58 protein-coding genes and 1 pseudogene (1 of these 59 cut by a window edge) are annotated in these 57370 nt (G+C 40.8%); 17 read left to right on the top strand and 42 right to left on the bottom strand.

The window, feature by feature from the left end; genetic code table 11:
- On the bottom strand, nt 1-964 hold the 5' portion of the coding sequence (locus DSY56_RS06355) for a M24 family metallopeptidase (protein WP_061758925.1). The gene continues 98 nt to the left of window position 1, outside the view; only the first 964 of its 1062 coding nucleotides appear in the window; it begins with the start codon at nt 962-964; its stop codon lies off the left edge, out of view.
- On the bottom strand, nt 957-3788 hold the full coding sequence (uvrA, locus tag DSY56_RS06350; RefSeq protein WP_112444553.1) for an excinuclease ABC subunit UvrA: 2832 nt from the start codon (nt 3786-3788) through the stop codon (nt 957-959). The genes DSY56_RS06355 and uvrA overlap by 8 nt, the downstream gene beginning before the upstream one ends.
- A gap of 131 nt (nt 3789-3919) precedes the next feature.
- On the opposite strand from uvrA, the gene DSY56_RS06345 reads away from it, so the two are divergent.
- From DSY56_RS06345 to DSY56_RS06330, 4 genes are all read left to right on the top strand, one after another.
- A complete protein-coding gene (locus tag DSY56_RS06345; RefSeq protein ID WP_000815623.1) occupies nt 3920-4864 on the top strand; it encodes a magnesium transporter CorA family protein in 945 nt (314 codons plus the stop codon).
- An 11-nt stretch (nt 4865-4875) separates the two neighbouring features.
- Nucleotides 4876-5553: a DUF1129 domain-containing protein gene (locus DSY56_RS06340; RefSeq protein ID WP_112444551.1), complete on the top strand. Its 678-nt coding sequence runs from the start codon at nt 4876-4878 to the stop codon at nt 5551-5553.
- A 141-nt stretch (nt 5554-5694) separates the two neighbouring features.
- On the top strand, nt 5695-6729 hold the full coding sequence (locus DSY56_RS06335) for a S66 family peptidase (protein ID WP_112444549.1): 1035 nt from the start codon (nt 5695-5697) through the stop codon (nt 6727-6729).
- A gap of 105 nt (nt 6730-6834) precedes the next feature.
- Nucleotides 6835-7098, top strand: a complete 264-nt coding sequence (locus DSY56_RS06330) for a SemiSWEET family transporter (protein WP_000166114.1) — start codon at nt 6835-6837, stop codon at nt 7096-7098.
- 84 nt (nt 7099-7182) lie between these two features.
- Here DSY56_RS06330 and DSY56_RS06325 read toward each other — a convergent pair whose 3' ends face one another.
- The 3 genes from DSY56_RS06325 to mutL are packed head-to-tail and all read right to left on the bottom strand — an operon-like array spanning nt 7183 to nt 10314.
- Nucleotides 7183-7746, bottom strand: coding sequence for a DNA-3-methyladenine glycosylase I (locus DSY56_RS06325; protein ID WP_112444547.1), 564 nt, complete (start codon nt 7744-7746; stop codon nt 7183-7185).
- Between the two features lie 9 nt (nt 7747-7755).
- Nucleotides 7756-8349: a Holliday junction branch migration protein RuvA gene (gene ruvA / locus DSY56_RS06320; RefSeq protein ID WP_112444545.1), complete on the bottom strand. Its 594-nt coding sequence runs from the start codon at nt 8347-8349 to the stop codon at nt 7756-7758.
- Nucleotides 8350-8364: 15 nt separating this feature from the next.
- A complete protein-coding gene (mutL, locus tag DSY56_RS06315; protein ID WP_112444543.1) occupies nt 8365-10314 on the bottom strand; it encodes a DNA mismatch repair endonuclease MutL in 1950 nt (649 codons plus the stop codon).
- 310 nt (nt 10315-10624) lie between these two features.
- Between mutL and DSY56_RS06305 the strand changes: the two genes are divergently transcribed.
- The 4 genes from DSY56_RS06305 to DSY56_RS06290 all read left to right on the top strand — a co-directional run bounded on the left by DSY56_RS06305 (nt 10625) and on the right by DSY56_RS06290 (nt 13196).
- Nucleotides 10625-11065, top strand: a complete 441-nt coding sequence (locus tag DSY56_RS06305) for a LytTR family DNA-binding domain-containing protein (RefSeq protein WP_112444539.1) — start codon at nt 10625-10627, stop codon at nt 11063-11065.
- On the top strand, nt 11062-11520 hold the full coding sequence (locus DSY56_RS06300; protein WP_112444537.1) for a DUF3021 domain-containing protein: 459 nt from the start codon (nt 11062-11064) through the stop codon (nt 11518-11520). The genes DSY56_RS06305 and DSY56_RS06300 overlap by 4 nt, the downstream gene beginning before the upstream one ends.
- Before the next feature lie 71 nt (nt 11521-11591).
- Complete coding sequence (locus DSY56_RS12365) at nt 11592-11741, top strand: hypothetical protein (RefSeq protein WP_234990557.1); 150 nt, start codon at nt 11592-11594, stop codon at nt 11739-11741.
- Nucleotides 11742-11933: 192 nt separating this feature from the next.
- Nucleotides 11934-13196 carry an NRAMP family divalent metal transporter gene (locus tag DSY56_RS06290; RefSeq protein WP_112444535.1) on the top strand — a complete coding sequence of 421 codons (1263 nt, stop codon included), beginning with the start codon at nt 11934-11936 and terminating at the stop codon, nt 13194-13196.
- 283 nt (nt 13197-13479) lie between these two features.
- On the opposite strand, the gene nrdI is transcribed toward DSY56_RS06290, so the two are convergent.
- The 5 genes from nrdI to DSY56_RS06260 form a co-directional block, all read right to left on the bottom strand.
- Nucleotides 13480-13950: a class Ib ribonucleoside-diphosphate reductase assembly flavoprotein NrdI gene (nrdI, locus tag DSY56_RS06280; RefSeq protein ID WP_000849609.1), complete on the bottom strand. Its 471-nt coding sequence runs from the start codon at nt 13948-13950 to the stop codon at nt 13480-13482.
- Nucleotides 13951-14027: 77 nt separating this feature from the next.
- On the bottom strand, nt 14028-14561 hold the full coding sequence (locus tag DSY56_RS06275; protein WP_112444533.1) for an ABC transporter permease: 534 nt from the start codon (nt 14559-14561) through the stop codon (nt 14028-14030).
- A 60-nt stretch (nt 14562-14621) separates the two neighbouring features.
- A complete protein-coding gene (locus DSY56_RS06270; protein WP_112444531.1) occupies nt 14622-15908 on the bottom strand; it encodes a response regulator transcription factor in 1287 nt (428 codons plus the stop codon).
- Between the two features lie 11 nt (nt 15909-15919).
- On the bottom strand, nt 15920-17590 hold the full coding sequence (locus tag DSY56_RS06265; protein WP_079251571.1) for a sensor histidine kinase: 1671 nt from the start codon (nt 17588-17590) through the stop codon (nt 15920-15922).
- Nucleotides 17568-18182, bottom strand: coding sequence for a YesL family protein (locus DSY56_RS06260; protein WP_112444529.1), 615 nt, complete (start codon nt 18180-18182; stop codon nt 17568-17570). The genes DSY56_RS06265 and DSY56_RS06260 overlap by 23 nt, the downstream gene beginning before the upstream one ends.
- A gap of 134 nt (nt 18183-18316) precedes the next feature.
- Between DSY56_RS06260 and DSY56_RS06255 the strand changes: the two genes are divergently transcribed.
- A complete protein-coding gene (locus tag DSY56_RS06255; protein WP_112444527.1) occupies nt 18317-18886 on the top strand; it encodes an MptD family putative ECF transporter S component in 570 nt (189 codons plus the stop codon).
- 40 nt (nt 18887-18926) lie between these two features.
- Here the strand turns inward: DSY56_RS06255 and DSY56_RS12360 are convergent, their stop codons facing one another.
- The 18 genes and pseudogenes from DSY56_RS12360 to tsaB form a co-directional block, all read right to left on the bottom strand.
- Nucleotides 18927-19103, bottom strand: a complete 177-nt coding sequence (locus DSY56_RS12360; RefSeq protein WP_160109915.1) for a hypothetical protein — start codon at nt 19101-19103, stop codon at nt 18927-18929.
- Nucleotides 19081-19305: pseudogene (locus DSY56_RS06250) on the bottom strand (hypothetical protein); the annotation flags it as partial. The pseudogene DSY56_RS06250 and the gene DSY56_RS12360, both read right to left, overlap by 23 nt.
- Before the next feature lie 16 nt (nt 19306-19321).
- Nucleotides 19322-20566 carry a transporter gene (locus DSY56_RS06245; RefSeq protein WP_112444523.1) on the bottom strand — a complete coding sequence of 415 codons (1245 nt, stop codon included), beginning with the start codon at nt 20564-20566 and terminating at the stop codon, nt 19322-19324.
- Nucleotides 20567-20751: 185 nt separating this feature from the next.
- Nucleotides 20752-21621, bottom strand: coding sequence for a helix-turn-helix domain-containing protein (locus tag DSY56_RS06240; protein WP_112444521.1), 870 nt, complete (start codon nt 21619-21621; stop codon nt 20752-20754).
- Nucleotides 21622-21752: 131 nt separating this feature from the next.
- A complete protein-coding gene (locus tag DSY56_RS06235; RefSeq protein WP_000444647.1) occupies nt 21753-22445 on the bottom strand; it encodes a methionine ABC transporter permease in 693 nt (230 codons plus the stop codon).
- A gap of 1 nt (nt 22446) precedes the next feature.
- A complete protein-coding gene (locus tag DSY56_RS06230) occupies nt 22447-23508 on the bottom strand; it encodes a methionine ABC transporter ATP-binding protein (RefSeq protein WP_049539629.1) in 1062 nt (353 codons plus the stop codon).
- Nucleotides 23501-24874 (bottom strand): M20 family metallopeptidase, encoded by a 1374-nt coding sequence (locus tag DSY56_RS06225; RefSeq protein WP_112444519.1) that lies wholly within the window; start codon nt 24872-24874, stop codon nt 23501-23503. The genes DSY56_RS06230 and DSY56_RS06225 overlap by 8 nt, the downstream gene beginning before the upstream one ends.
- Before the next feature lie 96 nt (nt 24875-24970).
- Nucleotides 24971-25825: a MetQ/NlpA family ABC transporter substrate-binding protein gene (locus tag DSY56_RS06220; protein ID WP_000694523.1), complete on the bottom strand. Its 855-nt coding sequence runs from the start codon at nt 25823-25825 to the stop codon at nt 24971-24973.
- A gap of 153 nt (nt 25826-25978) precedes the next feature.
- A complete protein-coding gene (locus DSY56_RS06215; RefSeq protein WP_112444517.1) occupies nt 25979-26809 on the bottom strand; it encodes an amino acid ABC transporter substrate-binding protein in 831 nt (276 codons plus the stop codon).
- 103 nt (nt 26810-26912) lie between these two features.
- Complete coding sequence (locus tag DSY56_RS06210; RefSeq protein ID WP_000253948.1) at nt 26913-27236, bottom strand: AzlD domain-containing protein; 324 nt, start codon at nt 27234-27236, stop codon at nt 26913-26915.
- Nucleotides 27226-27921, bottom strand: a complete 696-nt coding sequence (locus tag DSY56_RS06205; RefSeq protein WP_000659736.1) for an AzlC family ABC transporter permease — start codon at nt 27919-27921, stop codon at nt 27226-27228. Before DSY56_RS06205 ends, DSY56_RS06210 begins: the two co-directional genes overlap by 11 nt.
- 237 nt (nt 27922-28158) lie before the next feature.
- A complete protein-coding gene (locus tag DSY56_RS06200; RefSeq protein WP_112444515.1) occupies nt 28159-28443 on the bottom strand; it encodes a hypothetical protein in 285 nt (94 codons plus the stop codon).
- Nucleotides 28444-28644: 201 nt separating this feature from the next.
- A complete protein-coding gene (locus tag DSY56_RS06195) occupies nt 28645-29868 on the bottom strand; it encodes a hypothetical protein (RefSeq protein ID WP_000603362.1) in 1224 nt (407 codons plus the stop codon).
- Nucleotides 29849-30811 (bottom strand): HesA/MoeB/ThiF family protein, encoded by a 963-nt coding sequence (locus DSY56_RS06190; protein ID WP_050271616.1) that lies wholly within the window; start codon nt 30809-30811, stop codon nt 29849-29851. The genes DSY56_RS06195 and DSY56_RS06190 overlap by 20 nt, the downstream gene beginning before the upstream one ends.
- A 719-nt stretch (nt 30812-31530) precedes the next feature.
- Nucleotides 31531-32394: an XRE/MutR family transcriptional regulator gene (locus tag DSY56_RS06185; protein ID WP_050271615.1), complete on the bottom strand. Its 864-nt coding sequence runs from the start codon at nt 32392-32394 to the stop codon at nt 31531-31533.
- Nucleotides 32395-32500: 106 nt separating this feature from the next.
- Nucleotides 32501-33511 carry a tRNA (adenosine(37)-N6)-threonylcarbamoyltransferase complex transferase subunit TsaD gene (tsaD, locus tag DSY56_RS06180; protein WP_112444514.1) on the bottom strand — a complete coding sequence of 337 codons (1011 nt, stop codon included), beginning with the start codon at nt 33509-33511 and terminating at the stop codon, nt 32501-32503.
- Nucleotides 33501-33938, bottom strand: a complete 438-nt coding sequence (rimI, locus tag DSY56_RS06175; protein ID WP_112444512.1) for a ribosomal protein S18-alanine N-acetyltransferase — start codon at nt 33936-33938, stop codon at nt 33501-33503. The genes tsaD and rimI overlap by 11 nt, the downstream gene beginning before the upstream one ends.
- Entirely contained in the window at nt 33935-34618 is a 684-nt protein-coding gene (tsaB, locus tag DSY56_RS06170) for a tRNA (adenosine(37)-N6)-threonylcarbamoyltransferase complex dimerization subunit type 1 TsaB (RefSeq protein ID WP_112444510.1), read from the bottom strand. Before tsaB ends, rimI begins: the two co-directional genes overlap by 4 nt.
- A 177-nt stretch (nt 34619-34795) precedes the next feature.
- On the opposite strand from tsaB, the gene cibA reads away from it, so the two are divergent.
- On the top strand, nt 34796-34981 hold the full coding sequence (gene cibA / locus DSY56_RS06165; RefSeq protein WP_000180841.1) for a fratricide two-peptide bacteriocin subunit CibA: 186 nt from the start codon (nt 34796-34798) through the stop codon (nt 34979-34981).
- A gap of 1 nt (nt 34982) precedes the next feature.
- A complete protein-coding gene (cibB, locus tag DSY56_RS06160) occupies nt 34983-35135 on the top strand; it encodes a fratricide two-peptide bacteriocin subunit CibB (protein WP_000974044.1) in 153 nt (50 codons plus the stop codon).
- A gap of 302 nt (nt 35136-35437) precedes the next feature.
- Here the strand turns inward: cibB and DSY56_RS06150 are convergent, their stop codons facing one another.
- Nucleotides 35438-35653, bottom strand: a complete 216-nt coding sequence (locus DSY56_RS06150) for a hypothetical protein (protein ID WP_050973707.1) — start codon at nt 35651-35653, stop codon at nt 35438-35440.
- A gap of 280 nt (nt 35654-35933) precedes the next feature.
- On the opposite strand from DSY56_RS06150, the gene DSY56_RS06145 reads away from it, so the two are divergent.
- Both DSY56_RS06145 and rnjA read left to right on the top strand, forming a co-directional pair.
- Complete coding sequence (locus tag DSY56_RS06145; RefSeq protein ID WP_000639571.1) at nt 35934-36167, top strand: DNA-dependent RNA polymerase subunit epsilon; 234 nt, start codon at nt 35934-35936, stop codon at nt 36165-36167.
- 1 nt (nt 36168) lies between these two features.
- Complete coding sequence (gene rnjA / locus DSY56_RS06140) at nt 36169-37848, top strand: ribonuclease J1 (RefSeq protein ID WP_088777926.1); 1680 nt, start codon at nt 36169-36171, stop codon at nt 37846-37848.
- A gap of 201 nt (nt 37849-38049) precedes the next feature.
- Here the strand turns inward: rnjA and mnmG are convergent, their stop codons facing one another.
- The 10 genes from mnmG to DSY56_RS06090 all read right to left on the bottom strand — a co-directional run bounded on the left by mnmG (nt 38050) and on the right by DSY56_RS06090 (nt 49382).
- On the bottom strand, nt 38050-39963 hold the full coding sequence (mnmG, locus tag DSY56_RS06135) for a tRNA uridine-5-carboxymethylaminomethyl(34) synthesis enzyme MnmG (protein WP_112444507.1): 1914 nt from the start codon (nt 39961-39963) through the stop codon (nt 38050-38052).
- A gap of 9 nt (nt 39964-39972) precedes the next feature.
- The gene (locus tag DSY56_RS06130) at nt 39973-40428 is read right to left on the bottom strand and encodes an NUDIX hydrolase (protein WP_112444506.1); all 456 of its coding nucleotides are present in this window, start codon (nt 40426-40428) and stop codon (nt 39973-39975) included.
- Between the two features lie 141 nt (nt 40429-40569).
- Nucleotides 40570-41691: a tRNA 2-thiouridine(34) synthase MnmA gene (gene mnmA / locus DSY56_RS06125; protein WP_112444504.1), complete on the bottom strand. Its 1122-nt coding sequence runs from the start codon at nt 41689-41691 to the stop codon at nt 40570-40572.
- 247 nt (nt 41692-41938) lie between these two features.
- Nucleotides 41939-42133, bottom strand: coding sequence for a hypothetical protein (locus tag DSY56_RS06120; protein ID WP_112444502.1), 195 nt, complete (start codon nt 42131-42133; stop codon nt 41939-41941).
- A complete protein-coding gene (gene argH, locus DSY56_RS06115) occupies nt 42117-43508 on the bottom strand; it encodes an argininosuccinate lyase (protein WP_112444500.1) in 1392 nt (463 codons plus the stop codon). Before argH ends, DSY56_RS06120 begins: the two co-directional genes overlap by 17 nt.
- Before the next feature lie 28 nt (nt 43509-43536).
- A complete protein-coding gene (locus DSY56_RS06110; protein WP_050285169.1) occupies nt 43537-44733 on the bottom strand; it encodes an argininosuccinate synthase in 1197 nt (398 codons plus the stop codon).
- A 16-nt stretch (nt 44734-44749) separates the two neighbouring features.
- Nucleotides 44750-45556: an ABC transporter substrate-binding protein gene (locus DSY56_RS06105; RefSeq protein WP_050223629.1), complete on the bottom strand. Its 807-nt coding sequence runs from the start codon at nt 45554-45556 to the stop codon at nt 44750-44752.
- Between the two features lie 206 nt (nt 45557-45762).
- Entirely contained in the window at nt 45763-46404 is a 642-nt protein-coding gene (locus DSY56_RS06100; protein ID WP_000571326.1) for an ABC transporter ATP-binding protein, read from the bottom strand.
- Nucleotides 46401-48509 carry a bacteriocin-associated integral membrane family protein gene (locus DSY56_RS06095; protein ID WP_112444498.1) on the bottom strand — a complete coding sequence of 703 codons (2109 nt, stop codon included), beginning with the start codon at nt 48507-48509 and terminating at the stop codon, nt 46401-46403. The genes DSY56_RS06100 and DSY56_RS06095 overlap by 4 nt, the downstream gene beginning before the upstream one ends.
- Nucleotides 48510-48794: 285 nt before the next feature.
- On the bottom strand, nt 48795-49382 hold the full coding sequence (locus tag DSY56_RS06090; protein WP_112444496.1) for a hypothetical protein: 588 nt from the start codon (nt 49380-49382) through the stop codon (nt 48795-48797).
- A gap of 925 nt (nt 49383-50307) precedes the next feature.
- On the opposite strand from DSY56_RS06090, the gene DSY56_RS06080 reads away from it, so the two are divergent.
- On the top strand, nt 50308-51174 hold the full coding sequence (locus DSY56_RS06080; RefSeq protein WP_050390509.1) for a helix-turn-helix domain-containing protein: 867 nt from the start codon (nt 50308-50310) through the stop codon (nt 51172-51174).
- A 21-nt stretch (nt 51175-51195) separates the two neighbouring features.
- Here DSY56_RS06080 and DSY56_RS06075 read toward each other — a convergent pair whose 3' ends face one another.
- A complete protein-coding gene (locus DSY56_RS06075; RefSeq protein ID WP_112444494.1) occupies nt 51196-51816 on the bottom strand; it encodes a LysM peptidoglycan-binding domain-containing protein in 621 nt (206 codons plus the stop codon).
- Nucleotides 51817-52057: 241 nt separating this feature from the next.
- On the opposite strand from DSY56_RS06075, the gene sdaAB reads away from it, so the two are divergent.
- The 3 genes from sdaAB to DSY56_RS06060 are packed head-to-tail and all read left to right on the top strand — an operon-like array spanning nt 52058 to nt 54264.
- On the top strand, nt 52058-52729 hold the full coding sequence (gene sdaAB, locus DSY56_RS06070) for an L-serine ammonia-lyase, iron-sulfur-dependent subunit beta (RefSeq protein WP_000838912.1): 672 nt from the start codon (nt 52058-52060) through the stop codon (nt 52727-52729).
- An 8-nt stretch (nt 52730-52737) separates the two neighbouring features.
- Nucleotides 52738-53610 (top strand): L-serine ammonia-lyase, iron-sulfur-dependent, subunit alpha, encoded by an 873-nt coding sequence (gene sdaAA, locus DSY56_RS06065; protein WP_112444492.1) that lies wholly within the window; start codon nt 52738-52740, stop codon nt 53608-53610.
- 21 nt (nt 53611-53631) lie between these two features.
- Nucleotides 53632-54264: an HAD family hydrolase gene (locus tag DSY56_RS06060; protein ID WP_112444490.1), complete on the top strand. Its 633-nt coding sequence runs from the start codon at nt 53632-53634 to the stop codon at nt 54262-54264.
- Between the two features lie 113 nt (nt 54265-54377).
- On the opposite strand, the gene DSY56_RS06055 is transcribed toward DSY56_RS06060, so the two are convergent.
- Nucleotides 54378-56228 (bottom strand): polysaccharide biosynthesis protein, encoded by a 1851-nt coding sequence (locus tag DSY56_RS06055; RefSeq protein WP_112444487.1) that lies wholly within the window; start codon nt 56226-56228, stop codon nt 54378-54380.
- Between the two features lie 85 nt (nt 56229-56313).
- Complete coding sequence (locus DSY56_RS06050) at nt 56314-57144, bottom strand: glycosyltransferase (RefSeq protein WP_112444485.1); 831 nt, start codon at nt 57142-57144, stop codon at nt 56314-56316.
- Nucleotides 57145-57370 lie beyond the last annotated feature (226 nt).

Here is a 57370-nt window from a genome sequence, read left to right as displayed (position 1 = left end):
CGATATAGATACCTGGTTCATCTGTCAATGCCATACCTGCCTTAATAGTTTCAGTAGAAGTTTGGCTAAAGTAGGGTTCTTCGTGGATATCCAGTCCAATACCGTGGCCAATACCGTGAGTAAAGTAGTCGCCATAGCCTGCCTCGATGATAATATCGCGAGGGATTTTGTCAAAGTCACGGAAACCTAATCCTGCCTTAGCTTGATCAATCAAGGCTTGGTTGGCTTTCAAAACCGTATTGTAAATCTCTGCTTGCTCGTCGCTCACATGTCCTAGATAGATAGTCCGTGTCATATCACTGACATAGTGGTCATAAAGGCAACCGAAATCCATAGTAATGGCTTCTCCTAGCTCCACTGGTTTGTGCATAGGATGGGCATGGGGTTTGGAAGAGTTGATACCGCTAGCTAGAATGGTGTCAAAAGACAAGCCAGATGCTCCCAACTCACGCATGCGGAAGTCAAGGAAGTTGGCAATCTCAATTTCAGTCTTTCCTGGCTTAATGAAGTCAAGCGCATCGCGGAAAGCTTGGTCTGAGATAGAACAAGCCTTGCGAATAGCTGCAATCTCCGCTTCATCCTTAATCATTCGAAGACCTTCGACAAACTGAGTTTGTGGAAGCAAGTCAATTCCTTCAAAGGCTGCCTGCATACGGTGGTAATAAGAGACTGAAATCTCATCTTCAAAACCGATTCGAGACAAGCCCATGTCCTTGACAATGCCTGCAATGACAGCCAATTCATCACGGTCAGCCACAATCTCAAAACCACTGGTTTCTTGCTTGGCTGCAATGATATAGCGAGAATCCGTCACCAAGACCTGACGGTCACGGCTGATGAAGACTGTTCCGTTTGAGCCCCAAAAACCAGTCAGGTAATAGACGTTTTTAAGGTTGTTGATGATGATACCATCTAGTTCTTTTTCTTGCATTTTAGCTAGAAATGCTTGTACACGTTTATTCATGATGTAACTTTCCTTTCAAATACTGTCCTGTGTAGCTGGCTTCATTGGCCGCTACTTCTTCTGGAGTTCCTGTTGCGATGATGGTTCCACCGCCGACACCGCCCTCAGGTCCCAAGTCGATAATATGGTCTGCTGTCTTGATAACGTCTAAATTGTGTTCAATGACGAGAACTGTATTGCCATCGTCGACAAAGCGAGCCAAAACCTTGAGCAAGCGAGCGATATCCTCTGTATGAAGACCTGTCGTCGGCTCATCCAGAATGTAGAAAGATTTTCCTGTCGATCGTTTGTGGAGTTCACTAGCCAGCTTCATACGCTGAGCTTCTCCCCCAGAAAGGGTGGTAGCTGGTTGTCCTAAGGTCACATAGCCTAGCCCCACATCCTTGATGGTCTGGAGTTTACGTTGAATCTTTGGAATGTGTTGGAAGAATTCCACCGCATCATTGACAGTCATGTCCAAGACCTGCGAGATATTCTTTTCCTTGTAGTGAACTTCTAGAGTTTCACTGTTATAGCGGGTTCCGTGGCAAACTTCACAAGCCACGTAAACATCTGGCAAGAAGTGCATCTCAATCTTGATAATCCCGTCACCTGAGCAGGCTTCACAACGACCACCCTTGACATTGAAACTGAAACGCCCCTTCTTGTAGCCTCGAATCTTGGCTTCATTTGTCTGAGCAAAAAGGTCACGTATATCGTCAAAGACACCTGTATAGGTAGCTGGGTTGGACCTAGGCGTTCGTCCGATAGGGCTCTGATCAATATCAATCAAGCGGTCTACATGCTCAATCCCTGTAATAGTCTTAAATTTACCAGGCTTGTCTGAATTACGGTTGAGCTTCTGGGCAATGGCTTTTTTGAGGATACTATTGATTAGAGTAGATTTCCCTGAACCTGATACCCCTGTCACTGCGATAAATTTTCCTAGTGGGAAGCGAGCTGTGACATTTTGCAGGTTGTTCTCACGCGCACCTGTCACTTCGATAAAACGACCATTTCCGGCACGGCGCTCTGTTGGCACTGGAATAGCACGTTTACCTGATAAATACTGGCCTGTGATAGACTTGCTGTTGCGAGCTACCTGCTTGGGCGTACCTGCAGCAACAATCTCCCCACCAAAAACACCCGCACCAGGACCAACGTCAATCAAATAATCAGCCTCACGCATGGTATCTTCGTCATGTTCCACTACTATGAGAGTATTACCCAAATCACGCATCTTTTTGAGGCTGGCAATCAGACGATCATTGTCCCTCTGGTGAAGACCGATTGATGGCTCATCTAGGATATAGAGCACACCTGATAGGTTGGAACCAATCTGGGTCGCCAAGCGAATACGCTGACTCTCTCCACCTGAAAGGGTTCCTGCCGAACGTGACAGAGTCAGATAGTTAAGACCCACGTTATTAAGGAAGGTCAAACGATCCTTGATTTCCTTGAGGATTGGGCGAGCAATGATGGCTTCATTTTCAGATAGAGTCAACTGGCTTACCAAGTCCAAGTGGTCTGCGATAGACAGGTCTGAAATTTCTCCGATATGTGGCCCTTGCTCACCGCCCACACGGACAGACAAGGCCTGATCATTAAGACGGTAACCGTGACAGGTTCCGCAGGTCAGCTCATTCATGTAGAGGCGCATTTGGGTGCGGGTGTAGTCACTATTAGTTTCATGGTAGCGACGCTTGATATTATTGACAACTCCCTCAAACGGAATGTCAATATCGCGCACACCACCAAATTCATTCTCATAGTGGAAATGGAATTCCTTGCCATCTGACCCATAGAGAATCAAGTTCTTATCCTCTTCTGACAAGTCCTCAAAAGGCTTGTCCATATCCACTCCAAAAGCTGTCATAGCCTGCTCTAGCATGTTTGGATAGTAGTTGGATGAGATAGGATTCCAAGGAGCCAAGGCTCCCTCACGTAAGGTTTTGCTGGCATCTGGTACTACCAAATCAGTATCCACCTCCAGCTTGATACCCAAGCCATCACACTCACTACAAGAACCAAAAGGAGCATTGAAAGAAAAGAGACGAGGCTCTAACTCTGGAACAGTAAATCCACAAACTGGACAGGCATAATGCTCAGAGAACAACAACTCAGAGTCGTCCATAGTGTCGATAATGACATAACCTTCTGCAATACGAAGGGCAGCCTCAATGGAATCAAAGAGACGACTACGAATACCCTCCTTGATGACAATACGGTCAACCACGACATCAATATTGTGTTGCTTGCTCTTGGACAAGTCTGGCACTTCGGTCACATCATAGACTTCCCCATCCACACGGACACGAACATACCCGTCTTTCTGAACCTTCTCAATGACACTCTTATGTTGGCCTTTTTTCTTGCGGATGATTGGAGCTAAAATTTGCAGGCGCTGACGTTCAGGCAATTCTAAAACCTTATCCACAATTTGCTCCACAGAAGAAGCCTTGATAGCTCCATGCCCGTTAATACAGTAAGGCGTCCCCACACGCGCGTAGAGGAGACGCAGATAATCATTGATTTCAGTCGTGGTTCCAACCGTCGAGCGAGGATTTTTACTAGTCGTTTTCTGGTCAATGGAAATAGCTGGGCTGAGACCATCAATAGCATCTACATCAGGCTTCTCCATATTTCCCAAAAATTGACGAGCGTAGGCTGACAAACTCTCCACATAGCGACGTTGACCCTCCGCATAGAGGGTATCAAAGGCCAGACTGGATTTCCCTGAACCTGACAAACCGGTCACGACAACCAACTTGTCTCGCGGAATCTCCACATCAATATTTTTTAAATTATGGGCACGCGCCCCATGAATGACAATTTTATCTTGCATATTTGTTCTTTCTAGTTCATTATTGCTTACCATTATACCAAAAAAAGTGAGATTCTATTACCCAAAAAGCTGATTTTGTAGTATAATAGTACGGTGTGAAAAAATCTGAAAAATGAGAAAGGATAAGGGATATGAAACAAGTTTTTCTCTCTACAACAACTGAATTTAAAGAGATCGATACGCTTGAACCGGGTACTTGGATCAATCTCGTCAATCCGACTCAAAATGAATCACTCGAAATCGCTAACGCCTTCGATATCGATATTGCCGACCTCCGAGCACCGCTCGATGCGGAAGAAATGTCTCGTATTACAATTGAAGACGAGTATACCCTGATTATCGTAGACGTGCCGGTCACAGAAGAAAGAAATAATCGCACCTACTACGTAACCATCCCGCTTGGTATTATCATCACAGAGGAAACCATTATCACTACGTGTTTGGAACCACTACCTGTCCTTGATGTCTTTATCAACCGTCGGTTGCGTAATTTCTATACTTTCATGCGTTCGCGTTTTATCTTTCAGATTCTTTATCGCAATGCAGAGCTTTACCTAACAGCCCTTCGTTCAATCGACCGTAAGAGTGAGCAAATCGAAAGTCAACTGCATCAATCAACTCGTAATGAAGAATTGATTGAGCTGATGGAATTGGAAAAAACTATCGTCTATTTCAAGGCTTCCCTCAAAACAAATGAGCGCGTGATTAAAAAATTGACCAGCTCAACCAGCAATATCAAGAAATACCTTGAGGACGAAGACCTGCTTGAAGATACCCTGATTGAAACCCAACAGGCCATCGAGATGGCAGACATTTATGGAAACGTCTTGCATTCTATGACGGAGACCTTTGCCTCTATCATTTCCAACAACCAGAACAACATTATGAAGACCTTGGCCCTTGTGACCATCGTCATGTCCATCCCAACCATGGTCTTCTCTGCCTACGGGATGAACTTTAAGGATAATGAAATCCCCCTAAACGGAGAGCCAAATGCCTTCTGGTTAATCGTCTTTATCGCCTTTGCTATGAGTGTCTCGCTCACTCTCTATCTCATCCATAAAAAATGGTTCTAAGAGGAGTTCCTATGTCTCAGATTGATCTACAAAAATTAACTAAGAAAAACCAAGAGTTTGTCCACATCGCTACCCAACAATTCATCAAAGATGGGAAAACAGACGCTGAAATCAAGGCTATTTTTGAGGAAGTTATTCCCCAAATCCTTGAAGAGCAAGCCAAGGGTACGACTGCTCGTTCCCTCTATGGTGCACCGACCCACTGGGCTCATAGTTTCACTGTCAAGGAACAATATGAAAAAGAGCATCCAAAAGAAAATGATGATCCAAAACTGATGATTATGGACTCAGCTCTTTTCATCACTAGCCTCTTTGCCCTCGTCAGCGCCCTCACAACCTTCTTTGCGGCAGATCAAGCTTTCGGCTATGGATTGATTACTCTTCTATTAGTTGGACTGGTTGGTGGATTTGCCTTCTACTTGATGTACTACTTTGTTTACCAGTATTATGGACCAGACATGGATCGCAGTCAACGCCCACCTTTCTGGAAATCTGTACTAGTTATCCTAGCTTCTATGTTCCTTTGGTTGCTTGTCTTCTTTGCAACAAGCTTCCTACCAGCTAGCCTTAACCCAGTACTTGCTCCATTGCCGCTGGCTATTATCGGAGCAGCCCTCCTAGCCCTTCGCTTCTATCTAAAGAAACGCTTGAACATCCGCAGCGCAAGTGCAGGACCAACACGTTATTAAGAAGAATGATAAAAGCAACTGCAGGTGCGGTTGCTTTTTCACTTACTTTTTTGATTCTAAAGTATTCTTCTGACATCCCACATAGCTCTATCTAATCTTTTGTGATAAAATAGACTCAATCTATTTCTAGGAGGATAAAATATGATTTCTACTATTGGTATTGTTAGTTTATCTAGTGGCATTATCGGAGAGGACTTTGTCAAACACGAAGTGGACTTAGGTGTCCAACGTCTCAAGGACCTGGGACTCAATTCTATCTTTTTGCCCCATTCGCTAAAAGGATTAGACTTTATTAAGAATCATCCTGAAGCGCGTGCAGAGGATTTGATTCATGCCTTTTCTGATGATAGCATCGACATAATCCTATGCGCCATCGGTGGAGACGATACCTATCGCTTACTACCTTATCTTTTTGAAAATGACCAACTCCCAAAGGTTATCAAACAAAAAATTTTTCTTGGCTTCTCGGATACAACCATGAACCATCTCATGTTGCATAAATTAGGAATCAAGACTTTTTATGGTCAATCCTTCTTAGCAGACATTTGTGAATTAGACAAAGAAATGCTAACCTATAGCCTTCACTACTTTAAAGAATTGATTGAGACGGGAAGAATCTCAGAAATACGCCCTAGCAATGTTTGGTATGAGGAACGAACTGATTTTAGTTCTAAGGCTCTGGGAACACCTCGTGTCAGTCATGCAAATACCGGTTTTGAGTTGTTGCAAGGAAATGCACAGTTCGAGGGGAAAATCCTCGGTGGTTGCCTCGAATCCCTCTACGATATCTTTGACAACTCTCGATACGCAGATAGCACGGAGCTCTGCCAAAAATACAAACTTTTCCCTGACTTGTCAGACTGGGAAGGAAAAATCCTCTTGCTAGAAACAAGCGAAGAAAAGCCTGAGCCAGAATACTTCAAAAAGATGTTGCAGACTTTAAAGAACACTGGTATGTTCGAGGCTATCAGTGGACTCCTGGTCGGAAAACCTATGGATGAAACTTTCTATGACGACTATAAAGAGGCACTATTGAATATTATTGACAGCAATATCCCGATTATCTATAATCTAAATGTCGGCCACGCAACTCCAAGAGCAATTGTACCCTTTGGGGTCCATGCTCATGTAGATGCACAGGAGCAAGTCATCCGCTTTGACTATAACAAAAAATAAATAGTTTCTCTATTTTTGTGCTTTTGTATTCGTTTTCGTTACAATTTGTATCTGAATTTATTGCATTTCGCTAATTTCTATGTTATCCTTTTGAAGGAGGTGTATATGACAAAACAAAAAATTAATCGAATCGTAGGTTCTATTGGTGCCTTTATTGGAATTATAGTATTTATTGCCTACATACCTCAAATTATCGCTAATTTACAGGGAAATAAAGCTCAACCATTTCAACCTTTATCAGCTGCTATATCTTGCTTAATCTGGGTTATTTATGGATGGACAAAGGAACCTAAGAAGGATTGGATACTAATCATTCCAAATTCAGCTGGTGTTATTTTAGGTGGAATCACTTTTTTGACTTCACTCTAACAAATCTAATAGTATATATAAAAAGCTGGGAAAAATTTCTCAGCTTTTTTCTATATTCTCAGATATGCTAGTTACCTGTACACACTAATTCCTGCTTTTCCACTCACAATCATTCTCGTGGTCATCAACCAGGCCTGCAGCCTGTAGAAAAGACAAGACGGCGACTGGGCCTGTGAACTTGAAGCCTCGTTTTTTGAGATCTTTGGCTAATTTCTCAGACAAAGGTGTTTTAGCTGGGGCTTGGCGATAATCAGGAATATCGTTAACGACAGTTTTCCCCTCAACAAAAGACCAAAGATAGGTATCAAAAGAGCCGTACTCTGCCTGTAGTCGTAGAAAGGCTTGGGCGTTAGCGCGTGTAGCAAAAATCTTGGCTCTATTTCGGATGATGGCTGGATTATCCAGCAAGGCTTCCAATTCGGTATCGATCATCTCTGCGACTGCTTGAATTTGATAGCCATGAAATGCTTCTCTGAAAGCTTGACGTTTGTTGAGCACCGTTTCCCAAGACAGGCCTGCCTGATAGGTTTCCATACACAACAACTCAAACAATGCTTGGTCATCATGGAGGGGCTGCCCCCACTCCTCATCATGATAGGCGATGTAGAGCGGATTGGTCATCTTGACCCACGAACAACGTTTTGTCATACTCTGCTCCTATTTGACCAACATTTTAAGGGCCGACTTGATATAGTTCTCAGCTGTATCTGTCGTTCCTTCAAAGAATTTCTTGATTTTCTTGAGTTCTGTTGCCTTGTAGCCCAGTGCCAACATGGCCTCCATAGCCTCTTCCAATTCTTGGTTTTCAGCACTAGCTTGCACTGCCACCTTGGCAGGAAGGTCATCTCCTGCAACTACTACCTTGCCTTCCAAGTCCAGCACCATCTGCTGGGCTGTTTTCTTGCCAATTTTAGGGAACTTGGTCAAGTAGGTGATATTCTTGGTTTCAATGGCTTGAACCAAGCCAGCATTGTCATCAGCAGCGATAATAGCAAGAGCTGATACAGGACCAATCCCAGATACCGAAATCAGACTGAGAAAGAGCTTTTTCTCGTCTTCTGAGCGAAATCCATAAAGCAGATGAGCGTCCTCACGCACGACCTGATGCACATAAATCTGAGCCTCTTGATTAACCTGACCTGAATAGGCATAAGGATTGGGCACATGCAGGATATAACCAATACCGTTAGTTTCAAGGACAATGTATTTGGCAGTGATTTTGGTAATAATTCCTTTTAGATATTCGTACATAGTTTTCCTTTTTGTTTAATATTTCCCCAACTCACGGAGGCTGGTGTGATTTTCCTGAATGCGTCGGAACATCTTTTCCATATCCGACTTGGTAAAATGCACCAAAACAGGGCGTCCATGAGGACAGTTATAGGGATTGTCACATTGAGAAAGCTGATAGAGGAGTTGTCTAGCTGAATGGTCATCGATACGATGGTTAGCCTTGATAGATCTCTTGCAGGACATCATGATAGCCAGCTCTGCTCGGTATTTCTTGATAGAAACTTCCTTAGTCAAAAGGAGCATGTCACACATCTCATAGATGCCTGATTCAATCTCTTCTTCTGCCATCCAAATAGGATGTTCACGTAGGATAAATTGATTTTCTCCATACTCTGCTAGGAAGACGCCCACTTCCTCTAAAAGAGGCATTCTTTCCTTGAGACGCAGGGCATCATCTGCAGGAAATTCAAATATATAGGGCACTAGGAGTTGTTGCTGGCTCTGGTCAACATTGCCAATGCTTTCACGATATTCCTCATATTTAACCCGTTCCTGAGCTGCATGTTGGTCTATGATGTAGAGGCCATCTCGCCCTTGGGCAAAGAGATAGGTTCCATGCATCTGTCCGAAAAATTCCAACTCTGGGAAGCTGGATGATTCTTCTTGCTCCAGCTTATCATAGGCCTTATCAAGACTGGCTAAATCTAACTCTGGATGGTCTAGTTGGTCATAATTAGCAGGCTTTCTCTCTGCAAAATGCAGTTTTGCTGGCTTGGTCAGCTGATCCACGGTTTCCTTGGCAAACAAGGTCAAGTCTTGTCCTTCCTCAGTCAATTCCACCTGATAATCAGCCACCTCAGATTGACTAGATCTTATCGGCTCTGTTTTCTCATAGTAGAGCGTATTTTCTTTGAGTGGAAGAATAGTTTGCTCCACCTTCTCACGATTGCGCACGGTCGATTTGGCAAGATTTTCCAAGGCATCAGGTATCAAAGTTTGCTCCTTAAGACTATTGGAAATAGCTTCTGAGACCAGCGTCATCAGTTCTTTTTCCTTGGAAATCCGCACCTCTTGCTTGGTTGGATGCACATTGACATCCGCTAGATAAGGGTCTATATGGATGTGAATGACAGCCAGTGGAAAACGGCCTACCATGAGCTTACTACCATAGCCGTCAAGAATAGCACGATTGAGTAGGAAATTCTTGATATAACGGCCATTGATGAAGAGACTGATATAGTTGCGGTTGGCTCTAGTTAACTCAGGCAAGGACACAAAACCAGAAATTTCGAAATCTAAGTCAGAGTTCTCAATTTCAATCATCTTCTTAGCACTCGCCAAACCGTAAATCCCTGCGATAGCTTGGCGCAGTTGACCAGTACCTGCTGTCCGCGTCATTTCCTTGCCATCACTGATCAAACTAAACGAAATCTCAGGATGGGCCAAGCCCAGACGGTTGACAATATCAATGATATGAGACAGCTCCGCTTGCTGACTCTTCATATACTTGAGGCGGGCAGGCGTGTTGAAAAAGAGGTCCTCCACACAAACTTTGGTCCCCACAGGACTAGTCGCCGGGATGACTTCCTCAACTTCACCCCCACGCGCAACTAATTTGGTTCCATGACTTGCGCCCTCAACTGCTGTCAAAAGAGTTAAAACGCTGACGGATGCGATAGAAGGCAAGGCTTCACCACGAAAACCAAGCGTCCGAATCCGAAAGAGGTCTGCTTGATTTTTTATCTTACTGGTCGCATGGCGACGCAAAGCCAGCTCTACCTCATCGTGGGCAATTCCATGACCATTATCTGTAATTTGAATCTTCTTGAGACCAGCCTCCTCAATCTCAATGATAATCTGACTAGAGCCCGCGTCAATAGCATTTTCTACCAGCTCCTTAACAACGCTAGCTGGACGCTCGATAACCTCTCCAGCTGCAATCTGGTTTGCCAGCACCTCTGGCAATTCAATAATATGAGACATCTTTCAGCCCCTTTCTGTATCTATTTTCCTAGAAATTGATTAGTGCTATTATACCACATTTCAGATAGGACAGAAAAGCTCCACCACATAGGATACAAATCCCTCCACATAGACAAGATCCCTTGCCAGGGGGAGTAAAATAGTGGTATACTCAATAAAAATCAAAGAGCAAACTAGAAAGCTAGGCGCAGACAGTACTTTAGTACGGCAAGACGGCGCTGACGTGGTTTGAATTTGATTTTTGAGGAGTATTAATAAAGGTGTACAAGAAGTGAGATTAATTTTGTATAAAAAACAAGGAGAGAAATTTATGAAAGTAGAACTACAGATTAGTGAAACTTACAAGGAGGAAAAGCTGATTGTCCAAGCACCTCAGCCGACAGATAAAGTCCAGAAAGTCATCGAGTTCGCAGAAAATCTGGATCTAACAGAAAAAATCAAAGGGAAAATCGATAATCAGGTCTATCTCGTTGAGATTAGCAAGATTCAACGCTTCTATATCGAGAATCGGAAGGTTCTAGCAGAAACCGCGAGTCAGACCTACACCATTGACTTACGACTCTATCAGGTCCTTGAAGTTCTGCCGACCAATTTTATCCAAATTTCCCAATCAGAAATCATCAATATCGATTCCATCTCTCATCTCAAGCTCACCCCCAACGGCCTAGTAGAAATTTTCTTGAAAAACGAAAGCTTCACCTACTCTTCACGCCGTTACCTAAAAACCATCAAGGAGAAATTAGAACTATGAAAAAACAAATCTTCCACGACGCAACTACTGGTGTCCTCATCGGCCTCATCCTCTCTATCATCTTTTCACTCATTTATGCACCGAGTACTTATACCCCACTAAATCCCTACTCTCTCATCGGCCAAGTGATGGCTCAGCATCAGGTTCACGGTGCCCTGGTCTTGCTCTACTGCACACTGATTTGGGCAGCTATCGGTATTCTCTTCAACTTTGGTAAACGATTATTCAGCCGTGACTGGAGCATGCTCCGTGCGACGCTTTCCCATTTCTTCCTTATGCTGGCTGGCTTTGTCCCACTAGCAACTCTGGCAGGTTGGTTTCCTTTTCACTGGATCTTCTATCTCCAGCTCATTATCGAGTTTGCGATTGTCTACCTCATCATCTGGGCTATTCTCTATAAAAGAGAAGCTAAAAAAGTAGACCATATCAATCAACTCTTGGAGCATAGAAAATAGGAACCTCATAATAAGCAAATCCGAGAAAGAAACTTCTCGGTTTTTCTTTATCCTGCTGCACCTTATACTCAATGAAAATCAAAGAGCAAACTAGGAAGCTATCCGCAGGTTGCTCAAAACATTGTTTTGAGGTTGCAGATAAGACTGACGAAGTCAGCTCAAAACACCGTTTTGAGGTTGCAGATAGAACTGACGAAGTCAGTATCACATACCTACAGTAAGACGACGCTGACGTGGTTTGAAGAGATTTTCGAAGAGTATTACTATCATAGCAGTTATTTTCAGATCTTCTTTGTAAATTTTCTGTAATTTTCTATCTTTTTTCAAAATATTCTTGCATTTTCCCAAAGTTTTTTGTAGAATATAGATTACATATCCAGATTATTCTGAAAATTCAAAAAGGAGTATTTATCATGTCACAAGCTATTTCCTTAAATCAATCAACCTGGGCAAGCAAGCTAAAAGCAATGGGACCTGGAATCCTAATGGCTTCTGCTGCTGTTGGAGGTTCTCACATTGTATCTTCCACTCAAGCTGGTGGTTCTTATGGGTGGTCGCTACTCCTCTTGGTCATCTTAGCCAATGTCTTTAAATATCCATTTTTCCGTTTTGGTGCTGAATACACAGCTGATACTGGAAAGACTTTGGTTGAAGGTTATGCCGAAAAAGGAAAACTCTATCTCTGGATTTTCTTTATCCTAAATGTCTTTTCGGCTATGGTCAACACAGCTGGTGTCGCTATTCTGTGCTCAGCTATCATCGCCAGTGCCTTCCCAATGATCGGTCTTAGCATCACTCAGTGGTCCCTCATTCTCGTTGCAATCATTTGGGCTATGTTACTCTTTGGAGGCTACAAACTCTTAGACGGCATGGCAAAATGGATCATGTCAGCTTTGACCATTGCAACTGTTCTTGCAGTTATCATCGCGGCGGTCAAGCATCCCGAATACAGCTCTGATTTTGTCGAGAAAACACCTTGGCAAATGGCAGCTCTACCCTTCATCGTCTCCCTCCTAGGGTGGATGCCGGCTCCTATTGAAATTTCAGCTATCAATTCACTTTGGTCTGCTGAAAAGAAAAAGACCGTCAACTTTAACACCGAGGACGCTCTATTTGACTTTAACGTTGGTTACATTGGAACAGCTATCCTAGCTGTGTTCTTTGTAGCACTGGGAGCATTGATTCAATATCCTACAGGGCAAGCAGTTGAAGCTGCTTCAGCCAAATACATCTCTCAATTCGTGGGCATGTATGCCTCTGTTCTTGGCGAATGGTCCCGTTACTTGATTACCTTTATTGCCTTCCTGTGTATCTTTGGAACAGTTATTACTGTTATCGATGGTTACTCTCGTGTCAATCAGGAATCTCTCCGACTGCTAATCAGTCAAAAAGAAGACAGTAGTAAATCTTTGAATATCTGGATGACCATCACTGCTATCATCGGTATCGTCATTATCAAGTTCTTCGCTGGTCAGGTGTCAACCATGCTCCGCTTTGCCATGATTGGTTCTTTCCTGACAACACCATTCTTCGCTCTTTTAAACTACGCCTTGGTAACGCGTGAAAACAAAAATCTTCCTTCTTGGCTCAAACACCTTGCCATTGCAGGATTGATTTTCCTCTTTGGCTTCGCCATCTTCTTTATCTACGCACTCGCAATCGGAAAAGCAGGTTAACTGACAAGCGCGAGATGAAGATAATACTCTTCGCAAATCAAATTCAAACCACGTCAACGTCGCCTTGCCGTACTCAAGTACAGCCTGCGGCTAGTTTCCTAGTTTGCTCTTTGATTTTCATTGAGTATAAGGTTTCATTTCAAGAGAAAATGCAGCAAATATTTCTATGATAAAAAGCATAAGAACAAGGTTTTGAAGACCTGAACTTATGCTTTTTTACGTTCTCAAAGACTGTTTATACTCAAAAACAGTTGAAAAATCCCAAGCGCCTCTTATATTGACTTTAATTCTCCTTTTCCAACTCATACAAATCTGCGATAATCGCTGCGACACGTTTGATATCTTCCAGCATGCCTCGCATTTCAAAGTCAGCCAATACAGGGAAACCAAAGCGTTGACTGTATTGCTTAGCTGTCAGGCAGTATTGGTTATTAAAGTTACGATTTCCTGAGCCAACTACACCAAAACACTTACTAGCATTGTCACCATAGGCGATAAAATCCCCAACGGGTGTCGTCAAGATCTCGACATCTCCGTTATCAACGCCATTCCCACCTTCGAGATAGGTCGGCAAAAAAGCGACATAGGGATGGTCCATCTCATAGAAATTTTTACCTTCCTTGACCAAATCCTTGATATGAATCTTTTGAACCTCAATTCCCTCGTACTGGGACAAGAGATAATCTTTCAAGCGCGTCACAAAACTTTCAGTGTTGCCACTCAAACTAATATAAACTAAAGAAATTGTCTTCATATGTACCTCCATGATTTTATTTTTAATCGAAAAAGAACTACCAAGATTGTATCTTGATAGTTCTTTTTTGTCAATACTTAGGCAAGATTTTCTGCTTCCTCTTCTTCTGCCAAGGCTTTCTGTTGTCGCCACATCTTATAGAAGACAAGAGCTAGGAAGAGAATATTGATGACGATATAGAAAATGCTGACAGCTTTTGAACCAATACTCATTGTCAAACGCATGGTCTCATCTTGAACCAACTGCACAGCGTCCTGTAAACCAACATAGCCATAAATCGAACCGATAATAGCTAACAAAACATAGCCAACGTAAGTATAGTTTGCATATTGCAAATTCTTACGAATAAGGAAGACAATCGCTACGACCACTAAAATAACAGATAGCACAATCAGGGCCATATTAAAAATAGAATGATACGCTTCTGCTACTCCATAGTTGTAATTAAGCTGGTCTTCTAATTGCTGAGCACTGACCCCTGCAACTTGTTTCTGAGCAGCACGAAGGGCTTCTTTGCTAGGTAAGGGACTCAACATTCCAAACAGAGACATAGCTGAAATAAGGGCAGACAAGATTAGCAAGACCCATAGATAAATCGGTTTCTTTTTCATGATAGAACCTCCTAATAATATTATTTTTATTATAGCACATTTTGTAAAGGAATACAAATCTTACAGTATCGTTTCTACCTGTTTTCGGTAGGCTTTTGGCGATTTTCCGCACAATTTTCGGAACACTTTATAGAAATATCCAAGGTTACTGTAACCAACAGCATAACAAATATCTTCGATACTGTCACTGGTTGAAAGCAAGAGCTGCTGGGCAGCCTTAATACGTTGTTTGTTTAGTAACTCTGTAAAGGTCGAATCGGTTTCTCGCTTAATCAACTGCCCTAGATAGACAGGATTGATAAAGAGGGCCTTACTGATATCCTTGAGGGAAAGCTCTTTTTGGTAATCACGACCAATGACTTCCAGCACACTGACCACATTTTCATTCATACGGTATTGACCGAAAAAGCTGGTCAAAGTTTCCTTGATATAAGAAACCAATTCATCGAAGGATTGAATAGCATGAATGGTTTTGACGATGTCTGTCAGGTCATCAGCTTTGAGATGCTCAAATAAATGGAAAACATCCATGACAAACTGAATAAAAAGCTGTTTGGTAATCGGAACACGCGGTGTATTTTCAAGAACTACCTTCTCCAAGAGATTTAACTCTTCTACGATTTGATTGAGATTTCCCTGAATGATAACCCTATAAATCGGTTCGTAATAGGCAAAGAGACTCTCATACTGCTGCAAATTTACAGAACCGTAAAAGAGGGTTTTCTCAGCATTCAGCTTCCAGCGTTCAAAGTGTTCTTGATAAGGAGCTTCAAAAGGTGTAACGACTAAACCATCTAGGGGTTGGTCAGAAATGAAAATCTGCCAGTCCTGGCCCAAGACATAGTAGGGAATGGTGAAGGAACCTTGTTTTTCCTTGGATAGACCTATCCACCAATTCTCCTTATCCCCTAAATAACTAACAAATCCAGCCTCGTCTAATTCTTGACTAAGAGTCTGACTTTTCTTCCCTCTCTCGCCGAGCTGACCTGCAATCTTCTCCAGCAGATTTCCCAGCTCTACCTTATCAACAGGCTTGACCAAATAGTCCACCACACTAAGGTTCATTGCTCTTTTTACATAATCAAACTCCTGATAACCTGAGAGCAGGATATAGGCAGCATCTGGTAAGATCTCTTTCATCTCCCGAATCATATCAAGCCCTGTTTTGTCTGGCATATTGACATCGGAAATGATGACATCGACAGGATTTTCCTGAACATATTCTAGAGCTTCATCGGCATGACTGGCTGTTGCGACGACCTCCATATCCCACTTATCAAAGGGAATCAAACGCTTCAGACCTTCTGTCACCATGTACTCATCATCTACTAATAATACTTTATACATTTTCTCCCTTTCTACTCATCTTGAATTGTAATACGATACTGAACACCGGCTTGCTCTGCAGACTCTATAGTAATGGCATAGCGGTCTCCAAAATAGAGCACAAAACGCTCGTGTACATTGACAATCCCGATAGACTGCCTTTGATCACTGTAGCTGGCTTGGTGTTCAAAATATCTCTGACTTAATTTTTCTCGGATATTTGCCAACTTTTCAGCCGACATTCCTCTACCATTATCGACCACCAAAATTTCCACAAAACCATCCTGTTTAAGAGCCTTGATGCTAATCACATTATCTGTCCGCCTGTGGTCAACACCATGCGCGAAATAGTTTTCTACCAGCGGTTGCAAGGTAAACTTGGGAATCTTCATATTCTCTAACTCTGGATCTATCTTGAAACCATAGGCAATGGACTTGGGATAGCGAACCATGCAGAGATAGCTGTATTTACGGCAAAATTCCAATTCCTGTTTGAGGAGTGTTTCTCTTTCGTCAGAAATATTGTTACGCAAGAGACTACTGAACTCATAAATGATATCTGCCAACTCATCTTGACTCTGCATAACTGCATACATGCGCAAGAACTCCAGCGTATTATACATAAAATGAGGGTTGATTTGCGCCTGCAGGGCTCGCATATTGGCATCTTTTTGACTAAGCTCTAACTGGTAAATATCATGGATATTCTTTTCCAATCGATCCAACATATCATTGGTCGTCTCCGCGATTAGGAGTAATTCCTGATCTTTTTCGGAAATGTCAATCCGACGCCCCTCTTCGCCTTGAGCAATGACTTGAATGGATTCTACTAAATCCACTACCTGCTTTTGGTAATTAGCAAAAGTCTGCCTCAAAGTCAGATAAAGAATGATAATAAAGAGAAGGCTCAAGCCCACAATCAAAGCAGAGCTAGTCACTGTTCCTTGTAAAACAAAGTTTTTGGGAACTGCCACCTGAACCTGATATCCATGAGAGGTTAAGCCAACTAGCCAATTTTCACTCTCCTTATCAACTGTTTCACCAATATGAAAAATCTCCGTATCAAAAGGTGAGGTCACTGTTACTGCCATCGGAGTATGACCTCTAGTATTATCAATGGCATGGTATAAAACAGCAGGATCCAAGGAGATGTAAATCACTCCTAAGTCTTGATCTGACACTGGATCTGACACCGGAATGGCAAAACTATTTCCTGCTGGTTTGAAATCCTCAGCCCTGATTTTTTCTCCACTACGTTTGTCTTTAGTAGAAACATAGACTTCCTTGTAATCTTGAAAAGCAATGGCCACCCCAGTTACAAAATCATTTCGAACATAGAGGTCATCAACATTTTCATGCAGAGAGACCGATACATAAGGCGAAGCTTTCCGCTCTAATTGCCAGTAAAAATAGTCTGGCATGCTAAGGCTAAAGTATTTATAGATTCCCTCAATACGAGCTTGATTTTCAACTAAAGCCTGAGCTATTTGGGTTGACTCTCTATGGTAATATTCAATTTCACTCACTGTTCTAGCAGTTACACGCTGGGCTACTCTCTGGGCTTCCTTTTCCCGTGAATCCCAGTCAGCATAGGAGAGTAAGATTGCAAAACTCGCAATAATAATGATCATAACTGAACTGTAGGTTCGCAGAAGCGTATGTAGCCAAAACTGTTTCATCCTACTTTGTCGCCAATTTTTCATGAATACTTTCATAGACCGGTTCCAACATATCACTGATAAAGAAATGCCACATCCCAATTCCTACAAAAAATAGCAGGGCAGGCATATAGTAACCAATTGCCACAAGTAGCACGGTTCCAAGGAGAACCTTGGCCACAGCTGCTAGACTCATAAAGATGCCAATCAAGGATAGTTTGAGACTATTTCGATAAGACAAGTCAAAATAAACTTGTAATTTCAAAGATACTGTATAAGCCAAAAAGATCAGGGCAACTACTAGAACATTAAAAAAGGTCGCAATCAAATGAACGATGGTCTGATGAGGCAATTGAACCAAGAGATACAAGCCATAGACCAAAACTAAATCCACTCCTAAAAAGCTATAGAAAATCAGGTTGCTTGAGACAAAATTTTGCTTATAAAGAGGCCAAGCCTCCTTCAAACTGTATTCCCGAAAGCTATAACCATGTTCTGCATACAAGCTCATCAAGGTGGCACTAGCCGGCGCTAGACCAAGGATAATCCCTCCTGCTAAAGTTAATAGCCAAAAGAAGGCTGTCGCAATCATCCCTAAAAAGAAACGATTAAAGACAAAATCTAAAAATCTCCCCATGATATCCTCCTAAAAATAACTATGAAACTATTATATCATATTTCAAGCGTTTTCAAAAACTTCTAGTATCCATTTACAATCCCACCAAACCATGGTAAAATGAGAATTGTGAAAAAATTATCAGGAGATGATTCATGAAAAAATCTATCTTAACTACACTGCTTTTTGCAGTTCTTTACTTCCTCTGCATGGGGATTGGTGTCCTTTTGGGCAATCTCTTTGACCAAACTGGAAACATGTTTTATGCGCCTGCCTTTACTGCCCTTGTCGGCGGTAGCGTCTATATGATTCTGGTCGCAAAAGTTCCACGCTTTGGATCCATTACCACTATCGGCCTTGTCATCGCCCTCTTTTTCTTGGGAACTAAACACGGTGCTGGTGCCTTCCTTCCTGGAATTATCTGTGGTCTGCTAGCAGATGGAGTAGCTAGCCTCGGAAAATACAAGAACCAAACAAAGAACTTCCTTTCTTTCCTTATTTTTGCCTTTAGCTCAACCGGTCCAATCTTGCTTATGTGGATTGCGCCCAAAGCCTATATGGCAACCCTTCTAGCAAGAGGAAAATCCCAAGAATATATCGACCGTATCATGGTTGCACCAAACCCTGGAACTGTCCTTCTATTTATCGCAAGTATTGTCATCGGAGCCCTAGTTGGTGCCTTGATTGGACAAGCCTTGAGTAAAAAATTTGCACAGAAAATCTGATTACTAAAAAAGAGCCAGGCGGCTCTTTTTTATTTATGGCTCAAGACTTAGTCAAGAAGTCTCCCAAGAATTGATACTCTTCGAAAATCTCTTCAAACCACGTCAACGTCACCTTGCCGTATATATGGTTACTGACTTTGTCAGTCTTATCTCCAACCTCAAAACAGTGTTTTGAGCAGCCTGCGGCTAGTTTCCTAGTTTGCTCTTTGATTTTCATTGAGTATGAATTTAAAGATAATCAAAATGATAATGATGGTTGCCAAGATAGTTTTATCGTGATTGTAGCGGTTAAATCCATAAGCGATGGCTACGTTACCGATACCACCAGCTCCAACCGCACCAGCCATAGCTGTTTCCCCAACAAGGGAAATCAAGGTCACAGTCGTCACACGAATCAAATCTGGAAGATCTTCTAGTAAGCCTTAGCTTCCTAGGTTAACATTTTTTACCTGAAAAACTTCTTTTTTCTAGTGATAAAATCAACCCTATCACACTCACTACCAAAAACACCCACCAACAAAGTCTGATATCTTGTAAAGCTAAGAAGGAAAATACAGACATCCCCAAGGGTAATGTTAGGGAAAAAATCATACTCAAGAGATTATTACTTCTAGCTAATACATCCGCACTCAAATTAGACAGTAACAGAGTATCTAATTTAGGCATTGATTTCGACATCAAATACATGACAAAGGCTAAGCAAGCAACACCTACTAGAGGAGAAAAATCTAAAATATTAGTAGCAGCAAGCAAGACAAACAGAATTGCATTGAGCGATAGCAAACTTGAAAACGACAATTTCCCAAAATAATCATGGGGAGTTAGGCTACCAAGAATAGCTCCTCCCAAGCTAACACATTCAATTAAAAATAGGGCTTGAGCATAGCTGAGATGATAGATAGTATGGTCTAATAAGTAAAAGTGATAAATACCTCCAACAGCCCCTCCCAAAGTATTCATTACCAAAATGACAAGAATCATTTTAAACAAAGATTTACTTTCTCTCTGTCTAAATATATTATCCATGTCCGCATAGATTGCCTTAACTTGTTGAAGTAAACTAATAGGCTCATTCTCTACCGTTACAGACAAATACGTCAATTCTCTGCTATTTTTGAACAAAATGAGAGAAGATAGTAAAAAGAAACCAGCATTCACAATCGCAACAAAAGAAAAATTTTGATGGCTGGTTGTGAGTAACCACACTCCTAAGGCTTGACCTCCTAGATTTGATAAATAGGAGACAAACTGAGTAAAGGAATAAGCTTCATAGAGCTTATCTTCCGAAATATTATGCTGGATAATCGGCATACGAAGGCCTGCTGTATAATCTGATAAAATATCTGAACAGATATTAACCATACAGATAACAGCAAACGTTACGAAGTTCGGATCATGAATCACACTAGCAATCAAAAGAAATAGCAGATTTTGCACACAACCAACCCAGATAATTGTCCCTGCTTTATTCCGAGTATGATCAGCCTTAATCCCAACATAAAAAGTAAATAGGAAAGGTAAAATCGTAATCATATTCGCCATAAATACAGCTATATTTTTAAAGGGTAGACTCGTAGCATAAACGATAAATACCAGATTATAAATATAAGCTCCACTTGAGCTCAAAAACCTTGATAAGGTCAGTATTCTAAATAAATGATGTTTTAAGAATAGTTTCATAACAGGGCTTTCTCCATATTTCAAAGAGTATTCTATTGAAACCAGTCTAACAAAAAAAGCGGGACTCCCCACTTTTTTGTAATATATTTTTTCTGAAAATAGAAACTCTAGCGCCTAGAAATTGCTAATTATCAATCCATCTACAAGCCTATTTATTTTTCATCAGTCGATGTAACGAGAATATATTACAAATCTTTATTTGAAAGCTGATTTGCAAAATAGTTTTCATAGTATCTTACACCATCTACATACTCTAAATCTTGTAAGATTGTAATGCCTCTCTGGATTTTTTCAAGACCCTTATTTTCTACTTTAAAACTAGTATCATAATACCCTTTAGCAATCATATAAATGATTTTAAGATAAGCTTGAGATTCTGGTAAATCGCGGTTTTCAATCTGAAAGATAAAATAATCTGCTTTTAATTTATCCTTTTCCTCTATCGCTTTAAAAAGTCCATTCATCAAAATGGTATCAATACCAGCTTTGTTACTAGGTAAAGAGCCTAATAAATCCGTCTTTTGTAACATCTCCCTAGAATATTTAAAATAGAGGGGCAGAGGAAACAAAGTAGAAATCGTTGAAAATAGTTCCAATTCATAATTTCCCCAGATGTCAATAGTAAAAAAATAGTCATAGAGAAAAGTCAGTTCTTCATCCGTTGCTCTTATGTTTGAATCAAAAAACACGAGAAGGCTTTTGAGACGAATCATTTGTAAAAGATAGCTTGTTTCACCACTTGATCTATACTTTTGAGTCGTCTCTTCATACAAGGAATGGAGAGAATCAATCCCTTCTCTGTCATATAAATCCCAAAGATTTTCTTGAAAAGCCAGGACCTTTTTCTGAGAAAAAACACGTACCAAGTACATAAATTCATTCAAATCAGAGTGGATGTTATCTAAGGCAGTAATCAATTTCATAGATGATAAGTCTGCTTCTCCACGCTCAAATTTGCTTAGCATGGAATAAGTAAACTCTCCTCCCGTCGCCTCCTGTAGAGATACATTCCGACTCTTTCTCAATTCTTTAAAAACTTCTCCCAGATTTTGCATATTGACTCCCCACAATTCTTAACTCTCTTACTCTTAAAAGTAACGGTTGATAGCAGCTAGTACAGAGAATTTTAAGTCTTGACTATAACGACAACTCCTATGAATTGATGTACAGATGGCCTAGCTCTTTTTTATTTATGGCTCAATTTTTTGGTCAAGAAATCTCCCAAGAATTGGATCGCAAAGATAATCAAAATGATAATGATGGTTGCCAAGATAGTCACATCGTGATTATAGCGGTTAAATCCATAAGCGATGGCCACGTTACCGATACCACCAGCTCCAACCGCACCAGCCATAGCTGTTTCCCCAACAAGGGAAATCAAGGTCACAGTTGTCACACGGATCAAATCTGGAAGACCTTCTGATAGGTAAACACCCACGATGTCCCAGAAAGTCGCTCCGCTCGCTTGAGCCGCCTCAATGACACCACCATCTAGCTCAGCCAAGACAACCTGCACCTGACGGGCAAAGAAGGCAAAGACTGCAAAAGATAGCGGTACGATAGCCGCATTTGGACCAATGCTTGTTCCTACGATTAGATGAGAGAAGGGTGACAAGACTGCCAAGAGAATGATAAATGGCACCGCACGGAAAATAGAGGTAATCTTATCCAAAATCCAGAAAACGACTTTATTTTCCAAGACACCACCTGGCGCTGTCAAGACAAGGAAGAGACCTGCTACCAGTCCTAAGAAACCTCCGATGATAAAGGAAAGAACCGTCATATAAAGAGTCAAGTAGATAGCTGTCCCCCAGCCAGCTTGACCAGCCCAGCCCATCTTATAGACATTTGGCAAATAGGTTTGAATCAATGATTCCATCTTACTGTCCTCCCTTCAATACTTTTAGCTGTACGCCCGCTTGACGAATGGCTTCTTGGGCACCGGCCAACGCTGCTTTTTCACCTGACAAGACCACCACCAATTCTCCAACAGGAGTTCCATCGAGGATTTCGATGTTCCCATAGAGGATATTAGCCGTAACTTGATAATGCTTGTACAGTTCATTCAAAAGTGGCTCGTCTGTTGAAGCACCTGCATACTTGAGTTGAACCAAGAGACTGTTTTCAGACAGATGTTCCACGATTTCTTGTTTCTCAATCTTGACCATGGCTTCGTCAATACCTGTAGCTGTTGAGATAAAGTCTTGGGTCAAGGGTTGTTTAGGGTCTGAGAAGATTTCAAGGACACTACCCTCTTCAATCAAATGTCCGTCCTGCATAACTGCCACACGATTGGCAATATCTTTGACAATCTGCATTTCATGCGTAATCAAGACAACCGTCAAGCCTAATTTTTGGTTCAAATCTTGCAACAAGGCCAAAATCTGCTTGGTTGTCTTAGGGTCAAGGGCAGAAGTTGACTCATCTGAAATCAAGATTTTTGGATCATTTGCCAAGGCACGCGCAATGGCCACACGCTGCTTTTGCCCTCCAGATAGTTGTGAAGGGTAGTTTTCAGCACGGTCCGCCAAGCCAACCAAGTTCAACAACTTGGCTACTTTAGCCTTCTTTTCTTCCTTGCTGAGTCCAGAGTGTTTAAGGGCAAAGGCTACATTCTCCTCTGCCGTCTTTTGACTCATGAGGTTGAAATGCTGGAAAATCATTCCAATATCTTGACGTTTACGACGCAACTGCTCTGCTGTCAAGGTCACCTTGCCATCAAAAATCACATCATCGTCAATGGTAATTTTCCCTGCAGATGGTTTTTGCAAGAGATTAATCACCCGTACAAGGGTTGATTTCCCTGCTCCAGAATATCCAACGATTCCGTAGATATCCCCTTCTTGGATGTGAATGGTCACATCCTTGACCGCTGTGATGGTTCTCTTCTTTTGGTGAAAAGTCACATCGATCTGATCTAACTTGATAATATCTCTACTCATAGCTTCTAATCAGCTCCTCTACTAATTCAATATGGGTGTAGTAATCGGCGATTCGCACATTTTCATCCCCACCGTGGTCTCGGCTATTGGCATTTCCTAGACCGAAAGCCACCATTGGCACCTCTAGGGCATCAAAGACCGTATGCATAGGCCCTGTCCCCGCTGTTGTCGGCAAGACTGAAACGCCCTGTGGATAGAATTTCTTGGCCAACTCGATCACATTGAGAATGGCTGGTGCGCTCATATCGCTTCGATAGCTCATCTCTCCCAAGGTATAGTATAATTCTACCTTATCAAAGCCATTTTTGTCTAGCTGTTTCCGAATTTTTTCCAGAACATCATGCGGTTCTAGACCAGGAACCAAACGAACTTCTAGCTTGGCACTGGCTTCTGCTGGCAAAATCGTTTTAACCCCTTGTCCTTGGTAGCCTGACTGAATCCCTTCGATATTAAGGGCTGGCTCGAAAAAGAAACGTTTCAGAAAGGCTGCGCGGTCCTCTTGTAAAAGGGGCAATTCCAAACCATAAATCTGGCTGATTTCCCCTGGATTGCGTTGGGCGTAAGTGTCCACCAAGGCCAATTCTCGTTCATTTGGTTCTTGAACTTCTTCGTACAAACCTTCAACCAAGATACGGCCATCTGCGGCACGAAGAGACTGTAAGGCTTGAAGGAGATACCAGGGAGCTGATTCCACAACCCCACCATAACTAGAATGGATATCGACATCAGCGCTTTTTACCTTGGCATCAAAGGTCACAATCCCTTTATTTCCACCAGAAATTTCTAGCTGTTCCAAGGCATTTTTGGTCCCTTGTTCCCAGACCAACAAATCTGCACCACGGAGTTTATCCGCATGCTTTTCTAGATACTTATCTAGGTCTGTTGAAGCCGATTCCTCCGCTCCCTCCATGATAAAACTGATATTGACAGGCAGGTCATCATGGTATTGCATATATTTTCTCAAAGCACTCAAACGAGCCGTGATATGACCCTTGTCATCGTCAACCCCACGCCCATACATGAAGCCATTGCGCACCGAAAGCGTAAAGGGATCCTCTGTCCAGACCTGATCCCCATCCGCTGGCACAGTGTCATAGTGGTTATAGAAAATCAAGGTCTTAGCATCTGGACGCGAACTTTTGAAATGCGCCATGACAAAGGGCGCTGTATAAGTCTCATCAATCTCCACTTCAGCCCCAACACGCTTAAAAATCTCACCCAGATAGTTTGCGACTTCCTTAAGTCCAACCTGCTGGGCAAAGACCGATTTCTTAGAAATCAAGGTACGCAAAACCTCAAAATAATGCTGGGCTACATGATCCTTTTCAAATTTTTCAATCTGTTCTTGTTCGCTAGGAAAAACCATATTCTCTCTACCTTTCTATGAACTACTCTTCCTGACAATCCATGCTCTATACAAAAGCAAGAGGTGGAATTCTCTCTCCCACCTCCCTGTTTCTTATTACCAAACTGGTTGATCCAAACCGTCTGATGTTTCTTCGATAACTTTTTTTACGTCATCTGTGTGGTAAGCTGCGATCACTTTCTTGATAGCATCAGCTTTTGGTGATGTTTCCCAATCTTTTTTCGCAACGATGATGTTGTACCATTGTTTTGAGTTTTCATCAGCTTGTTCTTTGAAAAGTGCTTTCTTGTAGTCCAATTTTGCTTCTGTAACGAAGGTATTGTTTACAACGGCAGCGTCAACTGATGACAATGAACGAGCTGTTTGGCTAGCGTCCAATTCAGTGATTTTCAAGTTCTTTGGATTTTCTTTGATGTTAGCAACTGTTGCAAGAGCAGTTCCTGAAACGTCCAATTTAATCAAGCCAGCTGATTGAAGCAAGTAAAGCGCACGGCTTTCGTTTGTAGCATCGTTCGGTACAGCGATTTCTCCGTTTGCTGGGATGTCTTCTACTTTAGTGTACTTGTTGTCACTTCCATTCAAACCTGAGTAAAGGCGGATTGGAGAGATGTAAGTATCTGCAATCGCTACAAGGTCTTTTCCGTTTTCTTTGTTCCAGTTGTTCAAGAAGTTATAGTGTTGGAAAGCGTTCAAGTCTACTTCACCATCGGCAGTTGCCTTGTTTGGTTGTGAGTAGTCTGTGAACTCTGTAAATTCCAAAGTGATACCGTCTTTTTTAACCAATTCTTGGATTTTGTCCCAACGTTTTTCTTCAGAACCGCTACGGTTAACAGTTGCGATTTTGATAGTTGTTGCATTGTCTGCTTTCTTTTCTGAGTTTCCGCAAGCTGCAAGAGCCAAACCTGCGACTGTAGCAAGGGCTGCTACACCAAGCCATTTTTTGATTTTCATGATTCTATCTCCTTTAAAAATAATACCGTACTAGTATCTCACAATTTGTTTGATTTCACAAATTGTTATTAGATAGTCAGATATATAGTTTAAAACTATATCCCTAAAAACTGAGAAATCACCCATCTACTCAGAATGGATGATTTCAAGAAATTATTTAATATCAGCTTCTGCTGGTAGATAAGTGCCTCCGAAGAATTGTTTAGACAATTTTTCAAGAGTTCCATCTTTGTAGAGTTCTTGGATGCGTTTGTCCACAAACGTTTTCAACTCATCTTGACCTTTAGCAAGAAGTGGGTAAACGTAAGGTTGCTGGTCGCTTGGAAGTTCGATAACTTTCAAGTTGTCCAAACCTTGATCCTTGATGACTGTTTCAACACCGATCTTATCAAAAATCTTGTAGTCAAATCGACCATCACTCAAACGTACCATGATTTGTTGGAAGTCCCCTTTAACGTAGTTAAGGACAGTTGGGTTATCTGAGTGTTGTTTGTTGTAGTCTTCTAGCTGTTTAGCAGATGTTGTCCCTTGAACAACTTCTGTTGATTTTCCACCGATATCATCAAACGATTTGATGCTAGAGTCATCTTTTTTCACTACAAGAACGTTAGGGTTTTTAGCAGTTGGAGCTGCATAAAGGTATTTTTCAGCACGTTCTTTAGTGTAGCTGATGTTGCTAACAGCCATTTGGTAACGATCAGCATCAAGTCCTGCAAAGACACCTGACCACTCTGTCTTCTCAAACTTGACATCATACTTGTCAGAGTCCTTAAAGATAGCGCGAACCACTTCAATCTCGTAACCAGTCAATTCGCCATTTTCTTCATAGTTGAATGGTTTTGGTGTAGCATTGGTTACAACGATAATTTCTTTCTTGGCAGCTGCTTCTCCCTCTTTCTTAGCACCACCTGAGCAAGCTGCTAACACACCTGCAGCAACAAGAGCAAGGGCAGCAAGAGATGAGTATTTAACGATTTTTTTCATGTCATTTCCTCCAAAATAAAATACCTTATAATTCTAACAGAAAAAGAGCATTTACGCCATTATATGATATCTATCTCTGTGATAAATTTTTTTTATGGCTAATTTAAAAGACCAAGCGCAAGACGGCAATCAAGACTACTCCGAAGAGAACCGTTCCGACTAGATTACGGTAGCGAAAGGCTACCCAAGCCGTTGGAAAGACTGCTAAGAAGTCCAGCCATTTGATTTGAGGAAGGCTACCAACCTTGCCTGTCACTACGCTTGAAAGAATCAAGGCAAAGATAATAGAAACGGGCAAGAACTTCAAAAAACGCTCAACGATTGCAGGCAAACCCTTATACTTGACCAAGATGAAGGGAATCATACGGGGAATCCAGGTCACCAAGCCAGAGAAAAGAACTGCTAATAAAAGATACTTACTGACCATCTAAAACCACCCCCATTGTACAACCAAGTAGCGTCGCAAACAGAACAGCTAGTGACTGAGACACCACTATCAAGAGCAAAAAGAAGGACACCGCAACAACTGCTAGGATAATGAGCAGATTGCGGACAGGAATCCGTCTTTGCATAATCTGGAATTGCGAAGCAAAAATCCCAATGAACATCCCAACCAGGGCAAAATCCAAGCCAAAGATTTCTGGATTTGGTAGCAGACCACCCAGAGCCGTTCCGACAACTGTTCCCACAAACCAAGCCACATAGCTGTTGAGATTGTTCCCGTGCATCCACATAGGATTGACCTTGTCTGTATGGGCCAATTCGCCCATCAAAACGCCATAAGTCTCATCCGTCAAGATACTAGACATACCGATATTGTGCCAAAGACTGGTATGACGGAAATAGGTTGACGCATGCAAACTCAACAAAAAGAGACGCAAATTAATCAAAAAGACCGTCATAGCAATAGCTGCCACAGGAGCCTGAACCGCAATCAGAGCCAACATGGCAAACTGGGCGCTCCCAGCATAAACAAAGAGGCTCATCAAGCCCATCTCTACAGGTGTCACATAGGGCGCACCGATAATCCCACAGGCCAGTCCGATACTAACATATCCAAGGGCCGTTGGCATAGCTGCCTGCGCCCCCTCCCAAAATCCTTTTTCTTTCATCTTTCTCCTCTTATTGTCTTAATAAATGGGCTGAATCAGTTCCAGCCACAGCATGGACTATTATAACACATTCAGGAAAGAGAAAAAAGTCTGCTGATTGTAATCAGACAGACTCCATTTTATTCCATAGTATCAAAAGCGAGACTTGGTTTGGTATTGAGGTCTAAGCCTTGCTTATATTCTTTTTCATTTTAGATTCATCCATTATGCGATGTTAATACCGTATTTTATAATAAATCATATTTTAAAAATACCAGACCACACTATTCCCTGCTTATATTTAGCTTCTTTCTTTTGGACAAATTTTGCTAAATCCAATAACTCTGTCGGTGGTTCACCTTTAAAGCCCAACAATTCTTTAGAGACGGCAAAAGAAAGACGTGCAGCTAGCAAATCTTCGCTAGTACTAGAAAACTGTTTTGCTGTTTCCAGCAATTGCTTCCTAAAGTCTTCTGTCAAGCTGATTTCTTTATTATTGTACAGGGAATGAACTAAAATTTGTAACTGACTCTGCTTTTCCATCGTTTACCTCATTTTATCTAGGACGCCAAGGACCATATTTAGCCCAACCATCCACCATAACATTTACAGTGTGTTCCAAATTAGAAATATATTGTACAGACTTCCAGTTGCTAGGTGAAATTTCGTTTCTTTCATGGACACCTCTAAAAATTTTTAGAAGTTCTTTTCAAATAATCATGCAACATTCATATAAAATAAATTTTAACAATTAGTATCATTCTTTTTGAAAAAATTACAAATAACTAATAAATAAATTCCTATAGATAGTGTAAATCCATTTATTAAAATACCCAAAATTTTTATATCTGTATAAAATTGAGGAATAATCAAAAATAGAATGGCAAATAAAGCATATAAACTTGAATTAGTCGAATATATCAATCCCATAGTGTCGTATCTATACTCTGAGTAAATCATTTTTTCAAACATATTTCCTGATATACCTATTAAAATAAATGCTAAAAAAAATAACAACAACTTTATTAACGGAAATGGAGTAATAAATACTAGCATGAGTGCTAATCCAGATACAGTATAATCAATAAAGAAAAACATTTTATACGGAATTCCCACTCTAGGAGCCAAAATTGCTCCTATCAAATCGGCAAATCTTTGAGCTCCTAGTACCAATCCCAAATATTGAATAGGTATGCCTTCTGATAAAAGATACAGTGGCATTAAAGTTAAAAGTAGATCTGTACCCCCACTTAAAATTGACTCTGTAACTACTATAAAAGAGGCAAATTTTGATTCTCGAAAAGCAGAAACAGTTTCCAAAAATTGGAAAGAAGAATTACTTTCCAAATCTACCTTTTCAGGTCGAACACTTTTAGTATTGTTTTTGGAACCGGGCAATCTGATTTTAATCATAAAATAAATAGCAGCCACAAAAAACGGAATACTTAAATTAAAAACAACAAAATAAGATAGAAGCCCTAATAGTAGAGATGCAGTTAAATTACTAATAATATCTAACACATTTGATGCCAAGTATTGAACATCTATCGATTTCTTTATTAGCATGTCATCATTATTTAAAGTTTCTGGAACAATTTTCATCTGCAGTGTATTTAATAAATTAGTTGATAATGCGAACAAAAAATTCAATACATAGATATACACAACACGAAAATGATACCTTAAACACAGAATTGTAATCACAATTATAATAAACTGGAGAATCTGGAAAATCACTAGCCAAATTTTATCTCTCTGAATTTTATTTATAAAACTTCCATAAAAAACAGCAAGCAAATTTGGGATAAAACCAATTAGAGTAAATAGAGATAACTGTCCTGCCTCAATATGATATACACTTACTAACCCTATCGATAAAGCAATAAAGTAAAAACTATCTGCAATATTCCTAGACGATCTACCTAATATTAAATTTATAAAATTTTGGCTAAATTTTCTTAATATCATGCTTATAAACCTCAAAATTCATGCAATCGATTTGAATATAATCCGTTAAATTCAATAATCCTGTTAAAGTATCTAATACTTTATAAGATATGATTGATGCAGCCATATATGATATTGGAGAAATAACACTATACGGTATTCTACTATCCAAAACATGATCATCTGTTATCATAAAGTCCCTATAAAACTCCCTCAATGAAATAGTTTTGCCCGGAATAATATGTAGGTAGTTTATTACCGTAGATGCATATGAGCCAACAATAATAGGTCTCGTATATTTATGAGCTAAATCATCAAACCAGTAGTCTATCTCTATTCTAGGAGTATCTGCACAGCATAAAGCAATGTCAAAATTATAATCTTTAAAAATAGTTTCTAAGTCATTCTGACACTCTAACTTCCTATAAATAGTTGTCACATTTGAATCAGAAATCTCTTGAATATGCTGTTTTATTATGTCTATTTTTAGCTTACCAATATCAGATTTCTTAAAGGATGTTTGTCTAGTAAGATTTGACTCTTCCACAATGTCAAAATCTACTAATATGAAATTACCTATACCTAGACGAGCTAAAATTTCGACTGTTGTTGATCCAATACCCCCTACACCAACAATTAAAACTGTTGAATTTAATAATCTATCCTGATACTTACTAGGGTCTAAATTTTCTGACAAATCAACCCACTCAAAGAAATTAATATTTCGGGAATATTTGGAATTATCATATTGATTACTAGTCACTAATCCCATAGATATCATCGACTCAACAACTTGTTTTTCTCCATTAGACAACAATTTTATATCAATGTCATTATCTAATTTTTTTATTAAATTGATGTTCTCTTCATTAAAATCAATCTCCCTTACAAGAGAAGCATTACCAAAACCAAATTTTATTTTATCTTTAAATATATACGGTTGAAGAGTTCTCTTTATTCTCATTTAGATCCTCCTAATCAAAAACTATTAAAAGATAAACAACAAATAGGAGTTTGGAAAATATTTTCCTAAACTCCAAAATTATAAATACGAATACAACTCATTTATAATTTCTATCCATATAATAAATTAAAATACAAAAAACTTATCGACTTCTAAAATTCAGTTAAAATCTTAATAGCATGCAGATATTAACTTTTAAACATTATGAATATCATCATTCTTCACAATTATTAAGATTTAAGATTTTTTGTATAATATCCGTTGCATTTGCAGCAAAATATATATTAATTAGAATTTTTGTCGTATATGTTTATCTTGATTTCAATCCACTATATCTAATCCAAAGTTTATCTTTTCTATCCTATAGATTGCTATTATTTAACTAACGGCCACCTAAACGATGCCCTTGAAATGAATATGGTACAGCAGACATTGTTTCTCCTTCAATTATTTTCATTTGTAAACCACTTATGCGACCTAGGATTTGCTTCAAGTACTTTACAAGAACACTATAACACGAAAATTGGCGTATTTGAGAAAATCGCATATTTGATATTTTTTCTTATAGAAATTTCTGATTTGCGATTTTAGTGGATTTGATTATTTCACTGGTATAATAAAGTTATTACTAACAAGGAGGGATATAATGATGAAGAAAAGAAAAATCCAACTGATACTCCTGCTTATTTCGGAGTGGGTTATCGTCTTCCCGTTTCTAATCAATCGATAAGTTCTTTGTATTGCTGAAAACGCAATTCGAAGAGGGCTGTTAATTGTGAATTTTCTAATACTTGCAGAGATTGGATAAAGTGTTCAATCTCTTTTTGATTACTTCCTTTGGTTTGAAGAAATATACTCATTTTCTTTAAAAATTGCCACGATAATTTCTCAAAAACATCGTATGGACGGAGCATACTCTCCAGCTCTGCTTCAAAGATTGGGATATAGGAGAAAAGCTTGCGCTCCATGAGCTCTGATAAGATATTTAATAGTCCTTGCTTCATATACAATCGATTGTGTACTAACTCTTTAAATTCTTTGGATTTTTCAAGCAAAGAGGTTGATAAAAAAATCAGATCTTGATTGCTTAGGAAGGGCATGGTATTGCAAAAAAGATAGAGTTCAAACCAGGTCCAAGACTCAATAGCATAGAGATAAGTAGTCAAAAACTCCCTATCCTCCTCTGTTAGCAGATAGCTCTTATTTAAGGAATGAATAGCATTTTTAATCACAATGGCATTCAAACAACGATAGGTCTCTGCCATCTGTCCTTGCTCGACTTCCTCCAACAGTTGCTCTAAGCCAGCTATATCTTGGTGGGCAAAGCGATCCACAACCCTCCTACCAATCTGCATATGTGGAGATTCTTGATAGTTGTTGAGTTTGTGCCCAAACTCATCAAAATTCATATTGATCCCTTGGATGGCTAGAATCAACTTATCCGCAGATAGCATAGACTGCCCTAGTTCAAACTTGGACAGCTGAGAAGCTGTTAGTCCAGCACAAGCCACATCTGACTGCTTGAGCTTTCTAGCCAAGCGCAACTCCTTGTAAAATTCTCCCAATTCCATTCTCTCGATCATCTTACCACCTCCTAGCTTTTGCATATTATATCATTATTTTTATAGTTTTGTCAAAATATTCTGACACTTTGGTGATTGAAAAAGCCAGCCTTAAGCTGACTCCATTTTATTCCATGGTATCAAAAGCGAGACTTGGTTTGGCATTGAGGTCCAAGCCTGAGAAGTTTTCTTTGTTCCACTCACTGACGCTGGCATAGGCAATCATTCCTGCATTGTCTCCGCAGAGGCGCAGAGGTGGGATGATGACATTGACATCTGTGATTTCAGCCGCCAGGCGTTCTCTGAGACCTTTATTGGCTGCCACACCACCTGCCACGACAAGGGTTTTAACAGGGTATTTCTCCAAAGCCTTCTTAGTTTTTGCCATAAGAATATCCAAGACAGCTGCTTGGAAGGAAGCACACAAATCCTCTGTGGACAAGCTCGCTCCCTTTTGCTCGGCATTGTGGTGAAGATTGATAAAGGCAGACTTCAAACCAGAGAATGAAAACTCCAGATTATCTTCCTTGATCATGGCACGAGGGAAATCATAAATATCCTGTCCCTGATGAGCTAGCTCGTCAATCTCACGACCAGCAGGATAGGTCAAGCCCATGACACGGCCGACCTTATCATAGGCCTCGCCAACCGCGTCATCTCGCGTTTCCCCAACAATCTTGTAGTCACCAGCCTCCGAAACATAAACCAACTCTGTGTGTCCACCGCTAACCAAGAGGGCTAGCAAGGGAAACTCCAAAGGCTCTACATTTTGAGCTGCCATGAGGTGACCAGCCATGTGGTTAACAGGGATAAGTGGAAGTCCATGTGCCCAAGCAAAGGCCTTAGCAGCTGACAAACCAACTAGCAAGGCTCCGACCAAGCCTGGTCCGTAGGTAACCGCAACAGCTGTCACATCCTCTTCGGTAATCCCTGCTTCTGCCAGAGCCTCCTCGATACAGGCTGTAATGACCTCGACATGGTGACGACTGGCTACTTCAGGCACTACGCCCCCGAAACGTTTGTGACTCTCAATTTGACTAGCAATGACATTGGACAAGAGCTCATCGTCGTTTTTCAAGACGGCGACACTGGTCTCATCACAGGATGTCTCAAATGCTAAAATATATCTATCCTTCATCTATTTCTCTCTTCATGATGATGGCGTCCTCGACTGGATCATGGTAGTAGGCCTTTCTCTCAGCGATGACCGCCATCTTTTCTTTCTTGTAAAATGCTTGCGCTCGTTGGTTTGACTTTCTGACTTCGAGGAAAATCTCTTTGTCTGTCGGCAATTGAGCAAACAAGGCTGACGCAATTCCCTGACCCTGATAGGCTCCTTTAACAGCGATTTGCAAGACTTCTGCCTCAAAGATATTTTCCTGAACAGCTAGAAAGCCAATCACTTCTGCCCCATCATAAGCCAGAGCATACCAAGTCTGATCTTGGGACAGGTCTGCTTGGATTTGTTCCAGAGTCCAAGGACTGACTGGGTAAACAACTGCCATGACAGCGTAGATAGCTTGAGCCAGATCAGGTTGCTGTTGGATTCGTCTGATTTCAATCATAGGCGTTTAATGTAAGACTCGCCAGACTCGGTGTGGTTCTTGAGCCAGTTTTCCTCAGCCTCGACTCGTTTGAGGTAATTCGGCACAAAATCATGCAAGGAGTCTGCTTCCTTGTCCCAGGCCCAGAGAGCTAGATTAGCTGCATTAGGCAATGTTTCTTTATAATTAGTCCTTGGCAAGTGTTCTTGAATCTGCTCCACAAAGGGGACAACTTCTCCGACAAAGGTTACCTGACTAGCACCCTTGATTAGCTCAATCACTCGCTCAAAGGGCAGGTGCGCTTCTGGCATGACAGGTTTAGCATTTTCATAAAATCCTGCATAAACATTGTTGCGACGCGCATCCATCAAAGGGACGAACAAGCCTTCTTGTTGATATGGCACCAAAGCCAAGAGGCTAGACATACCAACCAACTCAATGTTCAGAGTATGAGCCAGCGTCTTAGCAGTGGCTACCGCAATTCGCAAGCCTGTGTAGCTACCTGGCCCTTCCGCCACCACGATTCGGTCCAAATCCTTGGGCGTCCAATCCAAACTTGCCATCAAAAAATCGATGGTAGGCATAAGGGTAATACTATGATTTTTCTTAATATTAATCGTCGTCTCAGCAAGAACCTGCTTGTCCTCTAAAATAGCGAGAGAAAGAGCCTTGCTAGACGTATCAAAAGCTAATACTTTCATAACACATTCCTATCTTTTTGTCTGCTTACTATTATACTACAAAAGCTGGCACATGGGAATTTTCTTTATCCCTAAACAAGAGTGCCCTCACTTAACTAAAAATAATTTAAAAAAATGTTCACTTTTCCTTTTCTTTTACGAATATAAAAGTGAACAAGAAAAAAGGAGGAAAGTTCAATGACAAATTTTGACGTTCTTGACAATCAATTTTTATCCTTATCTGAAAATGAATTATCAGATATTGATGGCGGTCTCGCTCCCTTGGTTATCTTTGGAGTAGCAGTATCTTGGAAAGCTATTGCAGGTGGAACAGCACTTATAGGTTCTGGTTTGGCAGCTGGTTATTTTTTAGGAGGAGATTAATATGATGAAAGATTTGAACAACTATTGTGAAATTTCTAATAAGGAATTGCAAGAAATAAAGGGTGGCTTTGGTGTAGGTGTTGGTATCGCTTTATTTATGGCAGGTTATACCATTGGAAAAGACCTTCGTAAAAAGTTTGGTAAATCATGCTAGATAAGAAACACATTTTTAGAAGGATAAATTTTATTATCTTTATCTCTTATAGTTTGCTCAGCATTCTCAATGATTTAAACATTACTACTATCCCTTTACCAATCGATTTATCTGTTTGTATTGTTTTATTTGTATGCTTCAACTCTATTTTTGAACAGAACAATGACTCCCATAAAAATAATAAGCTCTGAAAATTCCATTGTCATGTCATTTTAGAAAAATGCAAAAACTGCCTCATCTTGATAGATGGGGTGGAATTTTCTTTATTCCCAAACAAAAATGCCCCAGCATGAGCAGGGCATCTAAGCATTTAATCCAAAGTAAAATACAAACCAAACGACATAGGTTACGAGGAGGAGAAAAATCGAGTAGAGAGTCACAAAGGTAATTTTCCACAAGAACTTGCTTTGTCGTTGTTCCAGTTTGGCAAATAGAAGATTCCCCGCATAAACGCAAGCAACAAAAACAATAAAAGCTACCAAGCGAGCTCCGATAGCAAAAGCAAATAAGTTATACATAGGGCAACCTCCTTGACTTAAAAACTATATGGAATTATGACAAACAATAAAACTCATTTCCATTATCAAAATAACATATTTTCTTTATTTTTGCAAACGTTTACTAAAGAAGCCGGCCTGTGACTTTCTCGTTTCCGTCTTTTACTAATTTTTCATTTTGTGGTATAATTGAAATAATTGTAACGAATCAAGGTCAATCTAGACACAAAATGGAATGAAATCAAGCAAATCTATGCTAAAAGTTTGGAATAAGCTGACCTGTAAAATAGAAAGGAACTATATGATTTACAAAGTTTTTTATCAAGAAACAAAAGAACGTAGCCCACGTCGTGAAACTACACGCGCACTTTACCTAGACATCGATGCCAACTCAGAACTTGAGGGCCGTATCGCTGCTCGCCAACTTGTCGAAGAAAATCGCCCAGAGTACAATATCGAGTATATCGAACTCTTGTCTGACAAATTGCTAGATTACGAAAAAGAAACTGGCGCCTTCGAAATTACGGAGTTCTAATATGGCCTATACTCTTAAACCTGAAGAAGTTGGCGTTTTTGCCATCGGTGGTCTGGGAGAAATCGGGAAAAACACTTACGGAATTGAATACCAAGACGAGATTGTCATCGTCGATGCTGGGATTAAATTCCCAGAAGATGACTTGCTGGGTATCGACTATGTCATTCCTGACTACTCTTACATCGTAGACAATATCGACCGCGTCAAGGCTGTCTTAATCACACACGGACACGAGGACCACATCGGTGGGATTCCATTCCTACTCAAGCAAGCAAATGTCCCTATCTACGCTGGGCCGCTTGCCTTGGCTTTGATCCGTGGGAAACTCGAAGAACACGGCCTCTTGCGCAACGCCAAACTTTACGAAATCAACCACAATACTGAGTTGACCTTTAAAAATCTCAAGGCAACTTTCTTTAGAACGACTCACTCTATTCCAGAACCTTTGGGGATTGTCATTCATACTCCTCAAGGGAAAATTGTCTGTACGGGTGACTTCAAGTTTGACTTAACACCAGTTGGTGAACCAGCAGATTTGCACCGTATGGCAGCTCTTGGTGAAGACGGTGTACTCTGTCTCCTGTCTGACTCGACAAATGCAGAAATTCCAACCTTTACCAACTCTGAAAAAGTCGTTGGCCAGTCCATCATGAAGATTATCCAAGGCATAGAGGGACGTATCATCTTTGCATCCTTTGCCTCAAATATCTTCCGTCTCCAGCAAGCAACAGAAGCTGCTGTTAAGACTGGGCGCAAGATCGCTGTCTTTGGTCGTTCTATGGAAAAGGCCATTGTCAACGGAATCGATCTTGGCTACATCAAAGCTCCTAAGGGAACCTTTATCGAGCCAAATGAAATCAAAGACTACCCTGCAGGAGAAATTCTGATCCTCTGTACAGGTAGCCAGGGTGAGCCGATGGCAGCCCTCTCTCGTATCGCCAACGGAACCCACCGTCAGGTACAACTCCAACCAGGTGATACAGTTATCTTCTCTTCAAGTCCAATCCCTGGAAATACGACTAGCGTCAACAAGCTGATCAACATCATTTCTGAAGCTGGTGTCGAAGTTATCCACGGTAAAGTGAATAATATCCATACATCTGGACACGGTGGTCAGCAAGAGCAAAAACTCATGCTCCGCTTGATTAAGCCAAAATACTTCATGCCTGTCCACGGTGAATACCGCATGCAAAAAGTCCACGCTGGACTAGCGGTAGATACTGGTGTTGAGAAGGACAATATCTTTATCATGAGCAATGGTGATGTGCTTGCCCTTACTGCTGACTCAGCTCGTATTGCAGGTCATTTCAACGCCCAAGATATCTATGTCGATGGAAATCGTATCGGTGAAATCGGTGCTGCTGTCCTCAAAGATCGTCGTGATCTATCTGAAGACGGTGTCGTTCTGGCAGTCGCAACTGTTGACTTCAAATCACAGATGATTCTATCTGGTCCAGACATCCTCAGCCGAGGCTTTGTCTACATGAGAGAATCTGGCGACTTGATTCGCCAAAGCCAGCGAATCCTCTTCAATGCCATTCGTATCGCACTGAAAAACAAGGACGCTAGCGTTCAATCTGTCAATGGTGCCATTGTCAACGCTATTCGCCCCTTCCTCTATGAAAATACCGAACGTGAACCGATTATCATCCCGATGATTCTCACACCAGATGAAGAATAAAGCAAGAAAACAGCCCCGATTTTCGGAGCTGTTTTTCTCTATGCTTTCTTTTGAGATTAAAACTCAATAAAAATCGAAATCAGACTAGAAGGCTAGGCGAAAGCATAACTTGAGTTAGCTCCCATAGTTCGGGGAACTATGGGAGGCTGTAGATGAATCAAAGCCAAGCTTTGAACTCATTCGTAAGAAGCCGACGACGTATTATTTTGATTTTTGAAGAGTTTTAGAAATACTACGATTTTTACCTTCAAGATACACCATCAAAATAGAAATATCTGCTGGGTTTACTCCCGAAATACGGCTGGCTTGGCCGATGGTTTCTGGATTGATGAGTTTGAACTTCTGACGGGCTTCTGTCGCGATAGAATCAATGTCATCCCAATCAATATTGGCTGGAATGCGTTTTTCTTCCATGCGTTTCATCTTAGCTACTTGATCCATAGCTTTGGAAATATAGCCTTCGTACTTGATTTCTGTTTCAATCAATTCGATAATCTTGTCATCCAAGTCCTCTGCAGCTGGTCCGATGAAAGCCACCACATCTTGATAAGAAACTTCTGGACGGCGAAGGAATTCCTTGGCTGTCACTGCATCTGTCAACGGCTTGAAGCCCATCTCCTCAACCTTAGCATTGGTTTCCTTGACTGGCTTGAGTTTGATACTGTCGAGACGCTTCATCTCATTTTCAAATTGATTTTTCTTGATTTCAAAGCGAGCCCAGCGTTCATCATCCACAAGTCCAATCTCGCGTCCCATCTCTGTCAAACGCATATCGGCATTGTCATGACGGAGGATGAGTCGGTATTCAGCTCGACTAGTCAAGAGACGGTAAGGTTCAATAGTTCCCTTGGTCACCAAGTCATCAATCATGACCCCAATATAACCGTCACTACGCTTCAAAATCAACTCAGGCTTGCCTTGGATTTTCAGAGCTGCATTGATCCCAGCGATAATCCCTTGACCAGCAGCTTCTTCATAACCTGATGTTCCATTTGTCTGACCCGCTGTGAAAAGTCCTGAGATTTTCTTGGTTTCCAGAGTCGCTCGCAACTGGTGTGGCAAGACCATATCGTACTCAATGGCATAACCTGTTCGCATCATCTCTGCATTTTCCAAACCTTTGATAGAATGAACAAGTTCACGTTGCACATCTTCAGGCAGACTGGTTGAAAGTCCTTGAACATAGACTTCCTCAGTATTTCGCCCTTCTGGTTCAAGGAAAAGTTGGTGACGTTCCTTGTCCGCAAAGCGCACAATCTTGTCTTCAATCGACGGACAGTAACGAGGCCCCACTCCCTTGACCACACCTGTAAACATAGGCGCACGGTGGAGGTTATTTTGGATAATCTCATGACTGGTACCATTGGTATAGGTCAACCAGCATGGTACTTGATCCTTGACATAATCCTCATCACGTGAAGTGTATGAGAAGTGATTAGGCGCTTCGTCTCCTGGCTGAATCTCGGTCACATCGTAGTTGATAGAAGAAGCCTTGACACGTGGAGGCGTTCCTGTCTTGAAACGACCGATTTCGAGGCCCAGTTCCTTGAGATCGTCAGCAAGGTTAATAGAAGCTAGGCTGTGGTTAGGACCTGATGAATACTTAAGGTCTCCAATGATAATTTCCCCACGGAGAGCAGTCCCTGTCGTCACAATAACAGCCTTGGCAGCATACTCTTGGTGAGTAGCTGTACGGACACCGACAACCTTACCATCTTCAACCAAAATCTCATCAATCATGGTCTGACGAAGGGTCAGATTTTCTTGATTTTCAACCGTCTTGCGCATTTCCTTAGAGTAAAGCTCCTTGTCAGCCTGCGCACGAAGGGCACGGACAGCTGGCCCCTTCCCTGTATTAAGCATCTTCATCTGGATGTAAGTCTTGTCAATGGTTTTGGCCATCTCGCCACCGAGGGCATCAACTTCACGCACGACAATCCCCTTGGCAGAACCACCGATAGAGGGGTTACAAGGCATGAAAGCCAGCATTTCAATGTTGATAGTCGCAAGTAAGACCCTACAACCCATACGGCTAGCGGCCAAGGAAGCCTCGACCCCAGCATGTCCCGCACCGATTACAATAATATCGTATTCTTCAGTAAAATTATAAGTCATGTTTCTCTCCTATTCCTCAAGATGAATGTGTCTTAGTTGGTCGTCCCAATCTGGCAGGGCTGTTTTTAGAAAGGCTGGAACTAGATTGATACCCTTAAGCTTGTCTAAGTCAATCCACTCACAGGGCTTCGTTTTTTCGTCTTCCTGCATGGTCAATGGAGCATCTTCAAGCAAGTCCACCAGATAATGAAACTCGATATTGTGATAAGAAACACCGTCCTGTTCAAAACGATTTTCAACTACGAAAGCTAGCTGTCCAGCTTGAGCTTTGACTCCCAGTTCTTCTCTTACTTCACGGACTACCGCGTCTTCCGTACTTTCATTGACTTGAATCGCACCTCCAATTGTGTAATACTTGCCCTTATCTTTGGTAACTAGGAGCTTGCGATTTTGGACAATCAAAGCTGTCGCCCGAACACCAAAAACCGTATTTTCTATTTTTGTCCGAAAGTCTCGTTGAGTCATCTTTTTTCCTTTCCTCTAAACGACACAAAAACAGTCAAAACTCCAAAGAAGTGCAGGACAAAAAAGCCTGCAACATCCATGAGCTTTGACCATCATTTCTATTGCTTTTATTATTGTAGCAAATTGAGAAAATTTGTCAATCTAAATGTACTGACAAACTTGTCCATCGCGGTAAGCATTGTCAATCAAACCGCCACCTAGACACTCATCGCCATCATAAAAGACAACTGCCTGTCCTGGTGTAATCGCGCGTTGCGGTTCTGCAAAGATAACTTCTGCCTTATCTCCTTTGACATGGACGGTCACCTTAGAATCAGGCTGACGGTAGCGGAATTTTGCTGTGCATTCGAGCGTAAACTCTTCTGGCATGTCACGAGTAAAGTGGACTTGGCTAGCCTCTAGGCTGGTTGACATGAGCGAATCATGGTAGAAACCTTGGCCGACATAGAGGATATTCTTGCTTAGGTCTTTTCCGACAACGAACCAAGGGGCATTGTCACCGCCGTGTTGCCCACCGATACCCAGACCGCCACGCTGACCAATCGTATAGTACATAAGACCTGCATGCTCGCCCATATCGCGACCATCCACAGTAATCATGCGACCAGGCTGAGCTGGCAGGTAGTTGCTGAGAAAGTTTTTAAAGTTCTTTTCTCCGATAAAACAAATCCCTGTCGAGTCTTTCTTCTTGGCAGTCGCAAGGCCTGCTTCTTCTGCGAGTCTGCGAACTTCAGGCTTTTCTAAATGTCCCAGTGGGAACATGGTTTTTTGAAGTTGTTCTTGCGAAAGCTGGCTGAGGAAATAGGTTTGGTCCTTGCCATTGTCCACGCCACGAAGCATGTGAACGATGCCATCCTCATCACGCGCCACTCGGGCATAATGCCCAGTCGCAACATAATCTGCACCCAAAGTCATGGCATAGTCCAAAAAGGCCTTGAACTTGATTTCCTTGTTGCACATAACATCTGGATTTGGCGTGCGTCCTGCACGGTATTCCGCTAGGAAATACTCGAAAACGCGGTCCCAGTACTCTTTTTCAAAATTGACAGAGTAGTAGGGAATGCCGATCTGGTCTGCCACCGCAGCCACGTCCTTGTAATCTTCGGTCGCCGTACAGACGCCGTTTTCATCTGTGTCATCCCAGTTCTTCATGAAGATGCCAATCACATCGTAACCCTGCTCCTTGAGAAGAAGAGCCGTCACCGACGAATCGACACCACCACTCATCCCTACAACAACACGTGTTTTAGAGTTATCACTCATGGTAAGTCTCCCATCTATTCGTTTATTTATACCCCTCAAAATTCTATTTACTATGACTTTCAATAGAATTTATTTGAGTATAGTCATTTCGTTTGCTTTTAGTAGTAAAATGGTCTGGGAGACCATTTTAGCCTATCATCTTAAAATGAAAATATGATAGGCAACGAGTCGCAGGCATAACTTGAGTTCGCTCAATCAGTCTGGGAGACTGATTGAGGTTATAAATCAGACAAGCTCAGCTTGCATCTCATTTCGAGTTAACGACGTAATAAAAGATAAACGAAATGACTAGTTCACGATTGAAGGTCGTGTGTGCTTCACGATTGAAGGTCGCTTGAGCAGTATTCATTATAACATGCTTGGTTAGAGAAGACAAGAAAGAGGCTGTCAATCGACCAACCTCTTGTTCTAAACCTATCACTCTATCACTTTCTAGCTTCATTCGCTCTCTTAGCGACTGCAATCTGGTATTTCACTTGGTCAAATCCTGTACCTCCCAAAGAATTTCGTCTTTGAACAGCAGTTTTAGGTTGCAAGTAGACATAAATATCCTCAGCAATGAGGGAATGATAGGTTTGCAATTCCTCCAAAGTCCAATCTTGAATATTTTTAGCAGACTTGATAGAGTCTAGCACTAATCTTCCCACAACCTCATGAGCTTCTCTAAATGGCAAGCCTTTCCCTGCCAAATAATCTGCCAACTCAGTCGCATTTGAAAAGTCCTTCTCTGTCGACTCTTGCATTTTTTCCTTGTTTACCTGCAAACTAGATAACATACCTGCCAACACATCAAGGGAATTTAAAATCGTTTCGACCGTATCAAACATCCCTTCCTTATCCTCTTGCAAATCCTTATTATAAGCTAAAGGCAAGGACTTCATCACTGTCAATAGTCCAAATAGATTCCCATAAACTCGACCAGTCTTTCCTCGAATCAACTCAGCCATATCTGGATTTTTCTTTTGGGGCATAATAGAGGAACCTGTTGTAAACGTATCTGACAAGGTAATGAATTGGTACTCAAAACTACACCAATTGATCATTTCTTCGCAAAAACGGCTCATGTGCATCATGAGTATGCTGGCATTGGATAGAAATTCTAAGATAAAATCGCGGTCACTAACAGCATCCAAAGAATTTGTATAAGGTTGCTTAAACTCCAGCAAATCGCTAGACAATTGGCGATCAATGGGGAAAGTCGTTCCTGCCAAAGCTGCCGCACCTAGAGGGCATAAGTCTGTATGCTTCTGGTTAAATTCAAAACGTTCACTGTCTCTTTGAAACATATTGTAGTAAGCCATCAGGTGGTGGGCAAAACTAATAGGCTGGGCATGTTGCAGATGGGTATAGCCCGGCATGATCGTCTCTACATGATTTTCCGCCAAGTCTAATAAAACACCTTTGAGATGAGCTAGTTTATCTAGGACATGACCTAGTTGCTCCTTGAGATACAAGTGCATATCTGTCGCAACTTGGTCATTTCGAGAACGAGCTGTATGTAGCTTCCCTGCAAGGGGACCAATTTTTTCTGTCAGTAACACTTCCATATTCATATGAATATCTTCGTTTCCGATATCAAAGTCAAGTTGGCCTGCCTCTAGCTCTTCTAAAAGCTCTTTCAACCCTTCTTGAATCTTTTCTGACTCATTCAAACTCAAAATGCCCGTCTGACCCAACATCTGAACGTGGGCTAAAGAACCAATCACATCAAATTTAGCTAATTTCTGGTCAAAAGATATACTCGCACCAAAGCGCTCTACCCAGTCTTCGACAGTACCTTCAAAGCGACCACCCCATAATTTTGTATTCTTAGCCATATCACATCCACCTCTCTATCCAATCGCCCTATTTGGCGCTTTTTTGAACCTCAGAATGAACCTTGGTTGGAAGTCCCCACAACTTAATAAAGCCAACAGCCGCATCTTGGTCAAAGGTATCCGCACTGGTATACGTCGCCAAATTTTCATCGTAAAGAGAATTTGGTGATTTCCGAGCCACGACCTGAGCGCTTCCCTTATAGAGTTTGACTTTTGCAGTCCCATTGACAACTTTTTGAGTCTCTTTAATATAAGCAATCAAGGCTTGTGTAGCCGGACTAAACCACAAAGCATTATAAATGAGATTTGATAATTCATTTTCTATGATTGGTTTAAAATGAGCCACTTCTCTCACAAGCGTCAAATCCTCAATTTCCTTATGAGCTGTCAGCAGAGTCACTGCACCTGGACACTCATAGATTTCTCTTGATTTAATCCCAACCAAGCGATTTTCCACGTGGTCAATCCGTCCGACCCCATGTTTTCCAGCTATTTCATTGAGTTTTTGAATCAAATCTGCCAATTTTAGCACTTCTCCATTGAGGGAAACAGGGACACCTTCACTAAACTCAATCTCAATGTATTCTGGCGTATCTGGAGCTTGCTCTGGAGAAGTTGTGATGCCAAAGGCTTCTTCTGGAGCCTGATTCCATGGATTTTCCAAAATACCACACTCATTGGCACGTCCCCAAAGATTTTGGTCGACAGAGTAAGGATTGTCAAGGTCAGCAGGAACAGGTACTCCATTTTCCTTGGCATAATGAATTTCTTCCTCACGAGACCATTTCCATTCACGAACTGGCGCAATCACTTTTAAATTGGGATCCAAGGCTGCAATCGATACTTCAAAACGTACTTGGTCATTCCCCTTACCGGTACAACCATGAGCAATTGTAGTTGCTCCTGTCTGATGCGCGATTTCAACCAATTTTTTAGAAATAAGAGGGCGACTCAAGGCAGAGACCAAGGGGTACTTTTGTTCATAATAGGCATGTGACTGAAGAGCCACTAGCACATAATCTGTAGCAAATTCGTCCTTAACATCAATGACATAAGATTCGACTGCTCCAACCTTGAGAGCCTTATCATGGATGAAATCTAAGTCTTTCCCTTCACCCACATCCATACAAACTGCAACAACATCATAGTCTTTCTTTAACCAGGTAATAGCAACTGATGTGTCTAAACCACCAGAATAGGCCAAAATTACTTTTTCTTTACTCATGTTCTTTTCCTTCTTTCTATTTTTCAATAGATGCTTTAAATGCATCCTCAATGAGTTTGTCTAATTCCCCAGACTCCTTCAACTTTTGAATGGTTTTATCGACTGCCTCTTTCAATTCCTTGCTATCTTTTTTCATGGCGACCGCGTAAGAATCATCTTGCTCTTTTTCAAAATTGAGGTCTGCGATTGCTAAATCAGGATTATTTTCCACAAATCCCTTGGCAACTGGTTCTTCAAAAATAACGGCATCCACTTGTCCTGATTTTAAATCTGTGATTAAATTCCCATTTTTAGGCAGAGATACGAGGGAAGAATTTTGTAGCAAATCTTTCGCCATCGTCTCTTGAATCGAACCTTTCTGCGCTCCGACCTTTTTCTGCGCCAAGTCGTTGACAGACTGATAAGTGGCCAAGTCAGATTTTTTGACAATGAGTTTATTTTTTGCAGTATAGTAGGGAATTGAAAAGTCGAACACCTTGCTCCGTTCATCTGTCTTAGAAACACCTGATATAGCAAGGTCAGCTTTTCCTGATTGAACACTAGCCAGTACATTGTCAAAACTCATGGGAGATAGTTCCAATTCGACACCTAGTTCTGTTGCGATAGCCTTGGCTAATTCGATATCTGAACCCACAATCTGATTTTTCCCATCAACCACTTTTTGGTATTCAAATGGAGCAAAATCTGGATTGAGGGCTACAACCAATTTTCCTTTGGACTTGATGGCTTCAATTCCAGCCGATTGATTGTTACTACAAGCAAATAGTAGGGGGAGCATCACTAAACCAAACATCGTCATCAACACCTTCTTCATCTTATTCATAACAAAGACTCCTTTATGTTTATTCTTTTTTGTTGTATAAATAATACTCCTATACTCATCGTTTGTCAAGCCTAAATTGAAAAATTTTTCAATTTGAAACAAAAAAACCTAGAAATACTACATAAAAATGTCATTCCTAGGCGTATTTATGCTATTTCTCTCTGGAAAACATGAGTATTCAGCCAGTCAAAAGAAGCCGAACGAACTCATTTCCCCTCGCCCAATTCAATGATACGATGACATTGTTGGGCTACATAAGCATCGTGGGTCACGATAATAACTGTTTTCCCCTCGCGATTCATCTCTAAGAGAAACTTCAAGACCAAATCTCTATTTTCAGGATCCAGAGAACCTGTTGGTTCATCGGCTAAAATCAGCTGGCTGGGTTTTAAGATGGCTCTAGCAACTGCAATTCGTTGTTGTTCGCCACCAGACAACTCGGAGACCTTTTGATGCAAAGTAGCTGACAAACCTACTCTCTCTAAAATCTCTTCTACCTTTTTGAGTTTGTCTTTCTTGGACAATTTCACATATTTCAGCGCCAGCATAAGATTGTACTCGACCGTTTCATCATCAATCAGGGCAAAATTTTGAAACAGATAAGAGATATGTTCACGAATTATTGTTTGTGATTTAGCAGAATTGACTGCTAGATTTTTCTGACCAAAAATCTCATACCGTCCGCCATAATCACCATCTATCAAACCTAATAAATTTAACAAGGTCGACTTACCACTACCACTCTTGCCAACAATGGCTACCAAATCTCCCTGATCAATCCTGAGAGATAAGTTATCCAAAATCACTTTTCCTCCAATGGTTTTGGTAATATTTTTCAACTCAATCATAAGATGCCCCCTTTCAATAACTCTACTAGACTTCTTTTCTCCATCCTAGAAGCCAAGCCTAGCACAAATAGTATATCCAAACATGTAAAACCTGCAAAAAGTAGGAGTGGCAAGAGCGCATGGGCAAAGAAAATCAAGACTAGAAGAGGGAGACTATAGCCCAGCAAGAGCAGAACGAGGAGAGGACGGTAGCGATCGACCAGTTTCCACCCCATAAACTTCTTGGTAATAATATCCCTGCGCTTCAACAAGAAAGTGGTAACGAGTAAAAAGTAGGATACAATCATACTGAGAAGAGCAAATAAGGCAAAAAGAACGTTAAAATTACGAACAGAATCCCGATAGGTATCAACTATCTCCTCTTGAATTGCTTGAATCGATGAAAATTTTAAATAGCTACCATCAGATAAGTTATCGACTAACTCTGTAATCACTTTTTGATTTTGTTCTGTATTTTCAATTTTCATTGGGTTGTTTAAACCTGTCGTTGACAAGTGAGTCTTTTCTTCCCACATCATGTCTTGATCATTTACCAGACTAATGATTGGATTGTGGAGATTTTCCTTTCGCTCATTATTATAAGGGAAGAAAGACCAATCTCCTTCATAGTAGGCAATTTCTACATCCATATCTTCTATTGTTTGCTTTTGCTGATCTTCATACCTCATAGAAAGATAGGCGATGGATTTTCCCAAGAACTGATTCTTGCCTTCTTGTCCTTTGTCACTGATTGGCAACAAAATCACCTTTTTAGTGCCGGTATCTGGTAACTTGAATCCCTTGCTCTTTAGAAAATTGCTATTAGCATAGTAAACATCTACCTTATCAGGCAGTTGGTAGTTCTGCACTTGTTCAGCTTTGATGACTGGTTTGATAGGAAGACTCGTACTTCGCACATAGTTTACTTGTGTTTTTGCTAGCAAGTCTTGATAAAATTGGTAGAAATAATCTGTAGATTTCCCTGACCCTGCTAGCTCTTCTTGCCACAGATTATCATTGAGTTTGAAGGTTTCTAAGGTCAGGTAATTACCTTGACTTACCCACTGTTGCTGATAAGCAAGTTCTTTGTTTTCTTGTTCTAAACTTCTGCCCACCCCAATCAGTAAGGCCGTCAGTAAAATAGTTGTCCCTATTTTCATCACATAATTGAAGATGAGACCAAGTTTGACAGATGAAAAACCCTTCAACATGGAGCTGACTGTCATTTTCTGAATCATCAGGTAGGTCAGCCAACTGATGAACAAATACAACTGTAAAAGCAGAAATTGGGATAAGAGTAAACTTGGGAACAGAAGTTTTGGTCTGTAGTCCAGCACTAAAAATAGTCCCAAGTCAATGATAAGACTTCCACCCAAGAGAAGATAAAAATTAGTCTTTACAAAACCAGCTAAAATCGCTCTACTTTGGAAACCAAGTAACTTTTGAACCCCCACTCGTTTCATCTCCATCATCGGCTGATAAACTGTCATTAAAATCACAAGCAAGATTGCCAAGATAAAGATAATGATAGATAGTAACAACTCTTGATTTAGCACTCCAACCTGACTTCGGTAAGTGGGTTCTAACAAAATCGTCTTATCTATCTGGAAAAAATCACTCCACTTTTGTAGAATGGTATCACGATCTATCTCTTTGCTGGAGGTAATCATGTAACGTCCATTTACAGTATGGGATTTATCCTCAATATAGGATTGGAAGGTCTGGAGTCGAATGAGTTTCACCTTTAAAAAGGTGGGAATGGTTCCTAGATTATTGGGAAGGTCCTGGTTGCTGTAGACTCCCTTCTCATTCTTTGAAAAATCAAGAGAAGTCAGACCGAACTCCTGATAGGGGAAGGTTTCCTTATCAAAAACACCAGCCTTGACGGCCTCATCGCCATTATCTACTTTGATAATAGAGACCTTGTCTTGACTTGCAACCTCTTCAAAAAACTGGAGAATCGTTTCTGTCGGTTTAGTGACATCTTTCAAGTACAAGTCAAATGAATAAGTTGTCTTGCCCATCTCCTGAATCCGCACTATTTCACGTGTAACATTTACATTCAGGACAAAAAACGTAGTACACAGCAAGAGCAAGAGCATACAAAGATGACTGATTTTTTTCATAGAGATACCTCCCGTGAAGAGACGAAAGCGAGATAGGTGCAGGTACTTTTTATTTTTTACTAAATTTTAAGTAGGTGTAAATAAATCCTGCACTTATAGCCAGAGTTGTCCACCATTTAAAATCAATATGTAAAAGTGAAAAGATTATAAAACTGATGATTAGCGAGGCTAAAATATAAACAATGATTAAAATTTTATTTTTCATAGGAATTGCCTTTCTGAATGGATTCTAGTGTTTACAGCTCATTTGTAAAGTTTACAATAAACAACTAGGGCAATTGTCAATCAGAATGTTCTTTTATCTGTCAATAATCCGAGAAAATCTTGTCGTTTCAAGTCGGAGAAATGTTTGGTAGAAAGACTTCCTTTTTGAAGTCCATCATCTCTAACCTGCAAATAATAGCTATGTTGGCTTGTTTTAATTGTCAAAAAATCGCCAAATATAAAAACTCTTTTCCAGTTGCGAATCTCAAATTCTTTCATCTCTGATTTTGGAATGCGGATAAGTCCTTGTCGCAAATCACGATGGTGCTCACTTGTGAAAGTCATCCCATTCCCAAGATTTCTTATCAGTAGTTCATCTGGAGTCACCATCACCAGCGCTATTTTAGTTAAGAAAATTTCAACTGTTGGTGGTAAAATCGCCAAATTAAACCAGGGATGTAGGTAGCGATAGGCTAAGAAATAATGAGGCTCCTCACCCAATCCTAGTTGTTTATATAAGGCCTTGACCTCACTATCTAACCTCGCTTCAAAAGACACATCCGAATGCGCTTCTTCCTTCTTCTGATTAAAATAACGCATCCAGACTAGGAAACCTATAAAGACTAGGACAAATATTCCTGATAAAAGATATTTTAAATTGTAGTTCATTACCTAACCTCCTGATTCACGACTTAATCTAATCAACATAGGGTAGAGACGACTTATATTATAGTATATTGAGGTTAGAACAAGACGAGTCTGGGACAAAAAGATTTTGATTTTACGAATTCTTTATTATAAGTTTTTAAAATCGATAGATTAGACAAAAAAACGAACAAAATAGAATTATGAGTGCCATATAACTTGTTTTTGTTCGCTTTTTATATTTAAGGTTAGACTTTTGTCCCAGACTCAAATATCTTAATTACGTTGTCTCTTCCTAATTCAATCTACTATAAAATACTTTTCCTACTATATGCGAACTAAGTCCCCTAACAAGAGATAGCATTTAATGCTACTCCTGCTACAACAACAGCTACATTAAATTTAGCTAATTGAGATGAGGTAAATTTAGATTATTAACTTTAGTAAACAAGAAAAATTCTTATTTTTTCTTTTTATCATTGAAAAAATAAAAAATAAAATTTTCAATCATCAGTGTTACAATAACAAGTCCAATTAAATCAGTTAATTTTATCCTCATCCAAAACCAAATAATGTAGGCTAAAACAGTACAAACCGTTACTGTATATTTTATTGTTTTAAATATCTTTCTACCTCCAGTCTATCGGTTATTCTATTCAATCTCTATAAGACCAATTTCAAAATATAATTTTAGCCGCCCTATTATATATTATTTAGGATTCCCCATTGGACTCACTTTCCTTCTTTATTAAAAACAAACTCATCACATCGGCCATCTCCATGGGAAAACCGTAGCAATGCTAAATAAGAAAGCAAGAAGAACTAAAAAGCGAAAAACTTTTTTCACACATTATTTTAGTTTTCTTTTTTACTATTCCTGTTACTATGATACAATATTTTTAATTGGATTTTATTATTTGTTAACTTTTTTCACGAAAAGGAGGAAATCATGCGCTACGATTTTGGAAATGTTTATAAAGAAATACGTGAGTCAAAAGGTTTGACCCAAGAAGAGGTCTGTGGAAATGTTCTCTCAAGAACCAGCCTATCAAAGATTGAAAGTGGTAAGGCAACTCCTAAATATGAAAATATGGAGTTTCTTCTCCGTCAAATCAATATGAGTTTTGAAGAGTTTGACTATATTTGCCATCTCTACCACCCAAGTGAACGATCAACTATCATGCAGACTTTTCTAAAAATGGCTTCTATTAGTGGTACGAGCGACTTAAGTAAATTACTCAAAAAATGTCAACATTATCTAAAAACACATCATGATTTCCCCATCCAGCAGTTACAAGATATGCTCGAAATCGTTATCTACATCCGTGAAAATGGGATAGAAAAATTGTCAAGTAAGGTTGACAACATTGTAAATAGATTATGGGATAAGATTGAGAAACAAGATACTTGGTATGAGAGCGACCTCAAAGTCCTTAATACCATTCTCTTTGCTTTTCCTATAGAGTATATTCATCAGATTACCGGAAAAATTCTCGAACGACTAGAGGTTTATAAACACTATAGTTCTATCTTTCAGCTTCGTATGATGTTACTTCTGAATCTCTCAACTCTTTATCTTTACAATGGTGATAAGTTGCTTTGCAAACAGCTTTGCTACACTCTCTTAGAGGAGGCAAAAGCAAGCAAACAGTATGATACACTTGCGTTTGCCTATATTCGTATCGGCATTTGTGCTAATGATGCTCAGTTAATAGAGAATGGACTCTCCTTAGCTAAACTAGTAGAAGATGAACACTTACTAACAGAGCTAGAGCGTGAAGTTAACATCTTTGTAAACAAAAAAGAAAGCCATTGAGACTTCCTTTTCTATATTTTCTTAATACCAGCCGTTGTTAAGCCAGAAGTTTTTAGCGGCTGTCCATGAACCATAACGTCCTGCAACGTAGGCATCTGCTACACGTTCTTGGTTTTCAGCTGAGTAGTCACCGTTCAAGTATGAATCTGTCAATTGGTAACGTCCGATGTAACGTCCGTTGGTAGCTGTGTAGCTACCGCCTGATTCTTTTTGAGCAATCCATTCTTTAGCTTCTGCTTCAGATCCGCTGACAGTTGAAGCAACCGTTTCTTCTGCTACTGTTTCGCTTACTACTGGAGTTTCCTCCTCTACTTCTGTAGTTTCTGCTACTGGAGCTGAAACAGCCTCATCTTGGGCAGCTGGTGCTTCATAAGTCGTTGAAGCTGATGCTACTGGCGCTGCTGGACCGTCGATAACCAACTCTTGACCAACATAAATCATATGGATGTTGTCAATGTGGTTGTTTTCTGCCAATTTCTCAACAGTTGTGTTATGAGTTTCAGCGATTTCTGAAAGTGTATCACCTTCTTTAACAGTGTAAGTTGATGATTCTTGAGCAGATACAAATGATGGAGCAAATACTGCAAACAAGGCAGCTACTCCTGCAAGAGTTGTTTTAATCTTTTTAGTTGTTGATTTCATATTTGAAAATTCTCCTTCTTTCTATAGTTCTATGATACCTTTTAAATATTACCGTTTCTTGACACTTTTATGTAGAAATATTACAAAATTATTTTTTATTTCCCTAAATAAGGTGTTTTTTGTCATAAAAGATACTATTTTTATGCTATTTGAGGTATTAGAAAGGTTTTCATCCGCAATTAAAGCCAAGCCCCTCATTCTTTGATATAATAGAGATAAGAATTTTTATAAGGGGAAACTGATGAAATCACTTCGTTTTCAATCTGTCTTTGATATCATCGGACCAGTTATGATTGGCCCATCTAGTAGCCATACAGCTGGTGCTGTTCGTATTGGGAAGATTGTCTCTTCCATTTTTGATGATACTCCGACAGAAGTCGAATTCCAACTTTTTAACTCATTTGCCAAGACCTATCGTGGTCACGGAACAGACCTAGCCCTTGTTGCAGGTATTTTAGGCATGGATACAGATGATCCTGAAATCCCAAATAGTCTGGAGATTGCCCACAAGCGTGGCATCAAGATTGTCTGGACCATTCAGAAAGACAGCAATGCTCCTCATCCAAACACCACTAAAATTACCGTTAAAAATGCCCACAAGACCATCAGTGTGACTGGTATTTCTATCGGTGGAGGAAATATTCAGGTAACCGAACTCAATGGCTTTGCCGTCTCTCTCAATATGAATACACCGACTATCATCATTGTTCATCAAGATATTCCAGGTATGATTGCCCTCGTAACAGAAGCCCTTTCACGCTATGGTATCAATATCGCCCAGATGAATGTCACTCGTGAAAAAGCTGGTGAAAAAGCTATTATGATTATCGAAGTTGACAGTCGCAACTGTGATGAGGCTATCGAAGAAATTCGAAAAATCCCTCATCTCCACAATGTCAATTTCTTTAAATAGGAGGAAGCATGTTTTATTCTATCAAAGAATTGGTCGAGCAAGCTGATCTGGACTTTCAAGGAAATGTCGCAGAACTCATGATTACAACAGAGTTTGAATTGACCGGTCGCGAACGTGAAGAAGTCTTCCTTCTCATGGAACGCAATCTGGAAGTCATGAAAGCCTCTGTCCAACTTGGCCTCAATGAAAATAAATCTCGTAGTGGCCTGACAGGTGGAGATGCTGCCAAACTGGATCACTACATCAAAAACGGAAAAACTCTGTCAGATTACACAATTCTCTCTGCTGCCCGAAATGCTATCGCAGTCAATGAACACAATGCTAAAATGGGCTTGGTCTGTGCCACTCCGACCGCTGGAAGTGCTGGCTGTCTGCCTTCCGTTCTCACTGCTGCTATTGAAAAATTAGACCTCAGCCACGAGCAACAGCTGGATTTCCTCTTTGCTGCCGGTGCCTTTGGACTAGTCATCGCAAACAATGCCTCTATCTCAGGTGCTGAGGGTGGCTGTCAGGCCGAAGTCGGCTCTGCCTCTGCTATGAGCGCTGCCGCCTTGACTCTGGCTGCAGGCGGGACACCCTATCAAGCCAGTCAAGCTATTGCCTTTGTCATTAAAAACATGCTGGGCCTCATCTGTGACCCTGTGGCCGGTTTGGTCGAAGTTCCCTGTGTCAAACGCAATGCCATGGGAGCTAGCTTTGCATTTATCGCAGCAGACATGGCCTTGGCAGGTATCGAATCTAAAATCCCTGTTGATGAAGTGATCGATGCCATGTACCAAGTGGGTTCAAGCATGCCAACTGCCTTTCGCGAAACAGCTGAAGGTGGACTTGCTGCCACCCCTACTGGTCGTCACCTCCAAAAAGAAATTTTCGGAGAATAAGCTTATCAAATAGGAGAAATCATGACCTCTATCTCAGCTATCTTTTTCGATCTGGATGGAACCCTCGTTGACAGTTCTATCGGGATTCACAATGCCTTTACCCATACCTTTAAGGAGCTGGGGATACCTAGCCCTGATGCCAAAACGATTCGTGGTTTTATGGGACCACCTCTCGAAAGTAGTTTTGCGACCTGCCTGCCTAAAGAACAAATTTCTGAAGCCGTGCAGATATACCGTTCTTACTACAAGGAAAAAGGTATCTATGAAGCTCAACTATTTCCTCAGATTGTAGACTTGCTTGAGAAGCTATCGAGCAAATATCCTCTTTATATCACCACTACAAAGAATACTCCAACCGCTCAAGACATGACTAAAAACTTGGGAATCTATCATTTCTTTGATGGCATTTATGGTTCCAGCCCTGAAACACCTCATAAGGCAGATGTCATTCGCCAGGCCTTACAGATACATCAACTAGCACCGGAACAAGCCATCATCATCGGAGATACCAAGTTTGATATGCTGGGAGCTCAAGAAACAGGCATTCAGAAATTGGCCGTCACTTGGGGATTTGGGGAGCAAGCAGACTTGCTAGACTATCAACCTGATTATATCGCCCACAAACCATTAGAAGTTTTAGGGTATTTTCAATAACATAGACTGGGCAACAACCCCATTTCAGAATAAAATGAAGTAAATCTATACATAACAAAACGCATATTACCAAGGTTCTTCTGTACTGACCTGATAATATGCGTTTTTCTTTTTTATTCAACGTGGGTAGTTTGATTGGCAAAGGCGATAATAGCTTGCTTCAACTCATCTCCACTAAGAGTACGAAACTCTTCAATCTTTTGACTGATGACTTCTAGGGGCATGACATTGACCTTACCAACGAAAATCTTATCCATAACTTGGTTATCAACGAGTTCTGTTGATACCAAGAGTTCTTCGTAGAGTTTTTCACCTGGACGGATTCCAACTTCAACGATTGGAATTTCACTTTCGGTGTGTCCACTTAGAAGGACCATTTTCTTGGCCAGGTCATAAATCTTGACTGGTTTACCCATATCAAGGATAAAGACTTCCCCATCCTTGGCATAAGCACCAGCATGGATAACCAGACGGCTAGCTTCTGGAATGGTCATGAAGTAACGGGTCATGCGGAAGTCTGTCACCGTTACAGGCCCACCTTCAGCAATCTGGCGTTCAAAGACTGGAATGACACTACCACGGCTACCAAGTACATTCCCAAAACGAACCGCACAGTAGGTTGATTGACTACGTTGGTTAAAGCCAGTGACAATCAACTCAGCTACGCGCTTGGTTGCTCCCATAACATTTGGTGGATTAACCGCCTTATCTGTCGAAATCATAACCATCTTAGGTACTTTGGCTTCATCAACAGCCTTAGCAACATTGTAGGTTCCACGGATATTGTTTTTGAAGGCTTCTTTTGGATTGCGCTCCATCATAGGAACGTGCTTGTGGGCAGCTGCATGATAAACAATAGCTGGCTTGTACTGCTTAAAGACTTGCAAGAGACGGTCGTAGTCTTGAATATCTGCGATAACTGGCACATAATCAATCCCTTGGAACTTGCGAATCAATTCATGATACACAAGGTAAATTGAGTTTTCCCCATGCCCGAGCAAGACGATGCGTTCAGGATTGAAGCGACTAACTTGGCGACAGATTTCAGAACCGATTGAGCCACCAGCACCTGTAACCAAGATCGTCTTACCTGTAAGTTCTGCGCCCAGACGCGATTCATCAAGACGAATTTCTTGACGTCCCAAAAGGTCCGTAATATCAATTTTTTGGAACCCAGTAGCTGCTTGGTGAAGGCCTTGAACAACAGTTTCAACCTTAGGCATCTTGTAACATTTGACACCCAGTTTGTTACACATCTGCAAGATACGTTCATATTCTGACGGGTCAAGCGACGGAATCGCAACGATAACACGCTCGATTTGATGACGTTTAGCTAATTCAGGCAAATTGTCATAAGAGCCTAAAACAGGGATACCACCAAGTTTTTGACCCTTTTTCTTAGAATCCTTATCCAAGATACCGACCAGTTCTAATTCACTGGTTGGATGTTGGTAACTATCCATAAAGAGAGCCCCACCATCACCGGCACCAATCAAGAAGGTCCGACGGTGTTCCCCATCACCACTGCCTTTTTTGCGTCTGGAGTAGATTAACTGCCAAGTAATCCGTGGCAATAAAATCAAGAAGGTACTCAACAAGATAAAGAGAATGATGAAACGGATGGAGAAGAGTGGCAAGAAGGCATAGCAGATACTATATGACAAGACACTGCTAGCAGTCACACCAAAAAAGATTTTCATAAAGTCCGTAATCTTGCTGTAACGACTAATACTAGCATTCAACCCCCAAAATCCAATCATCAATTGATAGAACAGGAAGGCCAAACTCGTATAGATAATGTAGTCAACAGGTGCTGGATTAATCAGCCCATAAAATAAAATATAAGATACAATGATGGAAACCATCATACTGAAAATATCAAATATGCCCCAGAAGACCTGTTTTTGTTGTTTATTTAAAATTTCCACCAGATCAATCACATAATCTGTGAGTTTTTTATTCATAGAAATTTACTCCTCCTTAAAAGAGCTGGATGATTACATTGTTATTATAACACTTTTTCTCTAGTTTACGATTTGCTACAATCTTTTACTTGCTTTTTCGTAACAGTTTCATAAAAATAAACTGTCGGACAAATCCAGGACAAAGGGCAACAACCATCTGAATCGCAACACTCTTGGTATACTCCATGTAAGAAATTTGCCCTCTCTTCAGCATACGCTGACGAGCTTGACGATAGAGTTTGAGGTAACGCAGTCCCCCACGACGCTCAAACATCCCTGCTCCGACACGAACCTGACACAAGATTTGATCCAGATTTCCAGTCTTGGCTCCTGCAGCAATCATATTGAGCCAGAGGAGGTCATCCTCCATATAAAGGCCATCCTCATAGTTGCCTGCCTTGAGAACCATGTCCTTCTTGAACATGACAGTCATGTGGTTAAAGGCACTTCTCATCCTTTGATAAGCTACAATCTCTGCATGTTGAGTCGGAACACGACGGTAAGAAACAATCTCATCAGGATTATCAATAAACTCTGCAATATGTCCACCTAATAGGTCGAGGTTGTCCTTCTCCATTAGCTGAACCTGTTTCTCAAAACGGTCTGGAACAGCTATATCATCTGTATCCATACGAGCGATGATATCGTACTGACACTGCAAAACACCCTGTCGAAGAGCCAGACCCAAACCTTGATTCTGCTCAAGAGGATAGCGTTTCACTGGAATATCAGACTCAGCTTCCACCTGGTCTAATACCTGATAGAGCTCAGGTGTCAAAGGCCCATCCTCAACCAGAACCAACTCGCTCGGTTTCAGGGTCTGATTTTGAACACTCTCAATAGCATCCTTTAAAAATGTCGGATTTTCCTTGATATAGACCGACATCAATACGCTGATTTTTTGCTTTTCAGACACAGTTTTTCTCCAATGTATAGATTTCCTTCCACTATTTTATCATAATTTTCAAGAGTTTCCCATTTTTATCTTGAAAGCCAGAAACCTTACTTGACATGCTAACTTCTCAAAGTAACTTCCACTTGCCTGACCAAAGTGGAAATTAGTCTAAAACGGATTTTTATGGTGGAATTAAGTGTGAGACGTTTGAGTTAGAAACGAGGTCTACTATGACAAAACATAAACA

The organism is Streptococcus sp. 596553, from assembly GCF_900411395.1.
GTDB classification, from domain to species: domain Bacteria; phylum Bacillota; class Bacilli; order Lactobacillales; family Streptococcaceae; genus Streptococcus; species Streptococcus mitis_BA.
The sequence above is the reverse complement of the archived record's forward strand: the minus strand, read 5'-3'. Positions and strand labels throughout refer to the sequence as shown.

Bases quoted from the DNA above. Each gene is read 5' to 3' on its own strand.
- uvrA (WP_112444553.1), bottom strand. From the start codon at position 3,788: ATGCAAGATAAAATTGTCATTCATGGGGCGCGTGCCCATAATTTAAAA.
- DSY56_RS06345 (WP_000815623.1), top strand. From the start codon at position 3,920: ATGAAACAAGTTTTTCTCTCTACAACAACTGAATTTAAAGAGATCGAT.
- DSY56_RS06340 (WP_112444551.1), top strand. From the start codon at position 4,876: ATGTCTCAGATTGATCTACAAAAATTAACTAAGAAAAACCAAGAGTTT.
- DSY56_RS06335 (WP_112444549.1), top strand. From the start codon at position 5,695: ATGATTTCTACTATTGGTATTGTTAGTTTATCTAGTGGCATTATCGGA.
- DSY56_RS06330 (WP_000166114.1), top strand. From the start codon at position 6,835: ATGACAAAACAAAAAATTAATCGAATCGTAGGTTCTATTGGTGCCTTT.
- DSY56_RS06325 (WP_112444547.1), bottom strand. From the start codon at position 7,746: ATGACAAAACGTTGTTCGTGGGTCAAGATGACCAATCCGCTCTACATC.
- ruvA (WP_112444545.1), bottom strand. From the start codon at position 8,349: ATGTACGAATATCTAAAAGGAATTATTACCAAAATCACTGCCAAATAC.
- mutL (WP_112444543.1), bottom strand. From the start codon at position 10,314: ATGTCTCATATTATTGAATTGCCAGAGGTGCTGGCAAACCAGATTGCA.
- DSY56_RS06305 (WP_112444539.1), top strand. From the start codon at position 10,625: ATGAAAGTAGAACTACAGATTAGTGAAACTTACAAGGAGGAAAAGCTG.
- DSY56_RS06300 (WP_112444537.1), top strand. From the start codon at position 11,062: ATGAAAAAACAAATCTTCCACGACGCAACTACTGGTGTCCTCATCGGC.
- DSY56_RS12365 (WP_234990557.1), top strand. From the start codon at position 11,592: ATGAAAATCAAAGAGCAAACTAGGAAGCTATCCGCAGGTTGCTCAAAA.
- DSY56_RS06290 (WP_112444535.1), top strand. From the start codon at position 11,934: ATGTCACAAGCTATTTCCTTAAATCAATCAACCTGGGCAAGCAAGCTA.
- nrdI (WP_000849609.1), bottom strand. From the start codon at position 13,950: ATGAAGACAATTTCTTTAGTTTATATTAGTTTGAGTGGCAACACTGAA.
- DSY56_RS06275 (WP_112444533.1), bottom strand. From the start codon at position 14,561: ATGAAAAAGAAACCGATTTATCTATGGGTCTTGCTAATCTTGTCTGCC.
- DSY56_RS06270 (WP_112444531.1), bottom strand. From the start codon at position 15,908: ATGTATAAAGTATTATTAGTAGATGATGAGTACATGGTGACAGAAGGT.
- DSY56_RS06265 (WP_079251571.1), bottom strand. From the start codon at position 17,590: ATGAAAAATTGGCGACAAAGTAGGATGAAACAGTTTTGGCTACATACG.
- DSY56_RS06260 (WP_112444529.1), bottom strand. From the start codon at position 18,182: ATGGGGAGATTTTTAGATTTTGTCTTTAATCGTTTCTTTTTAGGGATG.
- DSY56_RS06255 (WP_112444527.1), top strand. From the start codon at position 18,317: ATGAAAAAATCTATCTTAACTACACTGCTTTTTGCAGTTCTTTACTTC.
- DSY56_RS12360 (WP_160109915.1), bottom strand. From the start codon at position 19,103: ATGAAAATCAAAGAGCAAACTAGGAAACTAGCCGCAGGCTGCTCAAAA.
- DSY56_RS06245 (WP_112444523.1), bottom strand. From the start codon at position 20,566: ATGAAACTATTCTTAAAACATCATTTATTTAGAATACTGACCTTATCA.
- DSY56_RS06240 (WP_112444521.1), bottom strand. From the start codon at position 21,621: ATGCAAAATCTGGGAGAAGTTTTTAAAGAATTGAGAAAGAGTCGGAAT.
- DSY56_RS06235 (WP_000444647.1), bottom strand. From the start codon at position 22,445: ATGGAATCATTGATTCAAACCTATTTGCCAAATGTCTATAAGATGGGC.
- DSY56_RS06230 (WP_049539629.1), bottom strand. From the start codon at position 23,508: ATGAGTAGAGATATTATCAAGTTAGATCAGATCGATGTGACTTTTCAC.
- DSY56_RS06225 (WP_112444519.1), bottom strand. From the start codon at position 24,874: ATGGTTTTTCCTAGCGAACAAGAACAGATTGAAAAATTTGAAAAGGAT.
- DSY56_RS06220 (WP_000694523.1), bottom strand. From the start codon at position 25,825: ATGAAAATCAAAAAATGGCTTGGTGTAGCAGCCCTTGCTACAGTCGCA.
- DSY56_RS06215 (WP_112444517.1), bottom strand. From the start codon at position 26,809: ATGAAAAAAATCGTTAAATACTCATCTCTTGCTGCCCTTGCTCTTGTT.
- DSY56_RS06210 (WP_000253948.1), bottom strand. From the start codon at position 27,236: ATGGTCAGTAAGTATCTTTTATTAGCAGTTCTTTTCTCTGGCTTGGTG.
- DSY56_RS06205 (WP_000659736.1), bottom strand. From the start codon at position 27,921: ATGAAAGAAAAAGGATTTTGGGAGGGGGCGCAGGCAGCTATGCCAACG.
- DSY56_RS06200 (WP_112444515.1), bottom strand. From the start codon at position 28,443: ATGGAAAAGCAGAGTCAGTTACAAATTTTAGTTCATTCCCTGTACAAT.
- DSY56_RS06195 (WP_000603362.1), bottom strand. From the start codon at position 29,868: ATGATATTAAGAAAATTTAGCCAAAATTTTATAAATTTAATATTAGGT.
- DSY56_RS06190 (WP_050271616.1), bottom strand. From the start codon at position 30,811: ATGAGAATAAAGAGAACTCTTCAACCGTATATATTTAAAGATAAAATA.
- DSY56_RS06185 (WP_050271615.1), bottom strand. From the start codon at position 32,394: ATGATCGAGAGAATGGAATTGGGAGAATTTTACAAGGAGTTGCGCTTG.
- tsaD (WP_112444514.1), bottom strand. From the start codon at position 33,511: ATGAAGGATAGATATATTTTAGCATTTGAGACATCCTGTGATGAGACC.
- rimI (WP_112444512.1), bottom strand. From the start codon at position 33,938: ATGATTGAAATCAGACGAATCCAACAGCAACCTGATCTGGCTCAAGCT.
- tsaB (WP_112444510.1), bottom strand. From the start codon at position 34,618: ATGAAAGTATTAGCTTTTGATACGTCTAGCAAGGCTCTTTCTCTCGCT.
- cibA (WP_000180841.1), top strand. From the start codon at position 34,796: ATGACAAATTTTGACGTTCTTGACAATCAATTTTTATCCTTATCTGAA.
- cibB (WP_000974044.1), top strand. From the start codon at position 34,983: ATGATGAAAGATTTGAACAACTATTGTGAAATTTCTAATAAGGAATTG.
- DSY56_RS06150 (WP_050973707.1), bottom strand. From the start codon at position 35,653: ATGTATAACTTATTTGCTTTTGCTATCGGAGCTCGCTTGGTAGCTTTT.
- DSY56_RS06145 (WP_000639571.1), top strand. From the start codon at position 35,934: ATGATTTACAAAGTTTTTTATCAAGAAACAAAAGAACGTAGCCCACGT.
- rnjA (WP_088777926.1), top strand. From the start codon at position 36,169: ATGGCCTATACTCTTAAACCTGAAGAAGTTGGCGTTTTTGCCATCGGT.
- mnmG (WP_112444507.1), bottom strand. From the start codon at position 39,963: ATGACTTATAATTTTACTGAAGAATACGATATTATTGTAATCGGTGCG.
- DSY56_RS06130 (WP_112444506.1), bottom strand. From the start codon at position 40,428: ATGACTCAACGAGACTTTCGGACAAAAATAGAAAATACGGTTTTTGGT.
- mnmA (WP_112444504.1), bottom strand. From the start codon at position 41,691: ATGAGTGATAACTCTAAAACACGTGTTGTTGTAGGGATGAGTGGTGGT.
- DSY56_RS06120 (WP_112444502.1), bottom strand. From the start codon at position 42,133: ATGAAGCTAGAAAGTGATAGAGTGATAGGTTTAGAACAAGAGGTTGGT.
- argH (WP_112444500.1), bottom strand. From the start codon at position 43,508: ATGGCTAAGAATACAAAATTATGGGGTGGTCGCTTTGAAGGTACTGTC.
- DSY56_RS06110 (WP_050285169.1), bottom strand. From the start codon at position 44,733: ATGAGTAAAGAAAAAGTAATTTTGGCCTATTCTGGTGGTTTAGACACA.
- DSY56_RS06105 (WP_050223629.1), bottom strand. From the start codon at position 45,556: ATGAATAAGATGAAGAAGGTGTTGATGACGATGTTTGGTTTAGTGATG.
- DSY56_RS06100 (WP_000571326.1), bottom strand. From the start codon at position 46,404: ATGATTGAGTTGAAAAATATTACCAAAACCATTGGAGGAAAAGTGATT.
- DSY56_RS06095 (WP_112444498.1), bottom strand. From the start codon at position 48,509: ATGAAAAAAATCAGTCATCTTTGTATGCTCTTGCTCTTGCTGTGTACT.
- DSY56_RS06090 (WP_112444496.1), bottom strand. From the start codon at position 49,382: ATGAACTACAATTTAAAATATCTTTTATCAGGAATATTTGTCCTAGTC.
- DSY56_RS06080 (WP_050390509.1), top strand. From the start codon at position 50,308: ATGCGCTACGATTTTGGAAATGTTTATAAAGAAATACGTGAGTCAAAA.
- DSY56_RS06075 (WP_112444494.1), bottom strand. From the start codon at position 51,816: ATGAAATCAACAACTAAAAAGATTAAAACAACTCTTGCAGGAGTAGCT.
- sdaAB (WP_000838912.1), top strand. From the start codon at position 52,058: ATGAAATCACTTCGTTTTCAATCTGTCTTTGATATCATCGGACCAGTT.
- sdaAA (WP_112444492.1), top strand. From the start codon at position 52,738: ATGTTTTATTCTATCAAAGAATTGGTCGAGCAAGCTGATCTGGACTTT.
- DSY56_RS06060 (WP_112444490.1), top strand. From the start codon at position 53,632: ATGACCTCTATCTCAGCTATCTTTTTCGATCTGGATGGAACCCTCGTT.
- DSY56_RS06055 (WP_112444487.1), bottom strand. From the start codon at position 56,228: ATGAATAAAAAACTCACAGATTATGTGATTGATCTGGTGGAAATTTTA.